Below are 56,149 nucleotides of genomic sequence, written 5' to 3'. Positions count from 1 at the left end.
AGCGTCGCGTCGAGCTGGGCGGGGGTCCGCGGCCCGATGATCACGGAGGTGACGGCCGGGTGCGCGGCGGGGAAGGCGACGGCCAGCTCGGGCAGCGTGCAGCCGAGTCCGTCGGCGACCTCGACGAGCTGCTCGACGACGTCGAGCTTGGTCGCGGTCAACGGCAGTGCGGGGTCGAAACGCGCGGGCGCCAGGGCGGCGCGGCCCGTGGTGAGGTCGATGTCCTGCCCCTTGCGGTACTTGCCGCTCAGGAAGCCCCAGGCCAGCGGGCTCCAGGTGAGCGCCCCCATGCCCAGTCGCCGGCAGGTCGGCAGCACCGAGCGCTCCGCTCCCCTGGCCAGCAGCGAGTACGGCGGCTGCTCGGTCCTGAAGCGCATCAGTCCCCGGCGTTCGGCGACGTGGTAGGCCTCGACGACCTCCTCGGCGGGGAAGGACGAGCAGCCGAAGGCGCGGATCTTGCCCTGCCGTACGAGATCGCTCAGGACGGAGAGGGTCTCCTCGATGTCGGTCCTGTGGTCGGGGCGGTGGACCTGGTAGAGGTCGATCCAGTCGGTCCTCAGCCGCCTGAGGCTCTCCTCGACCTCCTTGACGATCCAGCGCCGGGAGTTGCCGCTCCGGTTGGGGCCCTCGCCCATCGGGAAGTGGACCTTGGTCGCGAGGACGACCTCGTCGCGGCGGCCGAGCAGCGCCTTGCCGACGATCTCCTCCGACTCGCCCGCCGAGTACATGTCGGCGGTGTCGACGAAGTTGACGCCCTGGTCGAGCGCGGTGTGGATCATCCGGACGCACTCGTCATGGTCGGGGTTTCCCACCGCGCCGAACATCATGGTGCCCAGACAGTGGACGCTCACCTCGATGCCGGTGCCGCCGAGAACGCGGTAGCGCACGGTCGTGCTCCTTCGATGGTCGTTTTCGGTGACCGGCACTCTAGGTGCTGGAGTCCACTCCAGGGCAAGCCGTGCCTCCTGGACCAAGCGGGTCACAGCAGCCCGGCGTCACGGACCTTCATCGCGACCTGGACGCGGTTCTCCACCCCGAGCTTGGCGAAGATCCGGGTGACGTTCGCCTTGACGGTCGCCACGCTCATGTGGAGACGTTCGGCGATCTCGGTGTTCGAACCGCCCCGCGCCACCTCGACCGCCACCTCGCGCTCACGCTCGGTGAGCCTGTCCAGCTCCCGCCGCGCCCCCACGTCATACGGGCCGTGCGGCCCCTGCGCGCCGTACGGCCCGCCGGTCGCGGCGGCGATCACCTGGTGGGTGACGCTCGGCGAGAGCACCGCCTCGCCCCTGGCGACGGCGCGGACCGCCTCGACCATCCGGGGCGGCGGCGTGTCCTTCAGCAGGAAGCCCGCGGCGCCGAGCCGCAACGCCCGCAACACCATGTCGTCGGCGTCGAAGGTGGTGAGCACGACGATCCTGGGGGCGTCCGGTTCGGACAGCAGCAGTTCGGTCGTGGTCAGCCCGTCCTGCTCGGGCATCCGGATGTCCATCAGCACGACGTCGGGTTCGAGGTCGCGGATCACGGCCATGGCCCGCAGGCCGTCCCCGGCCTCCCCGACGATCTCCAGGTCGGGCTCGCCGCCGAGGATGAGCCGCAGCCCGGTGCGCACCATCGGGTCGTCGTCCACGATCACCAGCCGGATCACGGGTCAAGCCTCCCACGGAAGATGGACATCGAGAACAAAGCGTCCTTTCCGTACGGCGTGGTCGAGCGTGCCCCCGGCCATCCTGGTCCGTTCCGCCAGGCCGACCAGCCCGTGCCCCCCGTGCTCCCCGCCGGGGCTCGGGGGCGTCCCCCACGACACCGGGTTGCTCACCCGGATGCGCAGCCCCTTGCCCGGCCTGCCGTCCAGTTCGGCCGCCACCTCACTGCCCGGCGCGTGCTTGCGCGCGTTGGTCAGGGCCTCCTGGACGATGCGGTAGGCGTGGCGGCCGGTCTGCGTCGGCAGCGACTCCCGGTCCTCGACGGTGTCGGCGACCTCGACCCGTTGCCCGGCCGCGCGCACCTCCTCGAACAGCGCCCCCATGTGCTCAAGGCCCGGCTGCGGCGCCTCAAGCGCGCCGTCCCTCCTGAGCGTGCCGAGTACGGCCCGCAGCTCGTTGAGCGACCGGTGGGCGTTCTCCTGGATCGCCAGCGCGATCTCCCGGGTCTCCTCGGGGCCCAGGTCCTTGCGGTAGGCCAGGCCCCCGGCGAGCATCGACAGCAGCGACATCCGGTGGGCCAGGACGTCGTGCATCTCCTGGGCGATCTTCGCCCGCTCGGCCAGCTTGGTCTGCTCGATCTGCTGCAGTCGTTCGCGCTCGGCGGCCAGCCCGGCCTCCCGCCGGGAGGCTTCCAGGTCGCGCAGCCCCCGGAGATACAGCCCGAAGAGGGTCAGGCCGCCCAGGATCACGGTCCCGGTGACCTGGCTGACGACGGCCGCCGAGGTGAGGCCGTACCGGGTGGTGTTGACCAGCAGGAACAGCCATGACGCGACCGCGACCGGCAGCGTCCAGCGCCACCTGCGGTGCGTGACCAGGGAGACGTAGGCGACCTGGGCCGGGCCGGTCGCGGTGACGGAGAAGCTGGTCAGCAGGGCCGTGGCCAGCGCGGTCTGCCACGGCAGGCGGCGGCGCCAGCGCATCAGGACCAGCCCCGCCACCCCGAGCGGGATGTCGACCAGCATGGGGACGAGCCGGTCCGGCGAACGCGACGCCCCCATGACCAGGATGACGCCGTAGAACAGCATGGGCAGCGCCGCGCACAGATAGCGCAGGGCCTCGCCCCGCCGGTCCAGTGGTGTGTTCTCCCGCACGCCACCAGCCTAGGAAACGCCGCCCTGTGCCCCCAGCGACCTGGGTCCACACCCTGACCTCCGAAGGCGATACCTGGGTCGGTATCCCTCTCGCCCCAGGGACGATGACCGGCGGCGCCGGATCCGGTGGACTTGACGCATGATCGAGTTCAGTCACGTAAGCAAGGTCTACCGAGGGGTCCGGGCACTCGACGACGTGTCCTTCACGGTCGAGCCCGGCGGCGTCACCGGGTTCCTCGGGCCGAACGGCGCGGGCAAGTCCACGGCCCTGCGCGTCCTGGTCGGTCTCTCCCGCCCCACTTCCGGCTCCGCCACCGTGTACGGCCTGCCGTACGGCGGGCTGGGCAACCCCGGGACCCGGGTCGGGGCGCTGCTCGACGCGGGCGCCCTGCATCCGGGCCGCAGCGGGCGGGAGGTGCTGAGGCTCGGCGCGACGACGCTCGGCCTGCCGGAGTCGCGGGTCGGGGAGATCCTCGACCTGGTCGGGCTCACCGGCCAGGAGGCGCGGCGCCCGGTCGGCGGCTACTCGCTGGGGATGCGGCAGCGGCTCGGCATCGGCCACGCGCTCCTCGGCCGCCCCGGGACGCTCATCCTGGACGAACCCGCCAACGGCCTCGACCCGCAGGGCATCCGGTGGCTGCGCGAACTGCTGCGCCACCTGGCCGACTCCGGCTGCGCGGTGTTGCTCAGCTCGCATCTGATCCACGAGGTGGAGCAGATCGCCGACCACGTCGTGATGATCGGCCGGGGCCGGGTCCTCGCCCAGGGGTCGGTCGACGGGCTCGGCGGCGGCCGTTCGCTCGAAGAAGTCTTCCTGAACCTCACCTCCGACACGGACCGGAGCGCGGCGTGACCTCGATCCCCTTCCACAGGCTGCTGCTCGTCGAGACCCGCAAGATCTTCGACACCCGGAGCGGGAAGGTCCTGACGGCGGTCCTGGTCGCGCTGACGGTCGCCTCCGTCGTCGGACGTGGCCTCGTCGCCGGTCCCCGGCTGTTCACCCTGACCGGCACGGCCGGGATCGGGTTCGGCATCCTGCTGCCCGTGCTCGCCGTACTGTCGGTGACCGGCGAATGGAGCCACAGGACCGCCCTGACCACGTTCACGCTCGAACCCCGCAGGACGCGGGTGCTGGCCGCCAAGTTCCTGCCGCCGCTGGCCGTCGCCGTGGTGGCCACGGTGTTCGCGCTGCTCGTGGCGGTGCCGGCCACGGCCGTCGTCGCCGCCGTCCGGCACGTCCCGGCCGACTGGGCCGTCCCTCCCCTGGCCCTGCCCGGCATGGCCGCGACGTTCGTCCTGCTGACCGCGATGGGCTCCGCCTTCGGCCTGCTGTCCCTGAACGCCCCCGTCGCGATCGTGGTCTGCCTGACCAACACGATGCTGTGGAGCGTCGTCAGCAGACTCGGCGAGACCGGCCGCGTCCTGGCGGAGTGGTTCGACCTGGGCAACACGACCGGCCCTCTGGCGACCGGCACCATGACGGGCGGCGACGCCGTACGGCTGGCCACGTCGGTCCTGCTGTGGATCGCCCTCCCGGCGGCCCTGGGCGCGCTCCGCGTGTCCCGCGCCGAGATCCGCTGACGGGGTCGGTTGAAGTCGAGGCCGAGTTGGCGGGGGTCAGGGACCGGGTGGCCCGTGCCATGCTGACCGGCGAGCTCTGAACCGGGTGGGTCAGAGGTCGGGGTCGTTCTGCTGGGCCTCGGCGAGGGCGACGAGGAGGCCGTCGGCGGCGCCGCGGAACATGCGGTGCAGGTCGCGGACGTTGTCGACGATGACGACGCTGTCGAGCAGGTCGGCGCGGAGTCTGGCGGCCCTGACGTCACCGGCGCCGTCCGGGTCGAAGGCGGTCGCGGCGAGGAACAGGCCGCCGACCCCGGAGGCCACGGCGGCGTCGCGGGCGGCCGTGCCGTCGATGGCGGAGATGTCGTCGGGGACCCCGGGCAGGATGGGGCGGCCGTCGCGGAGCATGAGGGTGAGCGGGCGGATCGGGAAGTCCTCACCGGCGATGCCCTCGGGAACGAAGGGCTCACCGGTGAGACAGCGGGTGCGGTTGTCGGGGTAACCCCAGGGCTTGCCTCTGGCCTGGTCGGCGAGGCCCGCGCGGGTGAACAGGCCGCCCTCGGCGTCCAGCACGAGGTCGCCGGGCTGCCAGCGCTCGCCCTCGTAGGGATGGTGCTCGTCGCTCACACCCGGCACGTTACCCCCCACCACCGACAAACAGCCCGAACGAGGGGTTCCGGCGACCGTACGGCCCGCCTGACGGCTCCGGACGTACGGCCCGGCCGGCGGTTCCGGGTCGTGGTCCCGGATGGTGGTCCCGGATGGTGGTCTCCGTGGGAAAAGGGGAGAGCCCGCGTCCCCGGTGAAGGGGGCGCGGGCTCTCAGTGACGTACTGGCGTCACCGGATCACTGGCGCTGCCAGAGGGCCGGGACGTTCGGCGGCTCCCAGCCGGGGAGGGCGGTGTGCTGCTGGAGGCAGCGGTAGGTGGTGCCGTTGTAGATCGCCAGGGCGCCCGACGTGTAGACGGTGCCGGCGGCCCACGGGGAGGCCGGGCCCTGGGTGGGCGTGACGGTCGGGGTCACGGTCGGCGTGGCCGTGGGGGTCACGGTGGGGGTCGCGGTCGGCGTGACGGTCGGGGTCACGGTGGGGGTCGGCGACGGGTCGGGACCGCCACCGACGTTGACGTCGACGCAGTTGTAGAAGGCCATCGCGGTGTCGGCGATGTTCCAGATGGCGTAGATCTTCTGACGGCCGCTGTAGTTGCCGAGGTTCACCACGTGCGAGACCGTGGAGCCGGGAATCTTGCCACGGTCGTTGAACTCCGCGACGCGGGTGTTGCCGACGTAGTACTGCCACGTGCTGGTGGAGTGGCGGGCCTCGATCCGCCAGTTGAACGTGACGCTGCTGCCGACGTTGGTGACCGGCCACGCCTTGCTGTCGTCGTCCAGCGGGGACCAGCGGGCGTCACCACCGCTGCAGTTGTGCTGGCCCTTCGGGCCCTCGACGCTCGCGGGCTCCCAGATGATCTGGCCGCAGTTGGAGACCTTGCCCTGAGCGCACAGGGCCTGCCTGCTGGGAGGAGAGGTGATGTAACCGTGCGCCGACGCGGGCGTGGCGGTGAGCAACACCGTGGCGAACGCGATGACCGTCGCTGATGCGACTGAGATCGTTCTGCGCATGTTGATTCCTTCGCTGGGGGGAAATCCAAATATAAAGGAAACTTTACTAACAGTAAATATCCCTCGAACTGGGATTCCACCCAAACGGTCAACGCGCCCCAAGGCCTCAGGAAAGGGTCACTCGTCCTCTCCGGGGAGAGCCGGAGGCAGTCGCGTGGCGCCCGTCCCCTCCTCCGCCAGGCTGTCCTGCGGGTTGAGGACGCGGCAGCGCCGCAGGGACAGACAGCCGCAGCCGATGCATCCGGTGAGCTCCCGTTCGAGCCGTTCGATCTCCCGGCGGCGGGCCTCAAGGAGGGCGGCCCAGCGGCGCGAGATGCGCTCCCAGTCCCGCTTGGAGGGCATCCGGTCGCCGGGCAGGCCCTCGAAGACCTGGGCGACCTCCGCCAGCGGGATGCCCATGCGTTTGGCGACCAGGATCAACGAGATGCGTCGCAGGACGTGCCTGCGGTAGCGGCGCTGGTTGCCCGCCGTACGTTCGGAGACGATGAGGCCCTGCTGCTCGTAGAAGTGCAGCGCGGAGACGGCGACACCCGCGCGGCGGGCCACCTCTCCCACGCTGAGAAGGTCCGTCGGCGTGAGCTTGTCCATACCCTCTTTACCTCAAGTGGACTTGAGGTCATAGCTTACCGGCCATGGCAGCGTCATCCACGGAAGATATCGGGAAAACACCTCCGCGCTCCCCGGAAAAAGGTCCTCGCCCAGGCAGTTGGGGAGACCTGTTCCGCCGTGATCACCTGGCCGCGGCGCTCGTTCTCGCCGGAGGCGTCGCGCTCTACGCGATGAACCTCTACCTCACCGCGGCCCTGATGCCCTCGATCGTCCAGGAGGTCGGCGGAGAGCGGTACTACGCCTGGGTCGCGACCGGCTTCCTCATGGCCGCGGTCATCGCCTCGATGCTCGTCAGCCGCCTCCTCGTGTCCCTCGGGGCGAGCGGCGCCTACGTCCTGGGCTTCCTCGTCTTCGCCGCCGGGGCCGCCCTGAACGCGCTGAGCCCCACGATGGAACTCCTGCTCGTCGGCCGGGTCGTGCAGGGCTTCGGCGGCGGCCTGCTGGCCGGGCTCGGATACGCGGTGATCCGGGGCGCGCTGCCCGACCGGCTCTGGGCCCGCGCGGCGGGACTCGTCTCGGCCATGTGGGGTGTGGGCACCCTCGTCGGCCCCACCCTCGGCGGCCTGTTCGCCCAGCTCGGCGCGTGGCGGTGGGCCTTCGGCCTGCTCGCCGCCGTCGCGCTCGTCCTGGCGGCCCTGGCCCGCCGCGCGCTTCCCGGCCACACCCGGTCCGAGGCGGACCGCGAAGCCGTACCCGTGCTCTCGCTGGCCGTGCTGACCCTCGCGGCCGCGGCGTTCAGCGTCGCCTCGACCCTGCCCCAGGGCTGGGGAACCCTCGGCGGGGTGGCCGTCGGCGCCGTGCTCGTCGTCGCGTTCGTCGTCGTCGACAGGCGTGGTGCCGCGACCGTGCTCCCCCGGCTGACCTATCTCGGGGGCAACGGCCTGAAGTGGATCTACCTGACCGTCGCGGTGCTGTGCGCGGGGGTCATGACGGAGAACTTCATCCCGCTGTTCGGCCAGCGGCTCGGCGGCCTCAACCCGCTCGTCGCGGGCTTCCTCGGCGCCGCCGTCTCCGCGGGCTGGGTCGTCTCCCAGCTGTTCAGCGTGGGCATCACCGCCGAACGGTCCAAGACCCTGGCCGTCCGTTGCGGATCGTTCCTGCTGCCCGCCGGTCTGCTCGCGTACGGCTTCCTCCAGAGCGCGGACGCCTCCGGGCCGCTCGTCGCGCTCTGGGCGGCCGTCCTGGTCCTGGCCGGGGTCGGGATCGGCGTCGCCTACCCGCACCTGAGCGTCGCCGCGATGCGCAGCACCGACGACGAACGGGAGGGCGCCAAGGCCGCCGCGGCGCTCAGCACCACCCAGCTCATCGCCTACACCGTCGCCTCGGCCCTGGCGGGCATCCTGCTCAGTCTCGGCGGCTCGTCCCTGGTCGCCTCCGCCCGCTCCATGGTCCTCGGTCTCGCCGTCGTCACCGTCCTCGGTACGGTCACCACGGCCCTCGCCCTGCGAGGGTCGCACGGACAACGGTGAGGCGTCGCCGTACGGCCGCCGCGTCCCCGCTGAGCCGGAGGGACGCGGCGGCTTTCTGCTGTGCGGGATGGGTTTCTGCCCTACGGGAAGATGATCTGGCTTTGCGGCGAAGAGATGGTGAGAGCACCCACCGACCGAAAGGCAGGCTCATGTCGGAGACAAGAGCTTGATCACCGAAGCGGATGAGCTGACCGACGCCGAACTCGTCGCCCGCTACCGGCGGGACCCCGACCTGTTCACCGTCGTTCACGACCGCTACCACCGTGACGTCCACCTGTACGTCGCCGGGCGGCTGGACACGCAGATCGCCGAGGACATCGCGGCCGAGACGTTCCTGGTGGCCTTCGACCGACGTGACCGTTTCGACCCGGTACTCGGGGAGTTGCGGCCCTGGCTCTTCGGCATCGCCACCAATCTGATCGCCAGGCACAGGCGCAAGGAGACACGGCACTACAGGGCGCTCGGCATCGCCGTCGGCACCGTGGGGTCCCGGCTCAGCCGGGCACGCGCGAAGATCCTCACCCTCATCGACAAGGAGAAGGTCCGTGGATGACCTGGACGACATCGCCGCCCTGCTCACCAAGCCCGAACCGTCCCGCGAGGTCCTCCTGCGCAGCCGGGGACGGCTGCAGGATCGGATCGACGGCCGCACCCGGCACCGCCGCCGCGTCAACTGGCTCGTGCCCTCGGTCGCCCTGGCGGCCACGGTCACCTCGGCCGCCGTCTCGGTCGGCGACCTCTCCGGCAAGGAGATCCTGCTCATGGCGGCCGTCAGCGCGGAACGCACGCCCCAGACGACCGGGACCTACTGGCACGTCACGTCCACCTTCCTGAACTCGGACATACCTCCGATAGAGAGCTGGACCAGACGTGACGGCCGACGCTGGACCAGAGCCATGCCGGGAGACCCCGCCGACACCGTCCTGCAGAGCAGGAACCCGCTCTCCCTCAAGGGCGCGGACATCAGCCTCGACGACCTCGCAGGGCTGCCGACCGACCGAGGCGTTGAAGACCTGGATCGTCCAGCGTCAGGGAAACCCCGACGACATGAGCCTGTCCGAGCAGCGAGACGAACCGCTCTTCCCCCTGATCACGCTCATCTCCGAACTGCCGACGCCCCCCGAGGTCCGCGCCGCGGCGTTCAAGGCGCTCGCCACGACACCGGAGGTCAGGAGCACGGGCGCGGTCGAGGGCGGCCAGGCACTGGCCATCCCCGATCCCGACGACCACGGCTGGGAGATCAAGCTGGTCGTCGACCCCGAGACCGCCCAGGTGAAGCGCACCAACTTCCTTCTCGGCGGAGACGGAAGCGTGACCTGGTCCAAGGATGCCATCGCGTTGGCCACCGAGTGGACGGACGAGCTTCCCAAGTAACGACATTCCGCGTTCGCCCACGGTGACCTGGAAGGGCTCGCGAAGGCGTGACCCTGGGCGAACACATCCCCCTCAACCCCTAGGAAGGCCATGATCTTCGGCAAACCGTTCCTCGCCGTCGCTCTCGCGGCGACGGCCCTGGGCGTCACCCCGACGCCTCCCTCCCAACCACCTCAACCGGCCGACGGGGTCACCCTGATCACCGGGGACCGCGTCGTCATCGTCGGCCGTGGACACCGGATCATCCCCGGCCCCGGCCGTACGGAGGTCGTCTTCGCGAGCCGGACGCGGGACGGGCACCTGCACGTGACCCCCTCCGACGCCCAGCCCCTGATCGCCAAGGGCGTGCTCGACCCCCGGCTGTTCGACGTCACCCAACTGCTCCAGTGGCGGTACGGCGACGCCGACACCCCCGACATCCCACTGATCACCCGGTCGGAGAACGGCCCGGCCCCCGCCCTCGGGAGCGCGCGGGGTCTGCGGCGGCTCGACGGCCTCGGCATGGCCGCCTTCCACCTGCCCAAGAACGGCGCGGCCCAGGCATGGAAGGACCTGGCGGGCGGCCGTACCCTGGCTCCGGCTACCGCCAAGATCTGGCTGGACGGCCGCCGGTCCTTCAGCCTCGACCGGAGCACCGCGCAGATCGGCGCCCCCGAGGCGTGGAAGCAGGGGCTGACCGGCAAGGACGTCACGGTCGCCGTGCTCGACTCCGGCTACGACCCCGACCATCCGGACCTGAAGGGCGTGGTGACCCAGGAGCGCAACTTCAGCGAAGATCCCGACATCCGCGACACCCTTGGCCACGGCACCCACGTCGCCTCGATCGTCGCGGGCAACGGGGAGAAGTACCGGGGAGTGGCCCCCGGTGCCCGGCTGGCCATCGGGAAGGTCGGCGGCGAGCTGGGTCCCTCGGACTCCGCCGTCCTGGCGGGCATGGAATGGGCCGCCCGCGAGGTCAAGGCCAAGATCGTCAACATGAGCCTGGGCTACGACGACCAGCCGGGGATCGACCCCGTGGAGGAGGCGGTGAACACGCTGTCCGCGGAGACCGGCACCCTGTTCGTCGTCGCCGCGGGCAACGACGGCGGCAGCCTTCCGGTGAGCAGCCCCGCCGGCGCCGACGCCGCCCTCGCGGTCGGTGCCGTCGACAGGCGGGACCAGGTGGCCTACTTCTCCAGCCTCGGCCCCCGGATCGGCGACCACGCCGTCAAGCCGGACCTCACCGCACCGGGTACGGACATCGTCGCGGCGGCGGCCCAGGGCACCGCCGACGGTCCCCACGTCGCCGCGAGCGGCACCTCCATGGCCTCACCACACGTGGCCGGGGCCGCGGCCATCCTCGCCCAGCGGCACCCCGACTGGACCGGGCAGCGGCTCAAGGCCGCCCTGGTCGGCAGCGCCCGTCCCACGTCCGGCGCCACGCCGTACCAGCAGGGCACCGGGCGGGTGGACGTGGGACGGGCGCTGAGGCAGCAGGTCACGGCCCAGTCCGAGGGCACCTGGGCCGCCTTCCCCTGGAAGGGGCCCGACGGGCGGGAGAAGACCGGGACCATCACCTACGCCAACGCGGGCGAAACCCCGGTCAGCCTCGACCTGACCGTGGAGGGGGACGTGCTCCGGCTCGGCACCCAGCGCCTCGACGTGCCCGCCGGAGGACAGGCCTCGGTCACGGTCACCGTCGACGCGGCCGGCAAGGCCCCGGGAGAGCACGTGGGGACGGTCACCGCCACCTCCGGTGACACCGTGGTCCGCACCTTCGCCGGCGCGTACGTCGAACCCGAGTCCTACGACGTCACCGTCAACGCCCTCGACAGGCAGGGGCAGCCGGTCGATCCCTGGATGGCCGAGATCTACGACGCGAAGTCGGGCAAGACCATGGGCCTGGCGTTCCAGAACGGCACGGCCACCGTACGGCTCGCCAAGGGCGACTGGAACCTCTTCACCGAGACAGCGGAACGGGTGGACGGCAGGAGCTCCTTCACCACCGCCGTCTCCCCGTTCAAGGTCGACGGTGCGGACCTCCGCCTGACGACGGACGCGCGTCAGGGCAGAGCGGCCGGGGCCACCCTCGACGACCCGACCGCCGAACGCCAACGTGGCTTCGACCTCGGACTGGTCCACGGCGCGTGGAGCTCAACGGCTTTCGCGACTGCTGACGTCGGTTCCCAGCGCTTCGTCCCGGTTCGTCTGGCGGGCCTGACCTACGACCTGCACACCACATGGCTGAGCAAGGACGTCACGCCCAGCCCCTACGTCTACGACCTGGTGGACCACCACACCGACGGCCTCCCCGACAACCCCGTCTACGACGCCAGGAAGCGGGACCTCGCGAAGATCACCACGACCTACCGCGCCTCGGGAACCGCGGCCACCGGGGCGCCGATGTCCGGGCGTTCCTCCGACAAGTTCCCCGGCACACTCATGGGCATTCCCGTCGGGGGCATCCCCCTGCCGGGAACGCTCGTGCACTACCGGACCCCCGGGGTGGCCTACGAGGACGGCCTGCAGGTCGGTGGCTCCATCGTCTTCGGCGCGGGCGGGCTCGCCAGGCGCGGACAGACCGGCGAGACCGTGAACGCCGCCGTCACAGGTCCGTCGTTCCTGCTGCCGAACGGCGGCCGCACCGGCGACGAACTGCTCTTCACCGGGGCGGGGATGTTCGCCGACGGCGGCCGGGAGAGAACCGGCTCCGACAGCGCCGCGACCGGTACCGCCACCCTCACCGGGGACGGAAAGACGCTGGCCACGGCCGACCTCGTCGACTGTGACGCCTTCGACACGCGAACCTGCGAACTCCGTACCGCCCTCCCCGCCGGGCCGGGGACCTACACGCTGACCGCGTCGATGCGCAGGCAGGTGCCGTACTCGACACTGTCCACCGCCGTCGAGTCCGCCTGGACGTTCCGCTCGGCGACCACGGCCAAGGAACAGCCGCTCCCCCTGACCGCCGTCCGGTACGGCCCAGCGGGCCTGGACCCCTTCAACCGCGCCAAGCCCGGCAGCCTGACCCGGCTCCCCCTCTGGCTCGACCACAACCCCGGCTCCTCACCGTCGGCCGGGCCTTCCTCGGACTCCTCGGCCGCGTCTTCCTCTGTTTCTTCGGCCGCACCTTCCTCTGGTTCCTCGGCCGGCTCTTCGGCCGGGACTTCCTCTGGTTCCTCGACCAGGTCTTCGGCCGGGACTTCGGGGTGGTCGTCGAGCCGGACCTCGATCCGGTTGGAGATGTCGGTCGACGACGGGGCGCACTGGCGTCGGATCCCGGTCATCCGTACCGGCTCCGGGTGGACCAGCATGGTGCCGAACCCGCGTACGCCCGGTTTCGTCTCCCTCCGCGCGACCGTGACCGACCCTTCGGGCACCGACCTGACCCAGACGATCACCCGCGCCTACGCCATCGGCTGACCCAACACCCCGAACCCCTCAGGCCCGGTCACCCCGAACCCCTCAGGCCCGGTCACCCCGAACCCGGGCCTGAGGCCTTTTCATCCGTACGACCCGCGTTGATCCCACAGGCTGTGGACACCCACCCCACGAAGCCACCCAGAGCCCGGCCGATCACTACCCTGGCTACCAGCATTCGCCTCTCCCCAAGAGACACCATGCCCGAGATGTCCAACTCAACAGAAGTAATGAATTTCAGCCCTCCCCGCCGATAAACCCTCAGGTCAACAAGGGTGTTCCCCGCGCACGCGGGGATGGTCCCGGTGTGGACCGTGACGAGCTGATCAAGGCTCTGTGTTCCCCGCGCATGCGGGGATGGTCCCTCACGTCCGTCTCCGACGGGACCTCCTAAGGGGACGGCGCGACGAGCCGATGAGAGCCCTCGGGGTGACGGCACTCCGTCGGCAAGACCGGTGGGGACCCCCCTCTCAGGAGCCTGTCCGGTCCGGTGGATCCCTCCTGAGAGGGGGGTGGGAGTTCGCTCGTCGCGGCGATGTCCACAAAGTCGTGAAAAACCAGGATTAAGGAGGTCAGCCTCACCAAGGAGTCAACGAGATGAACCCCCGTATCGCCTTCGTCGCCGCCCCCGTCCTCACCTTCGCCTACGGCGTGCTCCGCATCCTCGACGGCCTGGACGGCGTCCGCGGCCCCGGCGTCGCCTGGACGACCGGGCACCTGGCCTTCATCGGTGCCCTGGTGTTCTTCGCCATGGCGTTCCACGAGATGCGAAGGCTGGCCGGTCGCGGGCCCCTGGCCACCGGGCTGGCTTCCGCCGGATATGTCGGCATCGCCACACTGATCGCCCAGTTCTCCATCGACATCGTCCTGGGGTTCCAGGCAGCCGACCACGCCGAGATGGGCGTGCTGTTCGACCAGGTCCAGGCGGTTCCCGGCGTTCAGCAGGTGGTCTACGACTTCGGTCCGCTGCTGTTCTTCGTCGCCCAGATCGGCCTGGTCGTACAGCTGGCGGCCCAGCGCCGCGTCAAGGCGTGGACGCCCGTCCTGGTGATCGCCGACGTGCTGGTGCCGTTCGTGGACAAGGACCTGATGCCGCTGGGCGGCGCCTGCCTGCTGGTCTCCTTCCTGGCACTGGCCCGGGTGTCCCGCGAGTCCCGTCTGGCCGACGGTCGGCACCGTGTGGTCGAGCCCGCCGTACCGGCTTCTGTGTGACGAGTAGAGAATGCGCCTTATGCCCCTTTTTGATCGGCTGCGCGCCATCCCGGCACTCCAGCTGGACGTGGCACTCACCGCGCTGGTCCTGGTGGTCCAACTCTGGCCGCTCCTCTCCGCCGCCCAGGAGTCGTTGAGCTGGTGGGGGTACGCCGTCGTGCTCGCGGCGACCGTACCCCTGATGTGGCGGCGGCGAGCACCGGTGGTCACGCTCATCGTCACCCTCGGCGCCGTCGCCCTCTACGACCTGTCCGACCGGGTCGCCGCCCAGCCCGTCTGGTACGGCGCGCTGGTGGCGATGTACTCCGCCGCCGCCTACGCCTCCTGGTGGCCGCGTGTCATCGCGCTGGCCGTGGCCACCGTCGGCGGGCTCGCGTTCACCGGGTCGTCCGACACGGCGGTGCGCGGCGTCGTGCTGTTCGTCGCCGCCTACGCCGTCGGCCGGGCCGCGGCCGTCTCCCGGAGCCACGCCGCCGCCCTTGAGGAGCGGGCCGCCCAGCTCCAGCGCGAACGCCGGATCGAGGCCGAACGGGCCGTGGAGCGTGAGCGGGCCCGCATCGCCAGGGACATGCACGACATCCTGGCCCACGCGGTCAGCCTCATGGTCGTCCAGGCCGAGGCCGGGCCGGTCGTGGTGCGCACCGATCCCGACCGGGCCGAGGCCACGTTCGACGCGATCGCCGCCTCGGGGCGCGACGCGATGACTCAGCTCCGCAGGCTGCTCGGCGTGCTCAAGGAGGGCGAGGGGCAGCGCGCGCCGCAGCCCACGATCGCCGACCTGCCCGGTCTGACCGACCAGGTCGCGAACCCCGGGCTGGCCGTGAACTACGTCGTCACCGGCACCCCCGTCCCGCTCCCCGGTGACGTCGACGTCGCGGCCTACCGGGTGACCCAGGAGGCGCTCACCAATATCGTCAAGCACTCCGGCGCCACCCGCGCCGACATCCGACTCGACTGGCGGGACGACGAACTCATGATCCACATCACCGACGACGGCAAGGGAGCCTCGCGCGCGCTCCCCCGTGGCGGTAACGGCCTGATCGGCATCCGTGAGCGCGCCGCCGCCTGCCACGGCACCGCCTCGGCGGGACCGCGCTCCGACGGCCCCGGCTTCGAGGTCGTCGTCCGTCTTCCCCTCGGGGTGGCGGCGTGAGCGGCCTGCGTGTCGTCATCGCCGACGACCAGGAGCTCGTCCGGACCGGGTTCGGCATGATCCTCGACGCCCAGCCCGACATCGAGGTCGTCGCCGAGGTGGGGGACGGGGTCGAGGCCGTCGAGGCGGCCCGCGCGCACAGGCCGGACGTGCTGCTGCTCGACATCCGGATGCCCAGGATGGACGGCATCGAGGCGGCCGGGATCGTCTCGGCCGAGACGCCGTGCCGGGTGCTCATGCTGACCACGTTCGACCTCGACGACTACGTGTTCGAGGCGCTGCGGGCGGGCGCGAGCGGGTTCCTGCTCAAGGACGTACGGCGGGACGACCTGGTGCACGCCGTACGCGTGGTGGCGGCCGGTGAGTCGCTGCTGGCCCCCTCGGCCACCCGCAAGCTGATCGCCGAGTTCACCTCCCGGGTCCAGGCCGTGAGGCCACCGGCCGGAGAACTCGACATGCTGACCGCCAGGGAACAGGAGACCCTGCGGATGATCGCCCTGGGACAGTCCAACGCCGAGATCGCCGCCACGATGGTCCTCAGCGAGCACACCGTGAAGTCCCACGTCAGCAACATCCTCACCAAGCTCGGCCTGCGTGACCGGGTGCAGGCCGTGATCGCGGCCTACGAGGGCGGCCTGGTCGTGCCGGGTCACGGTCGCGCCTGATCCCGCCGTGGTCGCCGGTCGCGCCCGGTGAGCGGCTCGACCGGACGGCGCCGCGCCGCGACCCTCAGACGTCGAACCAGGGCCTCCCCGCGACCCAGTGCTCGACCCATCCGGCGAACCCCGAACTCCCCGTGGTGGTACCGAACTCCGCGCCGAAGGGGACGGCGCCCTCGCCGCTGATCTGCCAGACGTGCCCCCGGTGTGGGCCGCTGACGACGAGGTGCCAGTACATGCCGCACCCGTCGGTGCCCAGCACGATCGAGCCGTGGTAGAAGACCCGTTCGAGCAGAGGGTCGATCTCCTCCGACGGGCGTGGATCGTCCTCCCATGCCCACACCGCCGTCAGCGGGAAGGGCAGGGCCAGGACCCGTCGCGGCCGACGGTCCCCCCAGTCCCTGGGCAGCTCGGCCAACGGCACCAGCCCGAAGTCCGGCGGCCCCGAGCGGGACCCGTCACAGACCTCGGCGACGAACGTCCGGTACGGCTCCGGCAGGACGATCCCGTGTTCCGCCTCGAAGGCACGCACGGCTTCCCAGCCCAGGGGCGGCGCGCACGTCCCGACGTCGAACGCGGCACGGAGCGCGTCAAGGTCGATGTCCATGCGCCACCTAACCACACGACCTCGGCCGGCCGACGGCTTCCCCCGCCTCGGCCGGGAACAGTACGGCGAGCGCCGCATCGAGTGTCACGGCCTCCAGCCGGTCGCCGACGAGTGACGTGCCGGACATGACGAGGCCGAAGATGAGGGCCCTGACTCCGTCGACCACCGCGCGGGCCTCGGGGTCGCGCAGGTCGGAACGAGACTCGGAGACGAGATGCGTCCATTCCTCGTGGTTGAGCCGTCGGCGGCGGAGCAGCGCCTGTCGCCGTCGCGGCGGCAGGCCGTACGACTCCCGCTCGACGACCGCCATGAGGTGGGCGTCGGTGAGCGCCCTGCGCACCCGCCTGCGTACCAGTGCCTCCAGGAGCCGCTCCGCCGGGCCGTCCACGACGTACGTCTCCGCGACCTCGGCCTCGGCGCGGTCGGCCTCGACCTGCAGTACCGCCAGCAGCAGCTCGTCCTTGCCCTTGACGTGGTGGTAGAGCGCAGGCCCCGTGACGCCCACCGCCTCGCCGATCTCGTCCATGCCGGTCGCGTGGTAGCCCTTCTCGACGAACAGGCACGCGGCCTCCCGGATGATCAGTTCACGCCGGTCGCCGTCCGCCAGAGGTGCGGGCGTCACCGCGGGTGCCGGGTCCGCCGGAGCCCGGTGCGAGCGGCCGGGCAGGAGCATGGCCAGTGTCATGCGGACGATGAGGCGGTGCAGCAGGTGGTCGTCGAGTCCCACGTGGCCGGTCGCGACGGTGAAGATCAGCCATTTCGCGCCGACCGCCAGCGCCCGCGCCTCGTCCTCGGTCAGCTCGGGTCGTGCTCCGACGATTCGGCGCACCCACTCCTGGAGGTTGGCCCGCCCGCGCCGTAGCAGTGGCTCGCTCGTCTCGGGGGACAGACTGCGCAGCTCACGGGCGGCGACCGCGGACAGCGGACCGTCGTCGACGGCCTGGCGGACCTGGGCGTGGACCAGCCGCTCCAGAACCTCGCGCGGGCTTCCTCCCTCGCGAACGATCTCGGCGATCTCCGCTTCGGAGCGCTCCGCGCTCTGCTCGATCAGGGCGACCAGCACGGCGTTCTTGTCGGGGAAGTGCCGATACACCGTCGGCCCCTTCACTCCGGCCGCGGCACCGATCTGGATGATGCTCGTCCCGTGGAATCCGCGCTCGTGGAACAGACGGGCGGCTTCGCGAAGGATCAACGCGCGCCGGTTTCCCGGCGGCCTGCCGCGTCGTGGACGCGATCGCGTCTGCTCAACCTCCGGCATCCGCCCCGCCCCTCCGTCCATCCACGACGCGTCGACCGTACCTGATCCGGCCACGCCCTCTTGATCATATTAACCGTGAATCACGTAATCATCCAAGGATCTTGCTATTTAGCGCTTGCCAGAGCCGCACGGCCGCATTAAAGCTATCGTTGGTAAAGTTTTCAGCGATCAGGGAAACGGCGGTTGCCATGCCAGGCATCAGTACGGCCGGGCTCTCCGGCATCGAGGAGACCTCTCTCATCACCTTGCACGCACGGGCACTGGACGCCAGGTCGGACGACCCCATCCTGGGAGACCCGTACGCCGAGAAGGCCGCCCAGGCCCTCGACTACGACTGGCGGCGCCTGCAGCCGACTCCCCGGCTGGAGGAGAAGGAGCGGCTCAACGTCAGCATCAGGGCCGTCCACTTCGACCGATGGGTGCGCCGGTTCGTCGCCCGCCACCCGGACGCGGTCGTGCTCGACCTCGGATGTGGGCTGGACAGCCGCGGTTACCGGATCGACCCCCCGCCCGGCGTGGACTGGTACGACGTGGACCTGCCCGGCATCATGGCCGTACGCGCGAAGCTCTACGACGAGACCGACCGCGTCCACGCGCTGGCCCTGTCACTCGACGAGGACGGCTGGCTGGAGGCGCTGCCGGCGGATCGGCCGGTGGTCGTGGTCATGGACGGGCTCTACCCGTGGATGACCAGGCCCACCTTCGTCAGGCTGCTGCGCCGGATCACCGCCCACTTCGAGAGAGGCGAGATCCTCCTGTTGGGCTTCTCCAAGCTCTCCAGCCGGTTGATGCGCAGGGTCGTACCGGCCATCAGGACGATCGGGGCTCCCGTCAACGAGGGGTTCGACGACCCACACGACGTGGAGCGCTGGAATTCCGACCTGCGGCTCGTCGAGCGACAACGGCTGATCACCTCTCCCGAGGTGGCGAAGATGCCGCGCGGCGAACGTATCCGCTGCGGGATCATGCGGGTGATCCCCGGCATGGCCCGCCTGGACAAGGGCTTGCTCCGCTTCACCTTCGGCGGAGCCTGACCCCGCCCAGACGGAACCCGGGCCGCGTACGACCCGGGTTCCTTGTCTGACGGGATGTCGCCGGATCAGCAGGAAGGCGCCACCGCGTCGATCTTGCCGCCGAAGTCGTTGTCGTAGACCCTGCGGTAGTCGCCCCTGCGGACGACGCGGGTCTCCCTGCGGTCGGGGACGTGGATCCAGTTGATGAAGCAGCCGTTGGCGTCGGCCTTGAAGGAGCCGACGTTGTCGTGCAGGGCCGGGGGGACGTCGACGTAGCCGTTGCCGGGGTTCCAGCACCACGAGGCGCCGGTGTAGTTGCGCCCGCTCCACAGGCAGATGTCGCCGGCCGTCGCGGTGGTCGTCGAGGTGGGGACGGCGGCCGAGGCAGGGGTCGCGCAGGCCAGGGCGATGAGCCCGAGAGCGCCGACGGCGACGGCGATCCGGGCGGTGGAGGTCGTTACCTTCATGGTGGTTTCTCCTTTTCTGGGTGGTTAAGGAAGATCCCTCAAGGCACTTCCAGCACAGTATGTAATGGATCGAGTTCGAAGGGTAATGGTTTTTCCATCCGAGCTTCCCTGAGCCTTCTCGGAGAACGCGCCCGAGCATGCTCCCGGTCACGGCGCCGGACGTCAGACGCGCCAGAGGGCGGCGAGCTGCCGGGTGGCCAGCCGGGACGGTACCGCGCGCAGCAGGGCGTCACGCAGCGACGCGGCGAGGCCGGTCCGGGAGGTCAGCCATGACTGCCGGGACGCCGCCCGCATCATGCGGTTGGCGCCGGGCCTGCGCTCGGCGTCGTAACGCAGGAGCCGCCGGGCGGCGTCCGCCGGTTCCGCGCCGGTCAGGTGGCGGGTCAGCGCGGCGGCGTCCTCGAAGGCCTGGCTGGCCCCCTGGCCGAGGTCGGGCGGCATGGCGTGCGCGGCGTCACCGAGGAGCGCGACCCTGCCGACCGCGAACGAGGGCAGGGGCGCGGCCAGGCGGGCGATCGGGTCGACGTAGATGTCGGCGGGCGGGGTGGCCTCGATCAGCGTCGCGACGAGGGGATGCCAGTCGGCCGTCAGGGACAGCATCCACCGGCGCGCCTCCGCCGCGTCCGGCGGCGTGCCGTACAGGACGGAGTCGGTGAACCAGTACAGGAGGTCCTCGCCGACGGGGTACAGGCCGAACATCGCCCCGGTGCGGCGGTCGACCAGCTGGCTGGTGAGCAGGTCCGTCACCAGACCGGGCGGGCGGGGCAGCATGCCGCGCAGATCCATCCGGCCGGTCCGCCGCAGCCCGGGGTGGCCGGGGAAGAGCTGAGCCCGCAGCCTGCTGCCGATGCCGTCGGCGGCGATCACGACGTCCGCCCTGGCGACGGGCTCACCGTCGGCGATCACGGTCACCCCGGTGGAGTCGGGTTCCAGACGCTCGACCGGGGTGGAGGTTCGCACCCGCTCGGCGGGGAGCGGGGCGCGTAGCGCCCGGTGCAGACGCGCCCGGTCGATGATGACGGGAATCCCGATCCGCTCCCGCACCCGGGCCACGTCGGTGATCAGCAGCGGCCGTCCGTGCCGGTCGCGCAGCCCTCCACGGCCTTCACGCATGACGTGCCCACGGATGTCCTCGGCCAGCCCCAGCGTGTCCAGTGCCCGGAGCCCGTTGGGCATGACCACGATCCCGGTCCCCGCCTCCCTGAGCTCGGCGCCGCGTTCGAAGAGCGTCACCTCATGGCCCAGGCGATGCAGCCCGACCGCGGCCACCACTCCTCCAAGCCCGGCGCCGACCACCACGATCCTCATGGAACCTCCTCGATTCACTACGATCGTACTAGTACGCCTACTGGTATAGCGTGGCCGTATGCCGCCCACCAATCCGGCCCGTCGCCGCGCCCTGACCGATGCCGCCATCGCGCTGCTGGCGTCGTCGGGCGTGCACGGGCTGACCCACCGCGCGGTGGAGAAGGAGGCGGACCTTCCGCCGGGAACCGCCTCCAACTACTTCCGTGACCGGGAGACGCTGCTGGTGGCCGCTGCGGAGCGCGTCGTCGAGCTGCACCACACAGACACCGGCCAGGCCACCGACCAGGCCACCGACCGGCCCGCGACGCTGGACGACCTGCTGACCGAGTCGCTGTTCACGGCGGCGACCACACTGCGCGACCGCTATCTGGCGATCTTCGAGCTCCAGCTGGAGTCCGTACGCCGCCCGGCGCTCGCCTCGGCCCTCGCGGGCCTGGGGGACGCGGCGGTACGGATCACCGCAGGGCAGCACGACAAACTCGGTCTCACCCTCCCCCGCGAGAAGATTCCCACCCTGATCGCGCTCTACGGGGGCGCGCTGTTCACCCTGGTCACCGCACCACCGGAGACCGTCGACCGGGACGTCGTCCAGGCCCTGGTCAGGACCATCCTGAACGGCTGCGCCTCGCGGGAGGAGAAAACCTGAGGCCTGCCACCGGCGCCGCGGATCGGCGGCCCGCCCTCCAGACCGCCCACGGGATCGCCCGGCGATTTCCCGGCACCTTCTTGGCGACGTCCCGGCCGGTCGTGGTGGCGGGGACGCTACAAAGCCACCCGATCACCTAACGGCATCACGGATGGGGGCTCACTGAGGCACTCGCAGGGGCTCAAGGGCGGCCAGGACGAGGTCGAGGCCGAAGACGAACTCCTTCGCCGGGTCGAAGCCGGCGGCGACGAGCGCCGCGGCGGACTCGTTGAGGTAGGGGAACTCGTCAGGAGGAAGCTGGGGTAGGTAGGCGTCCTCGATCACGTCCGCGAGCTCATCGGCGGTGCCGAACGGCAGGCTGGCCGCCTGCAGGGCGAAACCGTAGACATAGCTGTCGAGCAACCAGTTGGCGTGCGTCGCCATCAAGGCCGAGAAACCGGCCCTCCGCAGGCAGGCGGTGACCGCCTCGTGGTGGCGGAGGGTCGCGGGCCCGGGCGATGTCCGCGACTCCATCAGGCCGTTCGCCCACGGGTGGCGTGCGAGAACCTGCTGGGCGGACACCGCCCGCCGTCGTATCGCCGACTGCCAGTCGGTCCCTTCCGGCGGGAGCTCGATCTCCTCGAACACCACGTCGATCATGGCGTCCAGCAGCTCTTCCTTGCTCGCCACGTAGTGATACAGCGACATCGCGCCCGCGCCGAGCGTGCCGGCCAGCCGGCGCATGCTCAGCCCGTCGACCCCCTCGCGGTCGGCGAGCCGGATCGCCTCCTCCACCACCCGCTGCTTGCTCAGCCCCGCGTCGGACGCGACCCGCCTTTGTTCCCTCGCAGCCAACGGGTCTCCTCGCTCGCTCGTACGGCTTGACAGTCGTACAGCGTACGTCCATAGTACGGTGTACGTGTTCGTACGGTGTACGACGTACGGTGTACGAAACAGCGGGCGTCGCGGCTCGGAGGAGGCTTCTGTGGGGACTGAACGAATGCCGGAGGCGAGTCCGGCCGGGGCGGCGACGATGCGGGCCGCCGTCCAGCACCGCTACGGCCCGCCCTCCGTGCTCGTGATGGCCGAGGTCGGGCTACCGCTGCCCGGTCGAGGCGATGTGCTCGTCCAGGTGGGCGCGACCGCAGTACATCCTGGCGACTACTTCGTCATGACCGGTGAGCCGTACGTGGTGCGTCTGGTGTTCGGGCTCCGCCGGCCGCGTCACGGCATCCCTGGCAGGGACCTCGCCGGTGTGGTGGCGGCGGTCGGGAAGGACGTCACCGCCCTCCGACCCGGCGACAAGGTGTTCGGCTGGAGCACCACGGGAACGCTCGCGGAGTACGCCCGCGTCCCGGCGGACCACCTCGTGTCCGTGCCCGCCAACCTGTCGGACGTGGACGCGGCGGCGGTGCCCACGTCCGGCATGACGGCATTGCAGGCGTTGCGCGACATCGCGAACGTTCGACCGGGCCAGACGGTGCTGATCACGGGCGCGTCGGGCGGCGTGGGCTCCTTCGCCGTACAGATCGCCAAGGCGTTCGGCGCCGAGGTGACGGGTGTGTGCAGCACCCGCAACGTCGACCTGGTCCGGTCACTCGGCGCCGACCACGTCGTCGACTACACCGAGACCGACTTCACCCGCACCGGGAAGCGCTACGACGTCATCCTCGACAACGTGGAAGCCCAGCCCCTGGCGGCTGTCCGCCGAGCGCTGACGCCCACCGGCACCCTCATCCCCAACAGCGGACGCGGCGGCCGCCGGATCGGCCCCCTCGGCCGGATCGTCAAAGCGCGCGTGCTGTCCGGGTTCACCCGTCAGCGGCTGAAGCCCTTCACGTCGGTCGGGAAGCGCCAGGACCTGCTCACCCTGGCCGACCTGCTCGCGACCGGGCAGGTCAAGCCCGTCATCGACCGCACCCACCCCCTCGACGAAGCGCCTGACGCCCTCCGCCACGTCGCGGCCGGCCACACCCGGGGGAAGGTCGTCGTCACCGTCTGACGCCCGGACCCGTGCGTGTGCACGCCCGAACCTGCCGCCGCTCCGGCGCAGGGGACCGCTCCTCCCGAAAGAAGAACCGGTGACCATCCGAACGAAAACCCCGGACCTGCTCGACGACCCGCCGGTCCCCGTTCAGGCCAAGCTCGCCGCCGCATGGGCCGGCTTCATGTTCCTCTACATCTACGTCGACTACTTCCACCTCTACAAGCCCGGCGTCATCGACGGCGTCCGCGCCGGTGTCGTCTTCGAGTTCGACGTCAGCCCGACGTTGTTGACCGTGATGCTCGCGTCCGTAGCGATCCCGGCCCTGATGGTGATGCTCTCCATGACGCTGCCCGCCCGGGTGAACCGCGCCACGAACCTCGTCGTCGCATCGCTCTACATCCCTTACTCGGTGTTCAACGCGGTAGGGGAGACCTGGGACTGGGCCTCCTTCTATGGCCTCTCCATCGGAATCGAGGTGCTGCTCCTGGCCTTCGTCCTGCGCTCCGCCTGGACATGGCCTCGAACCCCCGCCGTCCCAGCCGGTCCCGCGACGACCGATCTTCGACAGGACCTTCGACAGTAGGTATCCGTGTAAGGCCCTACGGCGTGAAGCCCGCCGCCGCGCCCGTAGGCCGAACGGTGGCCGTCCGACCAGCGGACCTCATCCAACCGACCGCGACGACGAAGAGAGCGTCAGCTCGCTTAACGCACGCTCAGACGTTCGTGCCCCTGACGTCGTGGTCAGGGAGTCGAGCCGTTGAGGAGGGCCTTGATGTCGGTTTCCCGGTAGCGGCGTTGGCGGCTGGGGGTTCGGACCGAGGGGATGCGGCCGGTCAGCGCCCAGCGGTTCACGGTCTTGGGGTCGACGCCGAAGATCCGGGCGACCTCGCCGGGGGTGAGGAGTCGTTCGGTGGTGCCGGGGCCGGTGGAGAAGGTGCCGTCGGGGGCGACGGCCGTGAGGGGGGACATGGGGGCTCCGTAGGGGGTCAGTAGCGGCTGCGGTGGAGGATCTCGTCGTGCCGGGCCAGCGCTCTGGCCAGCCGGTGGAGAGTCGTACGGCCAAGCGCATCGCGGGCCCCGGCCCTGCGCTGGTCGAGGCGTAGCGGTTCGTAGCGGACGGCCCACCACCTGGGAAGTCCTGGCAGGTTCCGTTCCTCGTACCGCCAGGCCGGATGAGTGCTGACGAGCAGGTCGATCAGGCGTCGTTCGTCGTCGGTCACGGTGATCTCTGTTCGGAGGCGGACAAGGAACACACTTCGCTCAGGCCGTCGCCGTTCGGGCCGGGGTTCCCGATCGCTCGAACCGCGAGGTCCGATCGTCTTCGTTCTGGCCGACCTTCATCCGGGCCATGAAGCCGGGCTCCATTCGACCGGGGCTCCTGATCGTTCGGGTCGGGTGGAGCGGTGACGAAAGGACGGGTGCCCGGCCCGGAGCCGGGGAGCACGGGCCGGACACCCTGGAGGAGGACCGGCCTTCCTTATAGGAAGACCGGTGCGCCAGACGGCTCCCTCTTCCCCAGCACACTCGGCGTGTGCGGGAACCGTCTTGCGAGGGTGTGCGGCCCAGGTCCCTCCCACCTGAGCCGCACGTTCACGAGGTACGGCGGGGCGGCGGGTGGGATGACGTTCCACCGCCCGCCGTACCGGCCTCAAGAGCGCAGCAACCTGCGCAACGCCGTAGCCCGACCCGGCGCGACGGCCTGACCGGGGCACACGGCCTGAACGACCCGGGAGGCCCGGGCGGTTCGAGCTCGCAGGGCGCGGGCGACGGCGACGGCCTGGATGCTCGGCGGGACCACCGGGAGCGTCTGGGCGCTCAACTTACGGTCCAGTTCCTCAGCCGACCCGGCCCGCACCAGCAGCACGTCCCCGGGACACGGCCTGCCGGGCAGGGCGCTTCGGTAGGCGCTCCACAGGCCGGACCGCGAGCTGTGGAAGACCAGCCATCCGGGATGAGCCGTCTGCAGGGAGTCACAGGTCCGATCGGAAAACTCAGAATCCTGACGCGCCGTCCAGGCCGTTGGCATCATGCCGCCCTCCCACCCGGTGAGCGCCTATCCCTGGCGGACACCGCTCCCTCACCCGGCGAACGCCGTCCCTCGGCGGGCACCATCCCCTCACCCGACGAACGGCGTCCCCCGGCGGACGCCGTTTCCCCGGTCGGTGAACCGCGCTCACCGCTGGGCCCCTCAGCGACCACCTCGTTCCGCGCCTCCGAAGACGGACGACCGGCCCAGCCCCTCTCACGCCGAACCGTCGCCGGAGAAGGCTTCGACGCGGGCGCCGCGAGCCGCATCGCCCTGATCATCTCCGCCTCCCGCATCCGCTCCTCCAACCCCTCGGCCGTCGGGTCCGCGACGATCACCGGCCGGGGGCCCTCCCAGGCCGCCACCGCGTAGAAAGCGCGTCGTCCCAGGCTGTAGAGCACCGTCCAGTCAGCCCACGCCTGGTCGATCCGCTCGGCCTCCGCCCGCGCGGGCCCATCCCACACCCGCCGATACACCGGCGCGTACGGCAGACCGTCCCGGTGCCGTCCGGTCACGGGGTCACCCCCGCAACGGCGTCGCGAGCGGTCCTCTCCTGCTCGGCCACGGCCTCCTGAACCTCGTCGAAGGTGTCGGCGTCCACAGCCGACTGCGCCCCGGCCCGTACGGCGACGCGGGGAAAGAGGTGGTTGCGGAAGGCCCAGAACCGGCCCGTGTCGCTGATGAGCAACCGCCAGCCCGGGATCACCGGGCGGTTGGGGGTGTCGTGCATGATCTGGACCTCCAAGATCCGACCAGAGGCGTGCCTGGCCAGGGTGATCGCCAGACGGGCCTGCCCTGCGGGACAAGAGAGAAGCCGCGCGCCGTACGGCACAGCCGAAGACCGAGGACCGCGAGCACCAGGCCGACAGACCGCCTGAGCACGGGGAACGTGACATCGGTCTCCGCGTCGAGGCGGCCCGCCGCTCGCGGGCCGTACACCGAAGTGACCGGGCGGACGGACCCTCGTCCAGGTGATCCCCGGCCGAGGAACCGTGGGGAACGAACGCCGAACCCGCCTGGACACCGGAGCCTGGGCAGGCCGTACCGGCGCGGCAGGCTCAGACTCCGGAACCGCGACCGGGCCATCCACAGGAACCGGCTCCGCAGAACCGTCCAGTACGGCACTCACGGCCGAGACCACCGAGAACGCCTCCAGCTCGGGAACAGGACCACCCTGACCAGGACACGGCACCAGGCCTGGCCCAACCACCTCCGCAGGACCATCCGGTATGGCCTTCGCAGCCGGGACCAGCGCGGGCGCTTCCGGCTCGGAAATAGGACAACCCTGACCAGGCCCCAGCACCAGATCTGACCCAGCCACCCCCACAGGACCATCCGGTACAGCGCTCGCGGCCGGGGCCATCGCGGGTGCCTCCGGCTCAGGATCGGGCTCGGGACGCCGCTGAGCAGGCACCAACGGAATCACCTCGGCGGGAGCGACCTCCACCGGAGGCCGAGGAGCGGGAAGGAACTGCGGGCCGTGCTCGCGGCGGGCCTGGAGGCGGGCGTTCATCAGCAGCCCGGACGGCTGCACGTACTCGTGCCCGTCCTGGTGTGGGCAGCCGTGGGCATAGGGGGCATGCCCACACCGGGCGCACCCCATGGGCAGGGGGACGGCACCGGCAAAGCAGCCGCAGCCGTCCCGGATCGATGTGTCCGGGCCGGAGCCTGGAGCACTACTCTTGCTCACGTCAGGAGTTACCTTCCTGATCAAGGCCCCGGCCGGTGCTGTTATCACCGCGTCCGGGGCCGCTGTCGTTTTAGGGCTTTGACAGTGAACCTCAGCGAAAGCACCGTCCGTAACGGAAAATGGCGGAGACATGGGCGGAGACTTTCTCCCCGCCCCTTCTCCGATGGGCGGGCGATATGGGGACATCTCTGCCAGAACGTCCGGCATGGGCATCACGCTTGCAGTCCGAGCGTGAAAAGCGCCGGTGGAACAAAAGTGAGATGGCCCGCCGCCTGCTCACCGAGGCCGGGCACGACCCTTCGATGGTCGACTCCCTGGCCCGATCGATCCGTGACTGGGAGAAAGGTAAGCATTACCCCCGCGACTGGGCAGCGGTTTACGCCCAGGTGTTCAATCTCCACGAAGACGTCCTATTCTCCAAGAAAAGGGCGTCACACGAGGATGATGAGATGGAACGACGCAGGCTCCTGCAAGCGCTGGCGGCGCTTGGCGTCTCCTCGTCTCCGGTCTTCGACTCGCTCCAGACGATCCGGGACAGCGTCGGCCTGTCGCTGGGACGGGACGAATGCCTTGATGTGGAGATGTGGGAGGAGACCGTCTCCGAGCACGGTTACGGCTACCTGCTGACCCCTCCGCAGCAGATGCTCGGCGAGGTGGCGGCCGATCTCGTAGCGGTCAGGCAGGCCATGTCCCGTGCGGGAGATCGCAGCCGGATGTTCCGCTCATGGTGCCGGGTGACCGGTGGCCTGTCGCTGCTCATGGCGAAGACACTGTGCAACCTGGAGCAGTCCCGGCAGGCCCGGCAGTGGTGGGCGACCGCTTCGGATGCTGCGGAGCTGTCCGGAGACCCTGACCTAGGGTTGTGGATCAAAGCGGAGCAATTGATTCATGGGCTCTACGACCAGCGCCCCGCGCCGGTTCTCCTGCGTCACGCCGACGCCGCGCTCAGCGGATATGGCGACTCCGCTTACAAGGGAGTCGCCGGGATCTCGGCAACCCGCGCGCAGGTGCTGGCAACCGCCGGAATGGCTACAGAAGCAACAGCGGAACTCCAGCGTTGCGGCGAGGTATTCGAACGTTTGCCTGGAGCGGTCACCGGCAACGTTCAGTCCATCGAAGGGTGGGGAGCCGAACGACTGGGCTATACGAAAGCATGGGTCTATGCCCATCTTGGCGACCGCGATCGGCTTGATCACTCCGTCAATCAAACGCAACAGATTTTGGAACATTCCGATACCCGGTTTCGGGTTCAGCTGGCTCTTCTTCAGGCCGTGGGACACGTACGTTCCGGTGATGTGATCGAGGGCGTACGTTACGCCCAGGCCGCTTATCAGAATCACCCAGCCGAGCAGCGAACCACCATGGTGACACGGCTGGCCAACGAGGTCTTCGAGGCGGTACCTGTGGCTGAACAAACCACACGCGTAGTAGCCGACTATCGGGAACTGGTCGGCGCCCCAGGCCGTAAAGCGATCACGTAAAGGTCGAACGCGTCCGAGGTTTCGCCCTCGACTCCCGGAACCCGGCCTACCAGGCTCCACCCCCAACGTTCATACATACGCTGCGTCTCGCGATTGTCAGGAACGGTGGCCAACGTCGCCCGTTCCTCGGGACGCGACCTGAGAAGCTCATTCATGAGACGCCTGCCAAGCCCCCGGCCACGATGGGACGGCAACACCGCCAAGTCGATCACCGCGAACGTCCGCCGCCCGGTCTCGACGGCGAAACCGTCAGGTTGGAGCGGCCGGAGCCCGTTCCACCACGTCGAACGCGCGGAGAGCGGCAGGCCGTAGGCGAAGCCGACCAACACCCCGTTCTCCCGCACCGTCACCGCCTCGAACCCAGCCGACTCGATCTGCCGAAGAGTCCGCCGCCGATGGTCGCCCAGGTCGTAATTCGGGAACGCTACAGCGTAGACCTGCTGAATCTCATCGAACTGCTCCCGAGCATCCCCGGGACTGAGACGGCTCACCTCTGCCTGGCCCATGAACACATCCTCACCACATCCCACCGCCCGAGGAAAGCAGAGAGCCCGGACACCTGAAGCTGCCCCGGGCGGCAAAGACCCCTCCAACCCAGCCCTGACCTTCATCGCCTCCGAGTGGAACGCCTTCATAAGCGACGCAAAACTCGGAACATTCGACTTCTCACCCACGAGCCCGCCATCATGGACAGAGCCCCACGTCCCGAGGCCGTACCCTAAAGATGATCAACGCTCTGACCTGCATATCTGCGCTACCGCCGGACTGCTGCAGAAACAGTCCTTCCTGCCCCTCCACGACCCCACCCGACCTGGGACTTTACCCTCGGGTTCCTCATCACCCTGAAGGGTTCGCAACGCGATCTGGTTGGCGTTCACGGGGGCTCCTGAAGGTCAGGTTCCTCATCACCCTGAAGGGTTCGCAACGTGTTCACGAGTGGCCGGGGCTGCGTGGTCATCTCGGGTTCCTCATCACCCTGAAGGGTTCGCAACGTGTTCACGAGTGGCCGGGGCTGCGTGGTCATCTCGGGTTCCTCATCACCCTGAAGGGTTCACAACGCGGGCCGGAAGCTTCCGAAGGGCCGCCCCCGGGTTCCTCATCACCCTGAAGGGTTCGCAACCCCCTTGCGGGACTAGGGCAGAACGCCCCGTAGCGAGGTTCCTCATCACCCTGAAGGGTTCGCAACTCGATCCAGGACAGTGAGCCCCGGTCGAGGGTCTGTTTCTCATCACCCTGAAGGGTTCGCAACATCAGCCAGGTCACGCCGACGCCGGAGTGCTCCACCGTTCCTCATCACCCTGAAGGGTTCGCAACAGGTGTCCCATCGCGGGCGCCTGCAGTACACCGCCGGTTCCTCATCACCCTGAAGGGTTCGCAACGTGTAGACGGCGACATGGCTGTACCCGTGATTGCAGGGATTCCTCATCACCCTGAAGGGGTCGAAGCCATCGCCAAAGTCGCCGAGGTGCCCGTGCCGCGTCGCCGTACCCCCTGACGACCGAGTGGCGGCCGGGGCCGTGGGAGTTCCTGGCCGTTGGGGATCGCCAGTGGGTGGAGGAGCCGCTGTTCAGTCTTCTTGAAAGCCGGGGGCCCAGCGGCGGCGGTAGTCGCCGGGGGTGGTGCCGTACCACTGGCGGAAGGCCAGGTGGAAGCCGACCGTCGAGTGGTAGCCGACGCGCTCGCTGATCCGGCTGTGGGCGAGTGTGGTCTCGCTCAGCAGGCGGGCGGCCTCCTGCATGCGGCGGGCGGTCAGGTGCCGGATCGGCGCCTCGCCGACCAACTCGCGGAAGGTCGCCGCGAACGCCGAGCGCGACATCCCGGCCTGGGCCGCCAGCAACTCCACCGTCCAGGGCTCGGCGAACCTCGTCTGTACGGCGTGCAGCGCCGTCCCGATCGCGGGGTGACACAGCGCCCGCAGGACCGGCGAGCCCTCGGCCAGCTCCCCCACCGCGGCCCGCAGCGCCAGCACGAAGACCAGCTCGAAGGCGCGCAGGGCGACCAGCGCCGCGCCGGGTTCGGCCAGGTCCCACTCGCCCGCCAGCTGTCCGAGGGTGCCGCCGAGCAGCCCGTGGCCGTCCAGTGTGGCCTTGTCGAGCACCAGGACGGGCGGCAGCGCCCGGTAGATCGGCGAGATGGCGGCCCGGTCGTAGTGGAGACCACCGCAGATCAGGACGGTCCGCTCGCCGGGCCCGCCGAGTTCGACGGTGGTCACGCCGCCCGGCGGCCGTTCGGGCAGCAGTGTGGAGAGCGGTACGGCGGGGCGCCCCGGCCGGTCGCCCAGCCGGTGGGCGTTGCCGTGCGGGAAGACGGCCAGGTCTCCGGCGTGCAGCAGGACGGGCTCGGCGCCGGGCAGTTCGACGGCGCAGGTTCCCTCCTGCACGTAGTGCAGCAGCGCGCAGTCCTCGGCCTCGCCCGCGATGCCCCAGGGTGACCCCGCCTGCCAGCGGCTGTGGAAGACCCCCTCCAGCCGCAGCGGGGCCAGCAGGGCGCTCAGCAGGTCATCATCCAATGGACGATCCTTAAATAACCCGATATTTCACTTAATCGAGCATATCGCGGGCTCGGTCGAGACTTTCCGGCATGACCTTTCTTGTGATCGGCGCGTCAGGCGCCCAGGGCGGCGCGGTCGCGCGGCGGCTCGTCGCCGAGGGACACACGGTGCGCGGCCTGACCAGGAGCGGCCGGGTGCCCCACGGGGTGGAACCGGTCGTCGGCGACCTCGGCGACGCCGAGGCGGTGAAGGCGGCCTTCGCCGGGGTGACGCACGCCTCGGTGACGCTGCCCATGGTCTTCGAGCCGGACACGGTCGCCGCCTACGTCCACCATGTGCGTGACGCCGCGCTGGCGGCCGGGGTGCGGCGGCTGGTGTTCAACACCGCCAACCGGCTGCCCGAGGCCGCCACGCGGGTGGCCGCCTTCGAGACGCGCCGGTGGGCGGTACGGACGCTGCGGTCGGCAGGTCTGCCGGTCGTGGTGCTGTGCCCGCCGCTCTACCTGGACAACCTGGCCGCGCCCTGGGTGACGGGTCCGCTGGCGGCCGAGGGCGTGCTGCGCTACCCGCTGCCCGCCGACCTGCCGGTGGCCTGGCTCTCGCACGACGACCTGGGCGCCGCCACGCACGCCGCGCTCGTCCGTGACGGTCTGGAGGGCGCCGTACTGAGGCTCGGCGGGGCCGACATGGTGACCGGCGACGAACTGGCGGCCGCCTTCGGCGCCCGTTACGCCGCGCAGGACCCGGCCGAGTTCGAGTCGGGCCTGGCGACGGCGCTGGGCGCGCCGACGGCCGCCGCGGTGGCGGACACCTACCGCCACGCCGCCGTCGACCGCGACCTGTTCGCGGCCGATCCCGCCGTGGCCGGCCTGCTGGGCCTGCGGCTGACGCCGCTACGCGCCTGGATCGCCGCCCAGCCGTGGGCGGCCCGGTGAACGGCGTCGAGGCGGAGATCGTCCGCCACCACGAGGTCATCGAACGCTGGCTGACCGGCGCCCTCGCGCGGGAGGAGTTCGCCACCTTCGCCGACGCCCACGGCCCCGGCTTCACGCTCAGCACCCCCGACGGCCCGACGCTCTCCCGCGACCAGGTCCTCGCCGAGGTCGAGGCGCTCCACGGCAGCGCGCCGGGGGTGACCATCGAGATCCGCAACGTACGGATCGTCGCCTCCGAAGGCGCCTTCGTCGTGGCCACCTACCAGGAGGTCCAGCCGGATCGGACCCGGCAGTCCACGGTGGTCTTCCAGGGCACCACCTGGTTGCACCTGCACGAGACCTGGCTGCCGTAACGACGGCCCGGGGTCGGGTGCCGCGCTAGAACGGGCCGGATGGCTGCCCATCGGCATGCTTCACGGTCTCGACGAGGGTGACCCCGAGGTGTTCTACCTCCACGAACAACCGTGAACGGCGTCGACGTACGGCACCCGGTCACCGGACGTGACCTCGCCTTGTGCGAAAACCCGGCGCCCGCCTGGGCCGGGACCTGCGGGTGAACACCCCACATGTCCGAAGACAGCAACCCCGTGGCCTCTGACAGGTGCGCGGTGAGGTCGTGGGCGGTCAGGCTCCCGCGAGGAGTCGTGGGAGTTCGCGCATGTCGTCGAAGACCGAGGTGTTCGGTCCTTCGAGCCAGCGCGCGGGTGTGAGTCCGCCGGCGTATCCGAGGGCGCACATGCCGGCCGCGCGTGCCGCCTGGACTCCGTACTTGCTGTCCTCGACGACGACGCAGGCCGACGGGTGGACGCCCATCCTCCTGGCGGCGTGCAGGAACAGGTCGGGGGCCGGTTTGCCGCGCGCGACCTCACCGGCGCTGAAGACGCGGCCTTCGAAGTACCGGTAAATCCCGGTGCGGCCGAACTTCTCGATCACCTCGGCCTCGGTCAGCGGCCAGCCCAGCTCGGCGCCCACGGTGACGTGGAGGCGTACTGCCAGGCGTTCGCTGTCGATGAGCACACCGTCGCAGTCGAATATGACGAGCTCGATCGGGTTGATCATCCGGACAGCGTACGCCCGGCGGCACCGCCCCAAACGTCACCTGCCTGGGGAAAGGCGGCTTTCCAGGGTCCGCGGCAGTGGATACACCCGCTCCGCGGGGAACAGCCGCTGGGCTTTGGCGGCGTGCCCGGTCTGTGTCAACGCCGCGGCCTTGCGGACCTGGGGGGTGAGGTCGGTGAGGCCGACGATCCAGTCGTCGGTGAACGTGCGGATCAGATCGCGGCCGACGCCGACCTGGATGCTGTAGTGGTTCAGCGCCGCTCCGCGTGACGAGCGTTCCGGGTCCCACTGGACGTGTACGGCCGCCTGCGCCACGGCTGCCGGATCCGCGGTCGTGAGCACGGCCTGGGACAGGGCCTCCTCCCAGCCCCGCCGGGTCATCCGCACCGCGAGGACACGCTCCTGACCGGGTTTGCGGGCCCAGTTGCTGCGGTGCATGAGCCACAGGAACGAGGGCTTGATCCAGGTCATCCTGTGGAACGAGAACGGCGTGACGAAGCGGCCCGCCCGCAGCGCCGCGTCGGCTATGGCGGGCGCGTACGCCTGGTAGACCACGATCGTGTCAGCGTCGTAGTCCGCGCGAACCTGGTACTGGGGTGCCATGCGTCGCACCCTGCCATCCGGTGCCCTCGCATCGCGAAGCCTTTTTCCCGCTCTCGGCCACGAGGCCCGGAGCGGCATGTTCCGACGAAACAGGTACGCCGCCGACAAACGGCTACGCGAGGTCGTGAACAGAACGAACGCCGCACGCGACGCCGGTTCGACGGCGGGTTCACACAATTACCCACTTGACCGGTAGGGATATTTCGGATTGCATGTGGTCATGACATCGACCGCCTGGAGTGGACACGGCTTCCACGCCACTGTGCGGCGTCACATCGACTTGGCGCGTGTGAGCAGCGCCATGTGTCGCCCGGTTCTCTCCCACTGATTCTCCGGCCTCCTTTTCGGGTGCGAATTCCCGTGCCCGCAACCGCTGTCACCCCTGGATGAACTCCACCCTGTTCGAGGCTGGAATGCCTCGGCATGCATTCATCGACGCCAAACGATGGAACAGGTATTCCGAGAAAGGGTGCGGTATGAACGTCCTCAATCCACATCGTCGCCGATCGAAACTCCTGGGGGTCCTGCTCGTCGCGTCCGCGGTCATCGCCTACGCGGGTGTGAAGCTCGGCAGTCCTCCGGCGTCGGCGACGACGGCCCGGCCCAACATCGTCTTCATCCTCACCGACGACCTCAACGAGGACGTCTTCGGCAAGGACGCCGGACTCCAGACGCTCCTGACCAGCCAGGGAACGACGTTCAACAAGCAATTCGTGGAACTGTCGCTGTGCTGCCCGTCGCGGGTGTCCACGCTGCGCGGGCAGTTCGCGCACAACACCGGCATCTACACCAACGACGCCGCCTCCGGTGGCGGATTCCAGTCCTTCCATAACAAAGGACTGGAGAACTCGACCGTCGCCACCTGGCTGCAGAGCGCCGGATACCGTACCGGATTCTTCGGTAAATACCTCAACGGGTACCCCAACGGAGCGCCCAGCAGCACCTACATTCCGCCCGGATGGACGCGCTGGTTCAGCCCCAACGGCGGAAGCCCGTATTCGGAGTACGACTACGACGTCAACGACAACGGCACGACCGTCCATTTCGGCGGCGCGTCCTCGGACTACGGCGTCGACGTGATCTCCCGCAAACTGACCACGTTCATCAGGAACACCACGACCAACTACCCGGACAAGCCTTTCTTCACCTACGTCGCCCCCTACATCCCGCACGGACCGGCGACGCCGCCGCCGCGCTACGACGGCATCTACCCCAACGCGAAGGCGCCGCGCACCCCGTCCTTCAACGAGGACGACGTCAGCGACAAACCGGCCTGGATCCGCAACAAGCCCAAGCTCACCGCCGCCCAGATCAGCAACATCGACGCCTTCTACGAAAAGCGCAGAGAATCCCTGCGCGCGGTCACCGACCTCGTCCAGGACACGATCGACACCCTGCGGGCGCAGGGCGTGCTCGACAACACCTACATCTTCTTCACCTCGGACAACGGCTTCCACCAAGGTCAGCATCGCCTGAACTCCGGCAAGAACACCGCCTTCGAGGAGGATCTCAACGTTCCGCTGGTCATCCGCGGACCCGGCGTCCCCGCCGGGGCGGTCGTCAACGCCTTCACCCTCAACGTCGACCTCGCGCCGACCTTCGCCGAACTGGCCGGAGCGACCGCTCCCTCCTTTGTCGACGGCCGCTCCCTCGTGCCGTTCCTGCGTGGCACCACGCCGTCGCCATGGCGCCTGGCGTTCCTCAACGAGCACGCCGGACCCAGCACCCTGAACACCAACACCCTGAACGACCTGCTGGAACCCCAGGATCCCGGTGACGCGCAGGCGCTCGCCTCCGGAGGCGCCCCCGTCTACGTCGGCCTGCGGGCCAAGCCCAACACGCTCGGCGTGAACGCGGCGTTGAACTACGTCGCCTACGACACCGGCGAACACGAGCTGTACGACCTGTCGGCCGATCCCCACCAGCTCGACAACTCCTACGGCAGCGCCGACCCCACGCTCAAACGGAGGCTCGACGCCTGGGTCAGCAGACTCAAGGGCGCCTCCGGGCAGGCACTGCGGGACGCGGAGGAGAACCCGCCGCAGTAGAGGACCCGTCGCGGTGCGGGCGGGATCTTCCCGCCCGCACCGGTCCGCGTCCGGCGACAACCCCAGGGACGAGCGGTACGTCGCAGATCTGCCGTTCAGGTACGGCGTGGGCCGTCGTCCGTGTTGGCGGCTCCCCTTCCCCACCGCCCAGGCCGTCTGAACGTGCGACCGACGACCCGGCGCGTCACTCATCACCTGAAGGGTTCGACACCTCGTTCCACGGGTTGGTGTCATCGTCGTAGCCGGGTTGTACGTCGCGAAGAGTCCGGTCGAGACACAGGTGCTGCGGATTCGGGTGTGACCATGGGGCGGGTGGCTTCGTCTTTGGTGGTGTGAAGACGACATCCCGTTCGCGGAGGACGCCATCGGCAGCCGTATCGAGCAGCTCTATCGTGAGCACTGGCATCTGGTCTGCGGATATCTCGTGCGCCGGACCCGTGACCCGCACCTCGCCGAGGACCTCGCTCAGGAGACGTTCGCCAAGGCCACCCGTGCGGTGCTCGGCTGGCGTGGCGAGTCCCCGACCGCGTGGCTGCTCGCCATCGCTCGCAACGTCCTGCTCGACCACGCGCGGCGTAGCCGGATCTCCCTCCCGCTGCCCTCCCCTGACGCTCTGGGCGTCCCCGAGTGCACGCCGGACGCCGTCGCGGTTCGCGACGTACTGGATCGCATGCCGGAGCGACAGCGACAGTTGCTCACGCTTGTCTACTTCGACGGATTCTCCCTGGTGGAGGTGGCCGCGATGACCGGCCGTTCCGTCTCCTCGACCAAAACCGCCCTGTGGCGCGCCCGTACGGCCTTCGCCGAAAGCTATGGAGAACACCGATGACCGAGCAGGAAGACATTCCCCCGATCCCTGACTTCGATCTCGGCAGGACGAAGTGGGCCATACGGCGTGGGGTGGCGCGTACGGCCGTCACCGCCGCCGTGATACTGCTCGTCGGCGTGCTTCTGCTCAACCTGGGAGCCCAGTGGATCCAGCGGCGCGGTGACCGGGAGGAGCGCATGGTGAACGTTCTCGGCACGGCCCTTGAGGTCGCCAACCCCGGCTACCGCATCTACCCCGTGACATGCTGCGACGCCACCGCGTTCTCGCTCTCCTTCGCCGTACGGTTCACCCCGCTCCGGGCCGGAGGTGACGCCTCGAACTACTTCTCCGGCGGTGCCGTCTTCACCGTCAGTCAGAACCAGTTCGGGCGGGTCGAATGGCCGCCTCCGGGTTTCGTCAGGGAGACGCCCCTGTTCACGGCCCTCGACTCGGTCGGCACGGACGCCCCGCCGAGCAAGGCGGACACCAGGAGGATCCTGGACCGGCTGCCCGAATCGATGTCCGCTCTGGCGGTGGTCGATTTCGCCAAACCATTGGGGGAAAGTGAGTTCTCGGCGTTCGTCCGGCGGCACCCAACCGTCCTCCCGGAGACGGCGATCTACGACGGGCGGATCGGCGGAACCCCGATCGGCTGGCGCCTGGACACCCCGCTGCCCAACGCGCCGCAAGGCGACGCCCCGGAACTCGCCCCCGGCGAACTGCCCGGGAACGGGCTGGCCGGGTTCCGCCACTGGGTCGGAAGCCTGCGCGACCATGACGCGGTCAACCTGGACAAGCTCGGACTCGGTCTGAAGCTGCTGCGCAAGTCGGCCGCTGACGGCCTGGCGTACGCCTACGTCACCCGGCACAACCGCGTCGGCGATCTGCGCGCCCTGATCGACGACCCTCTGGTCCGCGCGGTCAGAGTGGCCGACGTCGCCTACGATCTCACCACTCCGAACTGATCCCGGCCGTCCTTCACGGCGTACGGACGACAGGGTCACGATCGACGCGCGATCCGGCCTCGCCCGCCCCCTCATCGTGAGTTACGCTGTCCCCCACCTGCTCCAGCTCCGCCCGGAGAGGGCCGCTCCGGGCTTCCGAACGTGCGACCGACGACCCGGCGTGCCACTCATCACCCTTCAAGGGTTCGTGACTTCCAGCTGTCCCTGATCTCGATCGCGATGGCGCGGATCGCTCATCACCCTCAAGGGTTCGCGACTTCCGACTGTCCTTGATCTCGATCGTGACGACCCGGATCGCTCATCACCCTTGAGGGTTCGCGACTTCCAGCTGTCCTTCACGTCGATCCCGACGACCTGGCTCCCTCATCACCCTTGAGGGTTCACACCTGTGATCGTTCGGTGGCGCACGGGTCGTTCACCTCTGTGCGAACCCGGCGCCCGCCGACCTGAAGCCCACGTGCGCGCCGTACCCGGGTGGAGAGGGTAACGGGGTGGTCTCTCAGAGCGACAGACTGGGGGTAGGCTTCGCGGACCGTGTTCGGCGCCCTGTTCACCGGTTCCGGTGGGCCTTCCCTCGACTCTCGGTCGTTGACTGGTGATAATTCCGTATAACGCTATAGCATTCCATTATTCGGAATAGGCGAGGAGAATCATGGGTGAGGTCCAGTCACCGGTGGGAAGCGTCGATCGCGCCCTGCTGATCCTGCAGGAGATCGGCAGGCACAGCAGAGGAGCGACCCTCGACGAGTTGTCCACCCGGCTCGGGTTGCCGAAGAGTTCGTTGCACCGCCTGCTCAGCGCGCTGAAGCATCGCGGGTTCGCCGCGCAGCCCGAGCCGAGCGGCCCCTACTACCTGGGCACCGAGATGCTGGCCACGGCCTTCAGGTTCTACGAGACCATGGACCTGCGCACTCTCGTGCGTCCGCTGCTGATGCGGCTGAGCGAGGAGTTCACCGAGACCGTGCACATGGCCATGCTCGACGGGGCCGAGGTGGTCTACCTCGACAAGGTCGAGGCCGTGCGTTCGATCACGATGACCTCGGTGATCGGCGGGCGCAACCTCGCGCACTGCACGGGGGTGGGCAAGGCCCTGCTGGCCTGGACGTACCCCGCCGACGAGGCGATCAAGGCGTGGGCCGAGCGGTACGGCCCGCTCGCCTCGCGGACCCGCAACACGATCACCAGCCCGGCGCGGCTGGCCACCAACCTGGCCCAGATCAGGGAGCGCGGTTACGCGCTCGACCTTGAGGAGAACGAGCCCGGGGTGCGGTGCGTGTCGGCTCCGGTCTTCATGGGCAAGTCGGCCCCCGTCGCCGCGGTGAGCGTGACGGCCCTCAAGGACCGCATGTCACAGGCCCGGATGGAAGAGTGCGGCGACTTCCTGCGGCGGGCCGTGGCCGAGCATCTCTGACTCTTGACAGGTCGTTCGCCGTGGTGGTCTGCTGAGGTCTATTTGGAATATCGTTCTGCTATATGGAATAGGAACGCCTCATGAGCCTCCCCCTGGTCTCCGAGCCGAGGGCCGTCCCCGTGCCCCGCACATCACTGGGCGAGGGTCCGCACTGGGACGGGCACACCCAGACCCTGCTGTGGGTGGACATTCCCGCAGGGCAGGTGCACCGCCTCGATCCGGCGGACGGCTCACACGGTGTGGTCGACGTGGGCATGCCGGTCGGGGCCGCGGTTCCCAGGGTGGAGGGCGGGCTGGCCCTGGCCGTCAGGGACGGCTTCGCCGTACTCGCGGAAGAGGGGCTGGAGGTGGTCGCGCCGGTCACGGCGGGCGAGCGACCGGGGAACCGGATGAACGACGGCGCCTGCGACCGGGCGGGGCGGTTCTTCGCGGGCACCATGTCCGAGGACGACACCCCGGGCGCCGGGGCGCTCTACCGGCTCGGACCAGGACGGCGTTGCGAGCGCGTGGTCCCCGACGTCTCGATCTCCAACGGCGTGGCCTGGAGCCCGGACGAACGGCTGATGTACTACGTGGACACGCTCACCGGCCGGGTCGACGTCTTCGACTACGACCCGGCCGACGGAGGCATGGCGAACCGCAGGGTGTTCGCGGTGATCCCCAGGGGGATGCCCGACGGTCTCACCGTCGACGCGGCCGGGCACGTGTGGGTCGCGCTGTGGGGCGGCGGGGCCGTACTGCGGCTGCGTCCTGACGGGAGCCTCGACCTGACCGTGGAGATCCCCGCGACCAACGTGACGAGTTGCGCGTTCGGCGGCCCGGACCTGGACGTGCTGTATGTGACCAGCGCCTGGGACGGGAGGACGGGTGGCGAGCTGTTCCGGTGCACGACCTTCTTCACCGGCCTGCCCGCCAACCCCTACCGGGAGAATTCCACCCCCTGACGGGCGCACACCGGGACGGTGGTGAGCACGGCGGCGGTGGCCGCCGCGTACGGAGAGTGTGGCGACCGTCCATTATGTGGACCAGAATTCTGCTGCGCAGAACAATCCACAGGACCGGGGCGCTCGATGATGATCTGTCACGTTCCACGGCCATGACCGGCTTTTCCGGAGGTCTCTCCGGGGTTGACACCTCTCCCCTCCCTCGCTTTCCTTGATTGCGGAAACAGATTCTGTTATACGGAAAGAAAGTAAGGGTATTGAATAAGATCTCCCCTCCGCGGCGGAGCCCGCTCCGCATGAGCGTCCTGCTGGGCGTCGCCGCGACCACGATCGTCTCCTCGGCCTTCGCCGCAGGGGTCGCCACGGCGAGCGTCTCGGCCGCGAAACCCGGCCCGGGGACCACCAAGACGGCCAAGGGAACCACGGGGGGTTCCACCGGGAAGAGCGGCTCCCAACACGGAAGCCGCAAGCCCAAACCCTCCCCGACCCCCACCACAAAACCGAAGCCGAAGCCGAAGCCCAGCCCCACCGCTGAGCCCACCTCCAGGCCCAAGCCGAAGCCCAAGCCGAAGCCGAAGCCCAGCCCCACGGCCAAGTCGAAACCCAAGCCGAAGCCGACCCCCAGCCCCTCGAAGAGCTCCACGGCCGCCCCGAAGAGCGACATCTGGCACCCGGCGCCTCGCAGCCGCTGGCAGTACCAGTTGGAGGGCAACGACGCCTACGCCTCGACCGGCGGCGTCAACGTCGACATCTGCGCGGTCCCGCAGACCGGCGGTGCCTGCGTACGACCCGACGTGTTCGACATCGACCTCTACGCCAACGGCGGCACGGCCCTGAACACCGAGGCCGTCAAGGCCATCCACGCCCGGGGCGCCAAGGCGGTCTGCTACGTCGACGCCGGGTCCATCGAGGAGTTCCGGCCCGACTACCGGCAGTTCGTCGACTGGAACGACAGCCACGGCAAGTCCCTGCTCGGCAAGCCGTTCAGCGTGAGGTTCCCCAACGAACGCTGGGCGAACATCAACAACGACCGGGGGCAACGTGACTTCCTGCTGCGGATGATGGAGGCACGGGTCGCCAAGTGCGCGAACGCCGGGTTCGACGGGGTGGAGTTCGACGTCGTGCACGCGCACGAGGAGGGCCCCTCCGTCACCGGCTGGGACATCAGCCCCGCGACCCAGCTCGTCTACAACCGGGCACTGGCCGACATCGCCCACCGGTACGGCCTGGCCGTCGGCCTCAAGAACGACCTGAGCCAGGTCCCCGACCTGGTGGCGGACTTCGACTTCGCGGTCAACGAGGAGTGCTTCGAGAACGAGGAGTGCGACGACCTCAAGCCCTTCGTCAGGGCGGGCAAGCCGGTCTTCCAGGTGGAGTACCTCACGGCGCCGAAGACCTTCTGCCCGAAGGCGAACGCCACCACGCTCGACTTCAACTCGATCAAGAAGGCCGATGACGCCTCCCTGAACGACAAGCCGTACACGCCCTGCCGGTGACCCGGATCCCGCCGGGGCACGGGAGCCCGGCGGGAACAAGGGCCAGTGCGGGGCACAGGAACCCCACCGAGACAGGAGCCCGTACGGGACACAAGGACCCGGCCGGGACGTGAACCGGCCGGGACGTGGGAAACCACGGGACCGGCCGCCCCCCGTCTCGGGGGACGGCCGGTTCTGGCTCAGCTCTGGGTCACGGTGATCACCCCCGTGTAGGTGTTCGGCGAGTCACCCGTGCCGTTGAACACCAGCGAGTGCGTGGTGCCCGCCCCCTCAAGGGCGGAGGTCGGGATCGACCACCGGTAGAGGCCGCCGGAGCTGGAGATCAGCGGGTTGACCCCGGTGACCTTCGTCCAGTTCCAGTCGGGGCCGACGTACTTGTAGAGGCCGCCGTCCTCGATCATGTACTCCGCGCCGACTCCGGCGACCGTGTAGTGGTTCGCGACGTTGTTGTCGACGTCGATGAACACGTGGTGGAAGTTGAACGGCACGTTGAACTGGGCGGTGTAGGTGGCGGTCGTCGCGCTCAGCGTCGCCTTCGGGTCGGTGATGGCCGGCGGGTTCGGCGTGCTGACGCTCACCGCGCCCGAGGCCGCGGAGGGGCGGTCGGTGGTGTCCCTGGCCTTCACGGTGAAGGCGTAGGTCTGGCCGCCCTTCAGCCCGCCGAGGTTGACCGTCGTGACGTCCCCCGGCACCGAGAGCACGCGGACGCCGTCCCTGAACACGTCGTAGGACGCGACGTGGTCGTCCGCGTCGGTGTCGTCCGAGGCGGTCCAGGCCAGCTTGACGCTGGTCGGGGCGACGTCGGAGGCGACCGGTGTGCCCGGCGTCGTCGGCGCGGTCGCGCTGGCGGCCGCGGTCGTCACCGAGACCGCCGTGCTCACCGCCGAGGTGTTGCCCGCCCGGTCCCTGGCGCGGACCGAGAAGGTGTAGGCGGTCGAGGGCGACAGGCCCGCCACGTCGAAGGTCGTCGCCGAGGGCGTGTGGTTGGCCTGGGTGCCGATCTTCACCGACCCCTGGTAGACGTCGTAGCCGACCACGCCGGGGTGGGCGGCCGAGGCCCAGCTCAGTTGCAGGCTCGTGGCCTCGACCTGGCTCGTCGTCGGCGCTGCGGGTGCCGACGGGGTGCTGCCGCCGCTGCCCGCGGTCGCGGCCAGCTCTGCGGACATGTAGGAGGAGGGCGGCAGGGTGTCCCACGGGTTGCCGAACTCGTCGAGCTTGTCGGGGGTGACGTAGACGTACCCGGCGTTGTTCGCCTTGGACTTGGCCATGACGGTCGCCAGTTCCGATTCGTCCTTCACGTCGTAGACCAGGTTCCACACCCGTTTGGGGTCGTAACCGGCCTGCCAGGCGGGCGGCGCCTGGTCGGCCGGCGGATTCATGTAGGTGGCGTAGGTCCCCTCGAAGGTGACGAGGATGTCCGCGGAGTCCTCGTAGCACTCGTCGGGCGCCGTTCCCGGGTTGTGGATGGTGATCGAGCCGGGGTGGTACTTCTTCACGTAGGCGCTGGCCTCGCGGTACAGGTCGACCCAGGCGTCTCCGCCGCCGGTCGGGCCGCAGTCCTTCTGCGCCTGGTCGAAGAAGACGCCGTCGACGTTGGAGCCGTAGAGGTTGTACCAGTTGTCGACGTCGGTCTGGATCTGCGTGCGCCAGTCGTTGATCGAGGCCGAGCCCATACGGGTGGTCTGGCCCGTCGTGCCGTAGTAGCCGGTGTCGACATAGCCGATGACCTTGATGCCCGCACCGTGCGCGGAGGCCAGCGCGGCCTGGTAGTCGGTGTTGACGGTGCCGGTCGGGCCGTTGAGGACGTTCACCACGGCGATGGACGGGCGCGAGCCCGAGGCGGTGAGCTGGGTCCAGTACTGGGCGGAGCTGCCGCCGGGGTAGAAGTAGGCGGGAACCGCCACCTCCTGACCGAGGATGGCGTCGGCCTGGGCGGGAGCGGGGGTGAACGCGATCAGCGAGGCGACGGCGGCCGTGACGGCGGCCATTCCTCGCCTGGTCATGCGAGACATGCTTCTCCTACGGGAATTCCTACGGAACTGACTTCTTCCTGCGGGCCGTGGAACACGGGACGTCCGCCGGATGGATCTCTCCCTGGAACAGGAACCGCTGGAACGGGGAAGGTCGGGGGAGCACGGGCCACCGTCGGCTCCGGCTACTGGAAGAGGGCGTTGACCTCGGCGTTCGCCGCGGTCAGCGCCGTCCTCGCGTCCGATCTCCCGAGGTAGACGGAGGAGACCGCGTTGTCCATGATCTCGCCGATCTTGTCGGCGTTGTCGGTGATGGGCAGCAGGAACGTGCCCTGCGGGTCCTTGGCCTCCTCCACGAACGGCCCGACGTCACGTCCGGCCGCGGCGTGGGCCGCCAGGGCCTTGTCCGAGGAGGTGCCGATGGCGGGCAGGACCTCGGCGGTCTCGGCGACCAGGTCCTGGCACTCGGCCGAGCCGACGAACTTGACCCACTTCCACGCCTCGTCCGGGTGCTTGGTCCCGGCGTAGATCGCGTCGGAGACGCCGTTGATCGGCGACCTGCGGCCCTGCGGCCCGACGGGCAGCGGCGCGACGGCCAGCTTGAGCGTCTTGCCGTCCAGGTAGGTCTTGGCCATCCAGGACCCACCGATGATCATGGCGGCCCTGCCCGACTGCAGCACCGCGTCACCGCCCAGTGCCGACTGCTTGTCGTACGGCGGCGCGTATCCCTTCCTGATCAGGCCGGCGAACCAGTCGACGGTCTCGGCCAGCCTGGGGTCGTCGTAGTGGTACCTGGTGCCGAAGGGGTTCTTGTCCAGGTAGGTGAAACCGTTGCTCACCGCGAGCCCGGCCCACGCGGTCTGGCCGAGCGCGTAGGTGTTGTAGTCGGGGGCGATGCCGTACACCTTGACGTGGTTCTTGTCGAAGTCCTTGTCGGTGCCCCTGCGGCCCTTTTCGTCCACGGTCAGGGCGGCGATGGCCTTCTCGAAGGTGCCGCCGTCGCGGGGGTTCCAGGTCCAGTCGGCGAAGCCGGCCGGATCGACCTTGGCGTCGGCGACCAGGTCCTTGTTGTAGAAGACGCCGACGGTGTCCCAGTCGAGCGGCAGGCCGTACCGCTTGCCGTCGCGCACCCAGATGTCGGCCAGGCCCTTCTGGTACTGCCCGAGGTCGACGCCGTCCCTGGCCACCAGGGGGGCGATGTCGAGCAGCTGGTTGTTCCTGGCGAACTGCGGATAGTAGGCGACCGAGTCGCGGAAGACGTCGGGGGCGGTGCCGGAGACGACCTGGGTGGTGAGGTTCTGCCAGTACTGGGCCCAGGCGACCGCGCTCATCTTGATCGTGATGCCGGGGTTCTTCCTGGTGAAGGCGTCGGCGCACTTCTGGTAGGCGGGAACCTGGTTGTCGGCCCACATGACGTAGTCGAGGGTGACGGGGCCGCCGTCGCCGCCGCCTCCCGCGCCGCCGCACGCCGAGGCGAGCAGACCGGTGGCGACCACGACGGGAAGGAGACGGCGGAGAGACCTGGACATGACGGGGGTCCTTCCTCGTGACGAGGGTTCTACTTGATGCCCGTGAACTGCAGGGAGTTCGCGAGCCGCTTGCCGAAGACCAGCAGGAGCAGCAGCACCGGGATGACGGACAGCGCGGAACCGGCCATCAGCCCCGTCCAGTCGGGACGGGCGTTGGGAGACTGCTGCAGGAAGACGCCGAGGGCGACGGTGAGCACGCGGGTGCCCTCCTCCTGGCCGACGAGCAGCGGCCAGAGGTAGTCCTTCCAGGCCCACACGGCGTTGGTGACGCCGATGGTGATGATCGGCCCGCGTGACATGGGCAGGACGACGCGCCAGAAGACGGTCCACAGCCCGGCCCCGTCGATGAAGGCCGCCTCCTCGACCTCCCTGGGCAGTGACAGGAAGAACTGCCGCAGGAAGAAGACGGTGAACGGGGTCATGAGCAGGATCGGCGCGACGAGCCCGGCGAAGGTGTTGAGCAGCCCGAGGCCGCGGACCATGGCGAAGTTCGGCAGCAGCGTGAAGATCGGCGGGACCATCAGCGCCGCGACGAACGTCCCGAAGACCGCCTGCCTGCCCCGGAACCTGAGCCGGGCCAGCGCGTATCCGGCCAGCGCGCAGGACAGGGTCTGCACGACCACGACGACACCGGTGTAGACGACGGAGTTGCGCAGGTAGAGCAGGAAGTCGAGGGAGGCGCCCGAGCCTCCGGCGGCCTGCGCCTCGGCGACGCTCGACAGGCCGAGCACCCGTTTGAAGTTGGCCAGCGTCAGGTGCTGGGGGATGAGCGAGAAGTTGTCGGTGAACAGGTGGTCGGCGTCGGTGAGGGCCGTACGGACCATCCAGTAGAACGGGAAGACGGTGACCACGACGGCACCGGCCATCACGCCCCAGGCCATGAGCCTGCCTGCGCGCACGAGGGACCGCCTCCTAACCGAGATCGGAGCTGGACGCGCGCATCAGGCGCATCTGGAGGTAGGTGAGGGTGCCCAGGACCAGCACGAGGCTGAGGGCCATGGCGGAGGCGTAGCCCATCCTGAAGTGGGTGAACGCCTCCTGGTAGATGTAGTAGTAGATGACCTTGGTGGCGTTGATCGGGCCGCCCTTGGTGGTGACCGCGATGGTGTCGAAGATCTGGAAGCACCCGATCACCGAGACGACCAGCACCAGCGCGAGGATGGGCCGCAGCAGCGGCAGCGTCACCCGGAGGAAGGTACGGATCTCCCCCGCCCCGTCGATCGAGGCGGCTTCGTAGACCTGCGCCGGGATCTGCAGCATCCCCGCGTACAGCAGCAGGGCGACGTAGCCGACGGAGGACCAGGCGGTGACCGCCGCCACCGTCGGCATCGCCTCACTTGGCGAGTTGAAGAAGCCGTGGGTGGACAACCCCATCGAGGACAGCAGCTGGTTGAAGAAGCCGAGGTTGGCGTCCAGCAGCCACAGCCACAACAGCGCCGTGGACACGTTGGGCACCAGCCACGGCAGCAGCAGGGTGGCCCGCAGGACGACCGACTTGGTCAGCCGGTGCATCAGCGCGGCCAGCAGCAGCGCCAGGGAGAGCTGCCAGACCAGGTTGAGCGCGGTGTTGTAGAGCGTCAGCAGCAGCGCCCGCCAGAACAGCGGGTCACCGGCCAGCTCCGCGTAGTTGGCGCCGCCGGTGAACCGGGGCTCCGACAGCAGGTTCCAGTCGGTGAGCGAGATCCACGCGCCCCGCAGGCTGGGGTAGACGTAGAAGGCGGCGAACCCCACCAGGGCGGGCAGCAGGAACAGCAGCGCCGCCCGCCCCTGCCCGCCCTCCGCGCTGTAGGGCCGCTTCCCCGGCGAACGCCCGCCCTTTCCCGGCGGCCGCCCGCCGGTGACCGGTACGGCTCGCGTCAGGGACCGCACGCTCATGCGAGCCTCGGGACGAGCCTGAGCGCGTTGCCCGTGTAGACCTGGGCGAGGACGTCGTCGGGCAGGTCGAGGCCGGAGATCGTCCAGCGGCCCATCAGCGGCGGGTCGTCCAGGGAGTGGGCGAAGGCCTCGTCCGCGGTCTCCATGAAGCGGAAGTGGATGCGGTAGACCTCCGGGTGCGGCGGGATCTCGTCGGTGCCGAACAGCACCCGGTCCGGGTGGTTCACGATCAGTTCGCGGGCCGCCCGGGGAGCCCTGCCCAGTTCGGCGACGCGGGCGGCGATGTCGATGTGGAAGTTGGGGTGGTCGTCGAGCATCCGGCCGACCCAGCCGAGGTTCTCCGGCCAGCATCCGGCGTGCACCCCGATCACGGTCGTGTCCGGGTGGGAGGCGACCATCTCCTCCATGGCCTCCATCAGCCGCTCGAACGGCGGGAACCCGGGACCGGAGAACGCCCAGTCGGGGCGGGCGGCCAGCAGTTCGAGGCGTTCGTTGCGCTCGTCGATCGGTTCGAAGAAGGCGACGGGGTCGGCGGTGTGCAGGGCGATGGGGATGCCCAGTTCGCCCGCGGTCGCCCACAGGGGGCCGAGCCGTACGTCGTCGAGCATGACCAGTTTGCCGCGGTGGTCGCGTACGTGCAGGCCGACGTCCTTCCAGACCTTCAGGCCGGCCGCGCCCTCGGCGACCGAGGCGCGCAGCTGGGCGGCCAGCCGTTCACCGAAGCCGGGTTCGGCGGCCTGCGACCAGTCCACGTGGCAGAAGGTGGCGAACCTGCCGGGGTGGGCGGCGTCGTAGCGTTCGATGTTCTCGGCCAGCTCCCGGCCCCATCGGCCGTCGAGGTTGACCATGCCGCGCAGGTTGAGGGCGTCCATCGTGTCCAGCAGTGCGGGCACGTCCTTGACCATCCAGTCGCCGTCCTCGGTGAGCCAGCGGCCGAGGTGGATGTGCGCGTCGACGGCGGGCACCTTGGCCCGCTCGACGCGGGTGACCGGGACCCTGAGCTGGGAGACGGGGCGGTAGCTCGACAGGGGGATGTCCGGAGTGGTCATGCGCGGTCCCTGACGCCTTCGGGCAGCAGGTCGCCGTGGGCGGCGATCAGCTCGTCCACCAGTTCGCGGATCCTGCCGACCGGCAGGGTCGCCGCGGTGTTCGGGTCGAGCAGGGCCGCCTGGTAGACATGGTCGCGGCGGCCTTCGAGGGCGGCCCGCACGGTCAGTTCGCTGACGTTGAGTGTCGCCCGGTTGAGCGCGGCGAGTTGGGCGGGCAGTTCGCCGATCCTGGTGGGCCGTACCCCGGAACGGTCGACGTGGCAGGGCACCTCGACGCAGGCGTCCTCGGGGAGGTTGGTGATGAGGCCGCCGTTGCGGACGTTGCCGTGGATGAGGCGGGGGGTGCCGGTCTCGATGGAGTGGATGGCCAGGGAGGCCAGCTCGTCACCGCGTTGGATGGGTACGCCCCGGCCCGCGTCGAGGGAGCGCCTGTGCTCCTCGTACTCGGCGAAGCCGTCGGCCAGCCAGTCGAGGTAGACCCCCACCGGGATGCGGTAGCGGTCGACCTGATCGGGTTTGGAGAGGAACCAGGGGAGGTACTCCGCGCCGTGCTCACTCGACTCTGTAGGGAAATAACCGAAATTTCGGTAAATCTCCACACGGACCCGGCGCCGCAGCTCGGGGTCGGCCTCGATGAGCTCGTCGAGACGGCGGTAGAGGTTCTCCCCGTCCCGCTCGAAGCGCAGCACGAACGCCTGGTGGTTGACCCCGGCGGTGAGGAAGGAGACCTCCTCCTCGGGCACGCCGACCATCCTGGCCAGGGTCCGCTGGGTGTCGCGGGCGGCGTGGCAGACGCCGACCACGTTGCGGAACGGCGTGCCCGCGTAGACCGCCCACGGAATCATCGACATGGGGTTGGTGTAGGTGAACAGCGTCGCGTCCGGCGCCAGCTCCGCCAGGTCCTCCCCCAGGCCGACCATCACCGGGATGGTGCGCAGCGCCCGGAAGATGCCGCCGATGCCCAGGGTGTCGGCGATCGTCTGGCGCACGCCGTACCGGGCGGGGATGTCGAAGTCGCGGCGCACGGCGTCCATCCCGCCGACGGCGATCTCGTTGATGACGTGGTCGGCTCCGTCGAGCGCGGCACGGCGGTCGAGATGAGCCTCGACCTTGGCGCCGATCCCGAGCTCCCCGACCATCCAGGTGGCCATCGCCTCGGCCGTCGCGAGCCGTTCACGGTCGATGTCGTGCAGCACGATCGTGGAGTCGGTGAGTTCGGGGAAGGTCAGGATGTCGGACAGCAGGTTCTTGGCGAAGGTGATGCTTCCGGCGCCCACCAGGACGATCCGGGCCATGGGGTACCTCGATTCAGGGGGCTTCGGTGGGGTTGCGACGGGGGCGCCACAGGGCTCAGAGGTTTCCCCGGGGTTCAGTGGCCTCAGCGGGGACGGCCCGTGGGGTTCAGGGAGCCAGCAGGGCCTTGACGGGGGTCGCGCGGCCGTTCATCAGCGCGGTGAAGACCTCGGCGCCCTCGGCGAGCGGGAAGGTGGTGACCCAGCTCAGGTCCCATCCCCCGACCAGACCGATCGCCGCGGCGAAGTCGACGTCGCGGTAGGCGAAGGAGCCGAGCACCCGCTTCTCCCCGCGCACCAGGTCGGCGGCGTCGAACCCGGAGGCCGTGTCGGCCAGCCCGAGCCACACCGCGACCCCGCCGGGACGCAGCCGGGCGAGCGACTGCTCGTGGGTGACCGCCGCGCCGACCGCGTCGAAGACCACGTCGTACTCACCCGTCAGCTCGGTGAGGACCGCGTCCGCGCCGAGCCGGGCCGCGACCGCCCTGCGGTCCTCTGAGCGGTCGGCGATCTCCACCCGGCCCGCGCCGCCGGAGACGGCCACCTGCAGACAGGCCAGGCCGATCGCGCCCGCGCCGATGACGCCGATCCGCGCCCCCTCCGGGGCCCCGGCCAGTTCCCAGGCGTGTACGGCGTTCGCCACCGGCTCGACGATCCCCGCCGCCGTCCAGTCGAGGCCCTCCGGCAGCGCGACCAGCGAGTTCCCCGGTACGGCGACGCGTTCGGCGAACCCGCCCTGCGTGTGCACGCCGACGATCCGCCGCCCTCTGCACACGTTGCGCAGGCCGAGCGCGCACACGTCACACCTCCCGCAGGACAGGATCGGGTTGACGATGACGGGACGCCCCTCGTCGGTACGGCCCGCGAACTCGTGCCCCATCACCAGCGGCGGCACCCGGAAGCCCGGCGTCCTGACGCCGTGCAGCTCGCTGCCGCAGATGCCGGAGGTGACCACGTGCACCAGCACGTCACCGGGGCCGGGCTCGGGCTCGGGCACCTCGCGCATCTCGACGACGCCGGGGCCGGTGAACACCAGGGCCCTCACCGCGGACCGCCTGGGGCCGGACGTGCCTGTCTCATGGAAACTCCTGTGTGTCGGGGGGTCGCGGGGTCGTTCCGAAGGGTCATCGGCGGCCGACGACGGGGTTGCGCAGGGAGCCGACGCCCTCGACGCTCACCTCAACGACGTCTCCCGGCCTGAGCGAGCGGCGGGGGGTCATGAACTCGCCGCATCCCCACGGGGTGCCGGTCAGCACCACGTCGCCGGGTTCGAGGGTGAAGGCGCGTGAGCAGTACGCCAGCAGTTCGGCGACGCCGAAGAGCATCTCGGCGGTGGTCGAGTCCTGGACGGTCTCCCCGTTGACGACGGTCCTGAGCGCCAGCGCCTGGGGGTCGTCGATCTCGTCGGGGGTCACGATGACCGGGCCGAGCGGGCAGAAGGTGTCGAGGTTCTTGCCCCTGGTCCACTGGCCGTCGGCGAACTGCAGGTCACGGGCGGAGACGTCGTTGGCCACGGTGTATCCCGCGATCCCCGCCAGGGCCTCCTTCTCGTCGGCGTGCCTGAGGGGGGTGCCGATGACGACGGCCAGCTCGACCTCCCAGTCCACCCGTTCCGTCAGCTCCTCGTCGACGACGATCTCCTCGCCGGGACCGATCACGCTCGACGGGAACTTGGCGAACATCAGCGGGCGCTCGGGCCTGTCCATCCCGGCCTCACGGATGTGGTCCAGGTAGTTGAGCCCGATCGCCACGATCTTGCCGGGGCGCAGCGGTGCCACGGGGACGGCGCCCTCGATCGGCTCGGTCGCCGAGGCGGCCAGGCGGGCGACCCTTCCGGCCCCGGACGCGAGTACGGCCTCAAGCGGTGTGCTCGCCGAGACCTCCAGCGCGTACCAGTGCCCCTCGCGCTCAACCGCGGCGAGCCGGCTCTCCCCGACGCGCACCGTGCCGAGCCTCATGCCACTCTCCTGTTCCGTATGACAGAATGCAGTTCCGAATACGCGCTAGCAGAACATTCGGGCGATCACGCTGTCAAGTACCTGCCCGAAGCCCCAATCCTCGACAGATTGCCATTATTTTCCGCTTAGCGGAACTATAGACCGTATAGCGGAACAGATGTTACGTTGACGCCGTCGCCGTACAGCCGAGAAACGCGGGCGATGGGCCACCGGGGTGCGACCGGACCAGATGGGGAGACGATGCGCGGCCTGACGGGGAAAAGAGTGCTGATCAGCGGGGGCAGCAGCGGCATCGGCGCCGCCACCGCCCGCAGGTTCCTCCAGGAGGGGTCCCGGGTCTTCGTCGGCGGTCTCGACGCCGACGAGGTCGAGCGGACCGTGGCCGAGCTGGCCCCGCTCGGCGAGATCGGCGGCCTGGCGGGGGACGTCGCCACGGAGGCCGACGTGAACCGGCTGGTCGAGGCGGCCGTCACGGCCCTCGGCGGCCTCGACGTGCTGGTCAACAACGCGGGTACCGCCTGGCGCGAGCCGTTCCTCGACATCACCAGGCGACACTGGGACCGGATCATGGCCGTGAACCTCGGCGGCATGTTCCAGGTCGCCCAGACCGTGGCCAGGCACCTGGTCGCGCAGGGCACGGGCGGGGTCGTCGTCAACATGTCCTCGACCAACGGGATCGGCGGCGAGGCCGACTACGCCCACTACAACGCGTCGAAGGGCGGGGTGCTGCTGCTCACCAGGACCATGGCCGTCGAGCTGGGCAGGTACGGCATCCGCGTCAACGCGCTGTGCCCCGGCTACATCCAGACCCCGCTGAACGCGGAGATCTCGGCCGGTCTGGCCGACGACTTCGTCTCCGCCTACGAGCGCGACCACATCCCGCTCGGCCGGGCGGGACTGCCCGAGGAGGTCGCCGCCGGATACGCCTTCCTGGCCTCCGACGACGCCGCGTTCGTCCACGGCACCGAGCTGGTGATCGACGGCGGCCAGCTGGCGATCATGTGACCCGCCCTACCGGAGGGAGACTTCCATGAGGATCGACGCCGCCGTGCTGCGTGAGCTGCGCGCGATCGTCGGCGCGGGCCACGTCCGCGACGCCGACGGGGACGTGGCGGCCTACGCCAGGGACGCCACCCCGCTGTTCTCCGCCATGCCCGGCGCCGTCGTCCACCCCGGTTCGGCCGAGGAGGTCGCCGCGGTGCTCAAACTGGCCTGCGCGCACGGTGTGCCGGTCGTCCCCAGGGGCGCCGGATCCAACCTGTGCGCGGCGACCGTCCCGCTCAGCGGCGGCATCGTCCTGGTCCTGACCAGGCTCGACCGCATCCTGGAGATCAGCGCCGACGAACTCCTCGCCGTCGTCCAGCCCGGCGTCACCTCGGCCGAACTCGCCGACGCCGCCGCCGCGCACGGCCTGCTGTACGCGCCCGACCCCGGCAGCAGGACGGTCGCGACCGTCGGCGGCACCATCGCCACCTGCGCCGGCGGCCTGCGCGGCCTGAAGTACGGCGTGACCCGCAACCACGTCCTCGGGCTTGAGGCCGTACTGCCGACCGGGGAGATCGTCCGCACCGGCGGGCGGCTCTGGAAGGACGTCGCGGGCTACGACCTGACCCGCCTGCTCACCGGCTCAGAGGGCACGCTCGGCGTGATCACCGAGGCGACGGTCGCGCTCACCCCCGCGCCGGAGACCACCGGGACCGGGCTGGCCTACTTCGCCACCCTGGCCGACGCGGGACGGGCCGTGGCCCGGATCATCGGCTCGGGGATCGTCCCGGCGACGCTGGAGTTCCTCGACGCCAAGTGCGTCGCCGCCGTCGAGGACTACGCCGGGCTCGGCCTCAGGCGGGACGCGGGCGCGCTGCTGCTGTTCGGCGACGACGGCGCCGCCGCACCGGTCGCCGACCACCTGGCCAGGATGGCGGAGATCTGCCTCGGCGAAGGGGCGACGGAGGCCGTCGTCGCGGGCGCGGCGGCCGAGTCCGAGGCGCTGCTCGCCGCGCGGCGGTGCGCGCTGCCCGCGCTCTCCCGCCTCGGCTCGGTCACGATCCTTGAGGACGCCAGCGTGCCCAGGCCGCGCATCGCCGAGATGGTCGCCCGCGTCGACGCCCTGGCCGTACGGCACGGCCTCACGATCGCGACCTTCGGCCACGCCGGGGACGGCAACCTGCACCCGACCTGCGTGATCGACGCGGGCGACACCGACGCGGCCGAACGCGCCCACCGCGCCTTCGCCGACATCTTCCGCGCCGCGATGGAGCTGGGCGGCACCATCACCGGCGAACACGGCGTCGGCGCGGCCAAGCTGCCCTACCTGGCCGAACGGCTCGGCGAGGACCAGATGGCACTGCTGCGCAGGATCAAGGCCGCCTTCGACCCCGCGGGCATCCTCAACCCGGGAAAGCTCGGCTCGTGAACCAGGGAGGCTCGGCCCGTGAGCACCACACCGTCTCCTGACCCGTCGGCCCGGGGTGTCTTCACCCCCGAACTGCTCGACCGCTGCATCTCCTGCGGCTTCTGCCTGCCCGCCTGCCCGACGTACGCGCTCACCAAGGACGAGACGTCCTCCCCCCGGGGCCGGATCACCCTGATGCGCGCCCTTGAGGAGGGCACACTGCCGGAGAACGACCTGCGCCTTCAGGAGGAGTCGAGTTTCTGCCTCGGCTGCCGGGCCTGCGAGACCGTCTGTCCCGCGGGGGTCGAGTACGGCGCGCTCCTTGAGGAGTGGCGCGACCACCAGTGGCGGGGGCCGGGACGTCCGTTGATCGTCAGGCTGCTGACGTTCGCGGTGAACTCGCGCCTGAGGGTGTGGCTGCTCGGCCTGTTCCGCCGCCACGCCCGGACCAGGCCCTCACCCAAGGGGCCCCACCTGATGCTCGGCTGCTTCGAACGGGCCCTGTATCCCAAGGTGAGCAGGGCCGCCCGCGTCCTGCTGCCCGAGCTCTCCGCCCCGGCCTCGCAGGGGTGCTGCGGAGCGCTGCACGCGCACAACGGCGACTCGGCCAGGGGCCGGGAACTGGCCGTCGAACTGGGCGAACGACTGCCCGGGATGATCGTCACCACCTCGGGCGGCTGCGCGGCCCACCTCGCCGACGTGCTCGGCAGGGACAGGGTCAGGGAGATCTCCGAGTACCTGACCGCCGCCTCCGAGACGACCCCCGAACCAAGCACGGGCCGTCCTTCCGCGGGCCGCACTTCTGCGGGCCGTACTTCTGCGGGCCGTACTTCTGCGGGCCGTACCGGAACGGATGGCACGCCTGAGGAGCCGTCGAGGCCGGGGATACGCATCGCGTTGCAGGACTCCTGTCACCTGCGCAACGGCCTGGGGGTCTGGCGTGAGCCCAGGGAGCTGCTGGGCCGGATCGGCGAGTACGTCGAGCTGCCCTCCGCCGGGACCTGCTGCGGGGCGGCCGGCAGCTACGCCCTGGTCAGGCCCGAGGACAGCCGCAAGGTCCTGGACGCCAAACTCGACGAGATCGAGGCGGCCGGGGTGGACTACGTGGCCGTGGTCAACCCCGGCTGCTACCGCCAGCTCGACCAGGGACTCCGCCGCAGGGGATCGAAGGCGCGGGCCGTACACCTGGCGGAACTGGCGGCGGATCTTCCCTCCGGGCACCACCCCCGCACGGATTAGCGGGGCCTTTCCATGGAAAAGTGTCTGGAATGCGCTTCCATGCGGATCTGCACATCCACTCGAAGTACTCACGGGCGTGCAGCAGGGACAGTGACCTGGCGCATCTGACCAGGTGGGCGCGGCACAAGGGTGTCACGCTGATGGGGACGGGCGACTTCACGCATCCGTCCTGGTTCGCGCTGCTGCGCGAGGGGCTCGTACCCGCCGAGCCGGGTCTGTTCCGGCTGCGTGACGACCTCGACCGGGAGGTCGCCAGGACGCTGCCGTCCTCGGTCGCCTCGGCCCCGGTGCGGTTCATGCTCACCGTCGAGGTGTCCACGGTCTACCGGCGTGGCGGCCGTACCCGCAAGCTCCACCACCTGGTCAACGTGCCGGGCTTCGAGGCGGCCGAGACGTTCAACCGTGAGCTGGGCAAGGTCGGCGACCTGGGCGCCGACGGCAGGCCGACGCTCGGGCTCGACTCCCGCGACCTGCTGGAGATCGCCCTGAACAGCGGCGAGGGGTCCTACCTGGTCCCGGCCCACGTCTGGACGCCGTGGTTCGGGGTCTTCGGCTCCAAGTCGGGGTTCGACACGGTCGAGGAGTGCTACGGCGACCTGTCCGGGCACATCTTCGCGCTGGAGACCGGCCTGTCGAGCGACCCGGAGATGAACCGGCGGGTCTCCATGCTGGACGGCTACCGCCTGGTCAGCTACTCGGACGCGCACTCGCCGCCCAGGATCGGCCGGGAGACCACGGTGCTCGACACCGATCTCGACTACTTCGCAGTGCTGGACGCGCTGCGGACCGGCGCGGGCTACGAGGGGACGGTCGAGTTCTTCCCCGAGGAGGGCCGCTACCACCTGGACGGGCACCGTAAGTGCGGCGTCAGGTTGGAGCCCGCGGAGACGCGCCGCCTCGGCGGGATCTGTCCGGTGTGCGGCAAACCGCTCACGGTCGGCGTGCTGAGCCGCGTCGAAGACCTGGCCGACCGTTCCGAGGGTGTACGGCCCGCGGGCGACGTCTCCGTCTCCGAGGAGCTCGTCCCGCTGCCGGAGATCGTGGGCGAGATCCTGGGTGTCGGGCCGGGCAGCAAGAAGGTCGCCGGGGAGGCCGACCGGCTGGTCGCCGCCCTCGGCCCCGAGCTGCAGATCCTCCAGGAGGTGCCGGTCGGCGACCTGGAGGCCCGGCTCCCCAGGCTCGGGGAGGCGATCGGCAGGCTGCGCCGGGGCGAGGTCATCAGGGAGCCGGGGTTCGACGGCGAGTACGGCGTGATCCGCCTGTTCTCCCCCGGCGAGCGGGAGGCCCCGACCCTCTTCGACACCCCGGCCGACGACACGGATTAGCGCCGCCGGCCGCGCCGTCCCGTCGCCGCCGCCGTACGACCGTCAGGGCTGAACGCCACCGGCCCGGCCGCGTCGGCCGACTTTCGTGAGGCCGTGCCGGACCGCGATGGCGGAGGGTGGATCTCCCCCGGTATCGGTGATGATGTGGAAGATCCACACCGTCACCGTCGAAAGGACCGTCCCGTGATCGACGCCGAGACCGGCTGGTACTTCATGCACGCCTCGATCAAGGCCGTGGTGCTGGTGGACGGCGGTGTCCTGCTCTGCCGGAACCCCCGGGACAAATGGGAGCTCCCCGGCGGGTGGCCGGACAGGGAGGACGACACCCTGGCCGAGGTAGTCAGGCGCGAGGTCCGCGAGGAGAGCGGCCTCGACGTGGTCGTCGGCCCCGTCGTCGGCGCGGAGATCATGAGCATCGGGAAGTCGAAGGTGCTCATCGTGGCGGT

At 69.9% G+C, this 56,149-nt stretch carries 56 protein-coding genes and 1 CRISPR repeat array (2 of these 57 only partly in view); of the genes, 28 read left to right on the top strand and 28 right to left on the bottom strand.

The genetic code is table 11. The features are described from left to right. The 3 genes from ACIBVQ_RS34840 to ACIBVQ_RS34830 all read right to left on the bottom strand — a co-directional run. Positions 1–887 carry the 5' portion of an aldo/keto reductase gene (locus ACIBVQ_RS34840; protein ID WP_352011230.1) on the bottom strand. The gene continues 163 nt to the left of window position 1, outside the view, so only the first 887 of its 1,050 coding nucleotides appear in the window; the start codon lies at positions 885–887; its stop codon lies beyond the left edge, outside the window. A gap of 92 nt (positions 888–979) precedes the next feature. Beyond that, positions 980–1,648: a response regulator gene (locus tag ACIBVQ_RS34835; protein WP_399182805.1), complete on the bottom strand. Its 669-nt coding sequence runs from the start codon at positions 1,646–1,648 to the stop codon at positions 980–982. 3 nt (positions 1,649–1,651) lie between these two features. Continuing rightward, positions 1,652–2,797 (bottom strand): histidine kinase, encoded by a 1,146-nt coding sequence (locus tag ACIBVQ_RS34830; RefSeq protein ID WP_362911394.1) that lies wholly within the window; start codon positions 2,795–2,797, stop codon positions 1,652–1,654. A gap of 139 nt (positions 2,798–2,936) precedes the next feature. Here ACIBVQ_RS34830 and ACIBVQ_RS34825 point away from each other — a divergent pair, with 139 nt between their 5' ends. Continuing rightward, positions 2,937–3,650, top strand: coding sequence for an ABC transporter ATP-binding protein (locus tag ACIBVQ_RS34825; RefSeq protein ID WP_399182802.1), 714 nt, complete (start codon positions 2,937–2,939; stop codon positions 3,648–3,650). Further along, a complete protein-coding gene (locus tag ACIBVQ_RS34820; RefSeq protein ID WP_362911393.1) occupies positions 3,647–4,378 on the top strand; it encodes an ABC transporter permease in 732 nt (243 codons plus the stop codon). Before ACIBVQ_RS34825 ends, ACIBVQ_RS34820 begins: the two co-directional genes overlap by 4 nt. Positions 4,379–4,468: 90 nt before the next feature. Here ACIBVQ_RS34820 and ACIBVQ_RS34815 read toward each other — a convergent pair whose 3' ends face one another. The 3 genes from ACIBVQ_RS34815 to soxR form a co-directional block, all read right to left on the bottom strand. Then, positions 4,469–4,984 carry a hypothetical protein gene (locus ACIBVQ_RS34815; RefSeq protein ID WP_352011235.1) on the bottom strand — a complete coding sequence of 172 codons (516 nt, stop codon included), beginning with the start codon at positions 4,982–4,984 and terminating at the stop codon, positions 4,469–4,471. A 219-nt stretch (positions 4,985–5,203) separates the two neighbouring features. Further along, positions 5,204–5,977: a lytic polysaccharide monooxygenase gene (locus ACIBVQ_RS34810; RefSeq protein ID WP_399182800.1), complete on the bottom strand. Its 774-nt coding sequence runs from the start codon at positions 5,975–5,977 to the stop codon at positions 5,204–5,206. A gap of 117 nt (positions 5,978–6,094) precedes the next feature. Further along, positions 6,095–6,565: a redox-sensitive transcriptional activator SoxR gene (gene soxR / locus ACIBVQ_RS34805; RefSeq protein WP_386188792.1), complete on the bottom strand. Its 471-nt coding sequence runs from the start codon at positions 6,563–6,565 to the stop codon at positions 6,095–6,097. Between the two features lie 44 nt (positions 6,566–6,609). Here soxR and ACIBVQ_RS34800 point away from each other — a divergent pair, with 44 nt between their 5' ends. The 7 genes from ACIBVQ_RS34800 to ACIBVQ_RS34770 all read left to right on the top strand — a co-directional run bounded on the left by ACIBVQ_RS34800 (position 6,610) and on the right by ACIBVQ_RS34770 (position 15,858). Next, entirely contained in the window at positions 6,610–8,055 is a 1,446-nt protein-coding gene (locus tag ACIBVQ_RS34800) for an MFS transporter (RefSeq protein WP_399182798.1), read from the top strand. 166 nt (positions 8,056–8,221) lie between these two features. Next, entirely contained in the window at positions 8,222–8,608 is a 387-nt protein-coding gene (locus ACIBVQ_RS34795; protein WP_399182796.1) for an RNA polymerase sigma factor, read from the top strand. A 452-nt stretch (positions 8,609–9,060) separates the two neighbouring features. Then, positions 9,061–9,429 (top strand): hypothetical protein, encoded by a 369-nt coding sequence (locus tag ACIBVQ_RS34790; protein WP_399182793.1) that lies wholly within the window; start codon positions 9,061–9,063, stop codon positions 9,427–9,429. A gap of 90 nt (positions 9,430–9,519) precedes the next feature. Next, positions 9,520–12,831, top strand: a complete 3,312-nt coding sequence (locus ACIBVQ_RS34785) for a S8 family serine peptidase (RefSeq protein WP_399182791.1) — start codon at positions 9,520–9,522, stop codon at positions 12,829–12,831. A gap of 594 nt (positions 12,832–13,425) precedes the next feature. Then, positions 13,426–14,040: a hypothetical protein gene (locus ACIBVQ_RS34780; RefSeq protein WP_399182789.1), complete on the top strand. Its 615-nt coding sequence runs from the start codon at positions 13,426–13,428 to the stop codon at positions 14,038–14,040. A 19-nt stretch (positions 14,041–14,059) separates the two neighbouring features. Continuing rightward, positions 14,060–15,193 (top strand): sensor histidine kinase, encoded by a 1,134-nt coding sequence (locus tag ACIBVQ_RS34775; protein ID WP_399182787.1) that lies wholly within the window; start codon positions 14,060–14,062, stop codon positions 15,191–15,193. Then, on the top strand, positions 15,190–15,858 hold the full coding sequence (locus tag ACIBVQ_RS34770; protein WP_399182785.1) for a response regulator: 669 nt from the start codon (positions 15,190–15,192) through the stop codon (positions 15,856–15,858). The genes ACIBVQ_RS34775 and ACIBVQ_RS34770 overlap by 4 nt, the downstream gene beginning before the upstream one ends. Positions 15,859–15,922: 64 nt before the next feature. Here the strand turns inward: ACIBVQ_RS34770 and ACIBVQ_RS34765 are convergent, their stop codons facing one another. Further along, positions 15,923–16,459: an SMI1/KNR4 family protein gene (locus ACIBVQ_RS34765; protein WP_399182783.1), complete on the bottom strand. Its 537-nt coding sequence runs from the start codon at positions 16,457–16,459 to the stop codon at positions 15,923–15,925. A gap of 7 nt (positions 16,460–16,466) precedes the next feature. Beyond that, a complete protein-coding gene (locus tag ACIBVQ_RS34760; RefSeq protein ID WP_399182781.1) occupies positions 16,467–17,651 on the bottom strand; it encodes a TetR/AcrR family transcriptional regulator in 1,185 nt (394 codons plus the stop codon). Positions 17,652–17,905: 254 nt separating this feature from the next. On the opposite strand from ACIBVQ_RS34760, the gene ACIBVQ_RS34755 reads away from it, so the two are divergent. Beyond that, positions 17,906–18,751, top strand: coding sequence for a class I SAM-dependent methyltransferase (locus tag ACIBVQ_RS34755; protein ID WP_399182779.1), 846 nt, complete (start codon positions 17,906–17,908; stop codon positions 18,749–18,751). Positions 18,752–18,816: 65 nt separating this feature from the next. On the opposite strand, the gene ACIBVQ_RS34750 is transcribed toward ACIBVQ_RS34755, so the two are convergent. Further along, positions 18,817–19,197 (bottom strand): peptidase inhibitor family I36 protein, encoded by a 381-nt coding sequence (locus ACIBVQ_RS34750; RefSeq protein WP_362911384.1) that lies wholly within the window; start codon positions 19,195–19,197, stop codon positions 18,817–18,819. A gap of 162 nt (positions 19,198–19,359) precedes the next feature. After that, entirely contained in the window at positions 19,360–20,505 is a 1,146-nt protein-coding gene (locus ACIBVQ_RS34745; RefSeq protein ID WP_399182777.1) for an FAD-dependent monooxygenase, read from the bottom strand. A 58-nt stretch (positions 20,506–20,563) separates the two neighbouring features. On the opposite strand from ACIBVQ_RS34745, the gene ACIBVQ_RS34740 reads away from it, so the two are divergent. Further along, complete coding sequence (locus ACIBVQ_RS34740; RefSeq protein ID WP_399182775.1) at positions 20,564–21,151, top strand: TetR/AcrR family transcriptional regulator; 588 nt, start codon at positions 20,564–20,566, stop codon at positions 21,149–21,151. A 159-nt stretch (positions 21,152–21,310) separates the two neighbouring features. Here the strand turns inward: ACIBVQ_RS34740 and ACIBVQ_RS34735 are convergent, their stop codons facing one another. After that, entirely contained in the window at positions 21,311–21,985 is a 675-nt protein-coding gene (locus ACIBVQ_RS34735) for a TetR/AcrR family transcriptional regulator (RefSeq protein ID WP_399182773.1), read from the bottom strand. A gap of 130 nt (positions 21,986–22,115) precedes the next feature. On the opposite strand from ACIBVQ_RS34735, the gene ACIBVQ_RS34730 reads away from it, so the two are divergent. Together ACIBVQ_RS34730 and ACIBVQ_RS34725 are read left to right on the top strand one after the other, a co-directional pair. Beyond that, entirely contained in the window at positions 22,116–23,132 is a 1,017-nt protein-coding gene (locus ACIBVQ_RS34730) for an NAD(P)-dependent alcohol dehydrogenase (protein WP_399182771.1), read from the top strand. Between the two features lie 79 nt (positions 23,133–23,211). Next, complete coding sequence (locus ACIBVQ_RS34725; RefSeq protein ID WP_399182769.1) at positions 23,212–23,700, top strand: DUF6326 family protein; 489 nt, start codon at positions 23,212–23,214, stop codon at positions 23,698–23,700. 158 nt (positions 23,701–23,858) lie between these two features. On the opposite strand, the gene ACIBVQ_RS34720 is transcribed toward ACIBVQ_RS34725, so the two are convergent. The 5 genes from ACIBVQ_RS34720 to ACIBVQ_RS34700 form a co-directional block, all read right to left on the bottom strand. Beyond that, positions 23,859–24,086 carry a BldC family transcriptional regulator gene (locus ACIBVQ_RS34720; protein ID WP_399182767.1) on the bottom strand — a complete coding sequence of 76 codons (228 nt, stop codon included), beginning with the start codon at positions 24,084–24,086 and terminating at the stop codon, positions 23,859–23,861. Positions 24,087–24,103: 17 nt separating this feature from the next. Further along, positions 24,104–24,337 (bottom strand): hypothetical protein, encoded by a 234-nt coding sequence (locus ACIBVQ_RS34715; RefSeq protein WP_390040393.1) that lies wholly within the window; start codon positions 24,335–24,337, stop codon positions 24,104–24,106. Between the two features lie 428 nt (positions 24,338–24,765). After that, entirely contained in the window at positions 24,766–25,146 is a 381-nt protein-coding gene (locus tag ACIBVQ_RS34710) for a hypothetical protein (RefSeq protein WP_399182765.1), read from the bottom strand. Next, on the bottom strand, positions 25,143–25,658 hold the full coding sequence (locus tag ACIBVQ_RS34705; protein ID WP_399182763.1) for a hypothetical protein: 516 nt from the start codon (positions 25,656–25,658) through the stop codon (positions 25,143–25,145). Before ACIBVQ_RS34705 ends, ACIBVQ_RS34710 begins: the two co-directional genes overlap by 4 nt. Further along, complete coding sequence (locus ACIBVQ_RS34700; RefSeq protein ID WP_399182761.1) at positions 25,655–25,888, bottom strand: hypothetical protein; 234 nt, start codon at positions 25,886–25,888, stop codon at positions 25,655–25,657. The genes ACIBVQ_RS34705 and ACIBVQ_RS34700 overlap by 4 nt, the downstream gene beginning before the upstream one ends. Before the next feature lie 1,163 nt (positions 25,889–27,051). On the opposite strand from ACIBVQ_RS34700, the gene ACIBVQ_RS34695 reads away from it, so the two are divergent. Next, positions 27,052–28,314, top strand: coding sequence for a hypothetical protein (locus ACIBVQ_RS34695; RefSeq protein ID WP_399182759.1), 1,263 nt, complete (start codon positions 27,052–27,054; stop codon positions 28,312–28,314). On the opposite strand, the gene ACIBVQ_RS34690 is transcribed toward ACIBVQ_RS34695, so the two are convergent. Further along, on the bottom strand, positions 28,269–28,820 hold the full coding sequence (locus tag ACIBVQ_RS34690) for a GNAT family N-acetyltransferase (protein ID WP_399182758.1): 552 nt from the start codon (positions 28,818–28,820) through the stop codon (positions 28,269–28,271). The genes ACIBVQ_RS34695 and ACIBVQ_RS34690 overlap by 46 nt on opposite strands. Positions 28,821–29,142: 322 nt before the next feature. Next, a CRISPR array of direct repeats spans positions 29,143–29,760; the repeat unit is 29 nt; unit sequence GTTCCTCATCACCCTGAAGGGTTCGCAAC. A 121-nt stretch (positions 29,761–29,881) separates the two neighbouring features. Beyond that, positions 29,882–30,823 (bottom strand): AraC family transcriptional regulator, encoded by a 942-nt coding sequence (locus tag ACIBVQ_RS34685; RefSeq protein WP_399182756.1) that lies wholly within the window; start codon positions 30,821–30,823, stop codon positions 29,882–29,884. A 71-nt stretch (positions 30,824–30,894) separates the two neighbouring features. Here ACIBVQ_RS34685 and ACIBVQ_RS34680 point away from each other — a divergent pair, with 71 nt between their 5' ends. Then, complete coding sequence (locus ACIBVQ_RS34680) at positions 30,895–31,740, top strand: SDR family oxidoreductase (protein WP_399182754.1); 846 nt, start codon at positions 30,895–30,897, stop codon at positions 31,738–31,740. Next, positions 31,737–32,093 carry a DUF4440 domain-containing protein gene (locus tag ACIBVQ_RS34675; protein ID WP_362911361.1) on the top strand — a complete coding sequence of 119 codons (357 nt, stop codon included), beginning with the start codon at positions 31,737–31,739 and terminating at the stop codon, positions 32,091–32,093. The genes ACIBVQ_RS34680 and ACIBVQ_RS34675 overlap by 4 nt, the downstream gene beginning before the upstream one ends. Positions 32,094–32,364: 271 nt before the next feature. On the opposite strand, the gene ACIBVQ_RS34670 is transcribed toward ACIBVQ_RS34675, so the two are convergent. Beyond that, positions 32,365–32,799: an HAD-IA family hydrolase gene (locus tag ACIBVQ_RS34670; protein WP_399182751.1), complete on the bottom strand. Its 435-nt coding sequence runs from the start codon at positions 32,797–32,799 to the stop codon at positions 32,365–32,367. Between the two features lie 36 nt (positions 32,800–32,835). Beyond that, a complete protein-coding gene (locus tag ACIBVQ_RS34665; RefSeq protein WP_399182749.1) occupies positions 32,836–33,402 on the bottom strand; it encodes a DUF4291 domain-containing protein in 567 nt (188 codons plus the stop codon). Between the two features lie 220 nt (positions 33,403–33,622). Here ACIBVQ_RS34665 and ACIBVQ_RS34660 point away from each other — a divergent pair, with 220 nt between their 5' ends. The 7 genes from ACIBVQ_RS34660 to ACIBVQ_RS34630 all read left to right on the top strand — a co-directional run bounded on the left by ACIBVQ_RS34660 (position 33,623) and on the right by ACIBVQ_RS34630 (position 41,074). After that, positions 33,623–33,730 (top strand): putative leader peptide, encoded by a 108-nt coding sequence (locus ACIBVQ_RS34660; RefSeq protein ID WP_352015862.1) that lies wholly within the window; start codon positions 33,623–33,625, stop codon positions 33,728–33,730. A 148-nt stretch (positions 33,731–33,878) separates the two neighbouring features. Beyond that, positions 33,879–35,450, top strand: a complete 1,572-nt coding sequence (locus ACIBVQ_RS34655; protein WP_399182747.1) for a sulfatase — start codon at positions 33,879–33,881, stop codon at positions 35,448–35,450. A gap of 343 nt (positions 35,451–35,793) precedes the next feature. After that, complete coding sequence (locus ACIBVQ_RS34650; protein WP_352015872.1) at positions 35,794–36,279, top strand: sigma-70 family RNA polymerase sigma factor; 486 nt, start codon at positions 35,794–35,796, stop codon at positions 36,277–36,279. Then, on the top strand, positions 36,276–37,223 hold the full coding sequence (locus ACIBVQ_RS34645; RefSeq protein WP_399182745.1) for a hypothetical protein: 948 nt from the start codon (positions 36,276–36,278) through the stop codon (positions 37,221–37,223). The genes ACIBVQ_RS34650 and ACIBVQ_RS34645 overlap by 4 nt, the downstream gene beginning before the upstream one ends. A gap of 652 nt (positions 37,224–37,875) precedes the next feature. Continuing rightward, positions 37,876–38,634 carry an IclR family transcriptional regulator gene (locus tag ACIBVQ_RS34640; RefSeq protein WP_352015859.1) on the top strand — a complete coding sequence of 253 codons (759 nt, stop codon included), beginning with the start codon at positions 37,876–37,878 and terminating at the stop codon, positions 38,632–38,634. An 80-nt stretch (positions 38,635–38,714) separates the two neighbouring features. Next, entirely contained in the window at positions 38,715–39,578 is an 864-nt protein-coding gene (locus ACIBVQ_RS34635) for an SMP-30/gluconolactonase/LRE family protein (protein WP_399182743.1), read from the top strand. 296 nt (positions 39,579–39,874) lie between these two features. Beyond that, on the top strand, positions 39,875–41,074 hold the full coding sequence (locus ACIBVQ_RS34630; protein ID WP_399182741.1) for an endo alpha-1,4 polygalactosaminidase: 1,200 nt from the start codon (positions 39,875–39,877) through the stop codon (positions 41,072–41,074). Positions 41,075–41,253: 179 nt separating this feature from the next. On the opposite strand, the gene ACIBVQ_RS34625 is transcribed toward ACIBVQ_RS34630, so the two are convergent. From ACIBVQ_RS34625 to ACIBVQ_RS34590, 8 genes are all read right to left on the bottom strand, one after another. After that, on the bottom strand, positions 41,254–43,077 hold the full coding sequence (locus ACIBVQ_RS34625) for a spherulation-specific family 4 protein (RefSeq protein ID WP_399182739.1): 1,824 nt from the start codon (positions 43,075–43,077) through the stop codon (positions 41,254–41,256). A 152-nt stretch (positions 43,078–43,229) separates the two neighbouring features. Continuing rightward, entirely contained in the window at positions 43,230–44,573 is a 1,344-nt protein-coding gene (locus ACIBVQ_RS34620; protein WP_362911352.1) for a sugar ABC transporter substrate-binding protein, read from the bottom strand. Positions 44,574–44,602: 29 nt separating this feature from the next. Beyond that, positions 44,603–45,472, bottom strand: a complete 870-nt coding sequence (locus ACIBVQ_RS34615; RefSeq protein ID WP_399182737.1) for a carbohydrate ABC transporter permease — start codon at positions 45,470–45,472, stop codon at positions 44,603–44,605. Between the two features lie 13 nt (positions 45,473–45,485). After that, positions 45,486–46,448 carry a carbohydrate ABC transporter permease gene (locus ACIBVQ_RS34610; protein WP_399182735.1) on the bottom strand — a complete coding sequence of 321 codons (963 nt, stop codon included), beginning with the start codon at positions 46,446–46,448 and terminating at the stop codon, positions 45,486–45,488. After that, complete coding sequence (locus ACIBVQ_RS34605) at positions 46,445–47,497, bottom strand: amidohydrolase family protein (RefSeq protein ID WP_399182733.1); 1,053 nt, start codon at positions 47,495–47,497, stop codon at positions 46,445–46,447. The genes ACIBVQ_RS34610 and ACIBVQ_RS34605 overlap by 4 nt, the downstream gene beginning before the upstream one ends. Further along, complete coding sequence (locus tag ACIBVQ_RS34600; RefSeq protein WP_399182731.1) at positions 47,494–48,792, bottom strand: alpha-glucosidase/alpha-galactosidase; 1,299 nt, start codon at positions 48,790–48,792, stop codon at positions 47,494–47,496. Before ACIBVQ_RS34600 ends, ACIBVQ_RS34605 begins: the two co-directional genes overlap by 4 nt. A 106-nt stretch (positions 48,793–48,898) precedes the next feature. Then, positions 48,899–49,834 (bottom strand): zinc-binding dehydrogenase, encoded by a 936-nt coding sequence (locus ACIBVQ_RS34595; protein ID WP_352015850.1) that lies wholly within the window; start codon positions 49,832–49,834, stop codon positions 48,899–48,901. 79 nt (positions 49,835–49,913) lie between these two features. Continuing rightward, on the bottom strand, positions 49,914–50,747 hold the full coding sequence (locus ACIBVQ_RS34590; protein WP_399182728.1) for a fumarylacetoacetate hydrolase family protein: 834 nt from the start codon (positions 50,745–50,747) through the stop codon (positions 49,914–49,916). 240 nt (positions 50,748–50,987) lie between these two features. Between ACIBVQ_RS34590 and ACIBVQ_RS34585 the strand changes: the two genes are divergently transcribed. The 5 genes from ACIBVQ_RS34585 to ACIBVQ_RS34565 all read left to right on the top strand — a co-directional run. Then, on the top strand, positions 50,988–51,752 hold the full coding sequence (locus ACIBVQ_RS34585) for an SDR family oxidoreductase (RefSeq protein ID WP_352015847.1): 765 nt from the start codon (positions 50,988–50,990) through the stop codon (positions 51,750–51,752). A 25-nt stretch (positions 51,753–51,777) separates the two neighbouring features. After that, entirely contained in the window at positions 51,778–53,160 is a 1,383-nt protein-coding gene (locus ACIBVQ_RS34580; protein WP_399182726.1) for an FAD-binding oxidoreductase, read from the top strand. Positions 53,161–53,178: 18 nt separating this feature from the next. Further along, positions 53,179–54,378, top strand: a complete 1,200-nt coding sequence (locus ACIBVQ_RS34575) for a (Fe-S)-binding protein (protein WP_399182724.1) — start codon at positions 53,179–53,181, stop codon at positions 54,376–54,378. A gap of 29 nt (positions 54,379–54,407) precedes the next feature. Continuing rightward, a complete protein-coding gene (locus tag ACIBVQ_RS34570) occupies positions 54,408–55,703 on the top strand; it encodes an endonuclease Q family protein (protein ID WP_399182722.1) in 1,296 nt (431 codons plus the stop codon). Between the two features lie 183 nt (positions 55,704–55,886). Continuing rightward, positions 55,887–56,149, top strand: partial view of an NUDIX domain-containing protein gene (locus ACIBVQ_RS34565; protein WP_386189503.1) — the 5' portion only. It continues 145 nt past the right edge of the window; 263 of the gene's 408 nt are visible here — the first part of the coding sequence; the start codon lies at positions 55,887–55,889; its stop codon lies beyond the right edge, outside the window.

This window comes from Streptosporangium sp. NPDC049376 (assembly GCF_044466505.1).
Taxonomy (GTDB): Bacteria; Actinomycetota; Actinomycetes; order Streptosporangiales; family Streptosporangiaceae; genus Streptosporangium.
This window is presented reverse-complemented; position numbering and strand designations above follow the sequence as displayed.

Bases quoted from the DNA above. Each gene is read 5' to 3' on its own strand.
- ACIBVQ_RS34825 (WP_399182802.1), top strand. From the start codon at position 2,937: ATGATCGAGTTCAGTCACGTAAGCAAGGTCTACCGAGGGGTCCGGGCA.
- ACIBVQ_RS34810 (WP_399182800.1), bottom strand. From the start codon at position 5,977: ATGCGCAGAACGATCTCAGTCGCATCAGCGACGGTCATCGCGTTCGCC.
- soxR (WP_386188792.1), bottom strand. From the start codon at position 6,565: ATGGACAAGCTCACGCCGACGGACCTTCTCAGCGTGGGAGAGGTGGCC.
- ACIBVQ_RS34800 (WP_399182798.1), top strand. From the start codon at position 6,610: ATGGCAGCGTCATCCACGGAAGATATCGGGAAAACACCTCCGCGCTCC.
- ACIBVQ_RS34785 (WP_399182791.1), top strand. From the start codon at position 9,520: ATGATCTTCGGCAAACCGTTCCTCGCCGTCGCTCTCGCGGCGACGGCC.
- ACIBVQ_RS34780 (WP_399182789.1), top strand. From the start codon at position 13,426: ATGAACCCCCGTATCGCCTTCGTCGCCGCCCCCGTCCTCACCTTCGCC.
- ACIBVQ_RS34775 (WP_399182787.1), top strand. From the start codon at position 14,060: ATGCCCCTTTTTGATCGGCTGCGCGCCATCCCGGCACTCCAGCTGGAC.
- ACIBVQ_RS34765 (WP_399182783.1), bottom strand. From the start codon at position 16,459: ATGGACATCGACCTTGACGCGCTCCGTGCCGCGTTCGACGTCGGGACG.
- ACIBVQ_RS34755 (WP_399182779.1), top strand. From the start codon at position 17,906: ATGCCAGGCATCAGTACGGCCGGGCTCTCCGGCATCGAGGAGACCTCT.
- ACIBVQ_RS34750 (WP_362911384.1), bottom strand. From the start codon at position 19,197: ATGAAGGTAACGACCTCCACCGCCCGGATCGCCGTCGCCGTCGGCGCT.
- ACIBVQ_RS34745 (WP_399182777.1), bottom strand. From the start codon at position 20,505: ATGAGGATCGTGGTGGTCGGCGCCGGGCTTGGAGGAGTGGTGGCCGCG.
- ACIBVQ_RS34740 (WP_399182775.1), top strand. From the start codon at position 20,564: ATGCCGCCCACCAATCCGGCCCGTCGCCGCGCCCTGACCGATGCCGCC.
- ACIBVQ_RS34720 (WP_399182767.1), bottom strand. From the start codon at position 24,086: ATGTCCCCCCTCACGGCCGTCGCCCCCGACGGCACCTTCTCCACCGGC.
- ACIBVQ_RS34710 (WP_399182765.1), bottom strand. From the start codon at position 25,146: ATGATGCCAACGGCCTGGACGGCGCGTCAGGATTCTGAGTTTTCCGAT.
- ACIBVQ_RS34690 (WP_399182758.1), bottom strand. From the start codon at position 28,820: ATGGGCCAGGCAGAGGTGAGCCGTCTCAGTCCCGGGGATGCTCGGGAG.
- ACIBVQ_RS34680 (WP_399182754.1), top strand. From the start codon at position 30,895: ATGACCTTTCTTGTGATCGGCGCGTCAGGCGCCCAGGGCGGCGCGGTC.
- ACIBVQ_RS34670 (WP_399182751.1), bottom strand. From the start codon at position 32,799: ATGATCAACCCGATCGAGCTCGTCATATTCGACTGCGACGGTGTGCTC.
- ACIBVQ_RS34665 (WP_399182749.1), bottom strand. From the start codon at position 33,402: ATGGCACCCCAGTACCAGGTTCGCGCGGACTACGACGCTGACACGATC.
- ACIBVQ_RS34660 (WP_352015862.1), top strand. From the start codon at position 33,623: ATGACATCGACCGCCTGGAGTGGACACGGCTTCCACGCCACTGTGCGG.
- ACIBVQ_RS34655 (WP_399182747.1), top strand. From the start codon at position 33,879: ATGAACGTCCTCAATCCACATCGTCGCCGATCGAAACTCCTGGGGGTC.
- ACIBVQ_RS34645 (WP_399182745.1), top strand. From the start codon at position 36,276: ATGACCGAGCAGGAAGACATTCCCCCGATCCCTGACTTCGATCTCGGC.
- ACIBVQ_RS34640 (WP_352015859.1), top strand. From the start codon at position 37,876: ATGGGTGAGGTCCAGTCACCGGTGGGAAGCGTCGATCGCGCCCTGCTG.
- ACIBVQ_RS34635 (WP_399182743.1), top strand. From the start codon at position 38,715: ATGAGCCTCCCCCTGGTCTCCGAGCCGAGGGCCGTCCCCGTGCCCCGC.
- ACIBVQ_RS34630 (WP_399182741.1), top strand. From the start codon at position 39,875: ATGAGCGTCCTGCTGGGCGTCGCCGCGACCACGATCGTCTCCTCGGCC.
- ACIBVQ_RS34625 (WP_399182739.1), bottom strand. From the start codon at position 43,077: ATGACCAGGCGAGGAATGGCCGCCGTCACGGCCGCCGTCGCCTCGCTG.
- ACIBVQ_RS34620 (WP_362911352.1), bottom strand. From the start codon at position 44,573: ATGTCCAGGTCTCTCCGCCGTCTCCTTCCCGTCGTGGTCGCCACCGGT.
- ACIBVQ_RS34610 (WP_399182735.1), bottom strand. From the start codon at position 46,448: ATGAGCGTGCGGTCCCTGACGCGAGCCGTACCGGTCACCGGCGGGCGG.
- ACIBVQ_RS34605 (WP_399182733.1), bottom strand. From the start codon at position 47,497: ATGACCACTCCGGACATCCCCCTGTCGAGCTACCGCCCCGTCTCCCAG.
- ACIBVQ_RS34600 (WP_399182731.1), bottom strand. From the start codon at position 48,792: ATGGCCCGGATCGTCCTGGTGGGCGCCGGAAGCATCACCTTCGCCAAG.
- ACIBVQ_RS34590 (WP_399182728.1), bottom strand. From the start codon at position 50,747: ATGAGGCTCGGCACGGTGCGCGTCGGGGAGAGCCGGCTCGCCGCGGTT.
- ACIBVQ_RS34585 (WP_352015847.1), top strand. From the start codon at position 50,988: ATGCGCGGCCTGACGGGGAAAAGAGTGCTGATCAGCGGGGGCAGCAGC.
- ACIBVQ_RS34580 (WP_399182726.1), top strand. From the start codon at position 51,778: ATGAGGATCGACGCCGCCGTGCTGCGTGAGCTGCGCGCGATCGTCGGC.
- ACIBVQ_RS34570 (WP_399182722.1), top strand. From the start codon at position 54,408: ATGCGCTTCCATGCGGATCTGCACATCCACTCGAAGTACTCACGGGCG.